The organism is Mesorhizobium kowhaii (assembly GCF_003253745.1).
GTDB classification, from domain to species: domain Bacteria; phylum Pseudomonadota; class Alphaproteobacteria; order Rhizobiales; family Rhizobiaceae; genus Mesorhizobium; species Mesorhizobium kowhaii.
Map to the genome: position 1 here is coordinate 1 of NZ_MZXV01000078.1, position 48909 is coordinate 48909.

The 48909-nt window shown below is 60.9% G+C and carries 46 protein-coding genes and 3 tRNA genes; 31 read left to right on the top strand and 18 right to left on the bottom strand.

The window, feature by feature from the left end; translation table 11 throughout:
• Window positions 1-392: 392 nt before the first annotated feature.
• Window positions 393-3386 (bottom strand): Rne/Rng family ribonuclease, encoded by a 2994-nt coding sequence (locus B5V02_RS35245; protein WP_111548583.1) that lies wholly within the window; start codon window positions 3384-3386, stop codon window positions 393-395.
• Window positions 3387-4038: 652 nt separating this feature from the next.
• On the opposite strand from B5V02_RS35245, the gene B5V02_RS35250 reads away from it, so the two are divergent.
• From B5V02_RS35250 to B5V02_RS35285, 8 genes are all read left to right on the top strand, one after another.
• Window positions 4039-5307: an N-acetylmuramoyl-L-alanine amidase gene (locus tag B5V02_RS35250; RefSeq protein ID WP_111548584.1), complete on the top strand. Its 1269-nt coding sequence runs from the start codon at window positions 4039-4041 to the stop codon at window positions 5305-5307.
• Between the two features lie 214 nt (window positions 5308-5521).
• A complete protein-coding gene (locus B5V02_RS35255) occupies window positions 5522-7978 on the top strand; it encodes a penicillin-binding protein 1A (protein ID WP_111548585.1) in 2457 nt (818 codons plus the stop codon).
• Between the two features lie 117 nt (window positions 7979-8095).
• A protein-coding gene (gene prfB, locus B5V02_RS35260; protein ID WP_111548586.1) for a peptide chain release factor 2 occupies window positions 8096-9227 on the top strand; the annotation gives its coding sequence in 2 pieces (ribosomal slippage) (window positions 8096-8161 and window positions 8163-9227; 1131 coding nt in all).
• A gap of 122 nt (window positions 9228-9349) precedes the next feature.
• The gene (locus B5V02_RS35265) at window positions 9350-9766 is read left to right on the top strand and encodes a GFA family protein (protein ID WP_111548587.1); all 417 of its coding nucleotides are present in this window, start codon (window positions 9350-9352) and stop codon (window positions 9764-9766) included.
• A 192-nt stretch (window positions 9767-9958) separates the two neighbouring features.
• Complete coding sequence (locus B5V02_RS35270; RefSeq protein WP_111548588.1) at window positions 9959-10336, top strand: hypothetical protein; 378 nt, start codon at window positions 9959-9961, stop codon at window positions 10334-10336.
• 224 nt (window positions 10337-10560) lie between these two features.
• Window positions 10561-10929: a GFA family protein gene (locus B5V02_RS35275; protein ID WP_111548589.1), complete on the top strand. Its 369-nt coding sequence runs from the start codon at window positions 10561-10563 to the stop codon at window positions 10927-10929.
• Window positions 10930-11082: 153 nt separating this feature from the next.
• Window positions 11083-11733, top strand: coding sequence for a YiaD family glycine zipper/OmpA-like lipoprotein (locus tag B5V02_RS35280; RefSeq protein WP_027045634.1), 651 nt, complete (start codon window positions 11083-11085; stop codon window positions 11731-11733).
• A 342-nt stretch (window positions 11734-12075) separates the two neighbouring features.
• Entirely contained in the window at window positions 12076-12681 is a 606-nt protein-coding gene (locus B5V02_RS35285) for a hypothetical protein (protein WP_111548590.1), read from the top strand.
• Window positions 12682-12751: 70 nt separating this feature from the next.
• Here the strand turns inward: B5V02_RS35285 and B5V02_RS35290 are convergent, their stop codons facing one another.
• Both B5V02_RS35290 and B5V02_RS35295 read right to left on the bottom strand, forming a co-directional pair.
• On the bottom strand, window positions 12752-13024 hold the full coding sequence (locus B5V02_RS35290; RefSeq protein ID WP_111548591.1) for a DUF2798 domain-containing protein: 273 nt from the start codon (window positions 13022-13024) through the stop codon (window positions 12752-12754).
• A gap of 47 nt (window positions 13025-13071) precedes the next feature.
• Window positions 13072-13953, bottom strand: coding sequence for an NmrA/HSCARG family protein (locus B5V02_RS35295; RefSeq protein WP_111548592.1), 882 nt, complete (start codon window positions 13951-13953; stop codon window positions 13072-13074).
• 119 nt (window positions 13954-14072) lie between these two features.
• On the opposite strand from B5V02_RS35295, the gene B5V02_RS35300 reads away from it, so the two are divergent.
• On the top strand, window positions 14073-14966 hold the full coding sequence (locus tag B5V02_RS35300; RefSeq protein ID WP_111548593.1) for a LysR family transcriptional regulator: 894 nt from the start codon (window positions 14073-14075) through the stop codon (window positions 14964-14966).
• Window positions 14967-15101: 135 nt separating this feature from the next.
• Here the strand turns inward: B5V02_RS35300 and B5V02_RS35305 are convergent, their stop codons facing one another.
• Both B5V02_RS35305 and B5V02_RS35310 read right to left on the bottom strand, forming a co-directional pair.
• Complete coding sequence (locus tag B5V02_RS35305; RefSeq protein ID WP_167458800.1) at window positions 15102-16685, bottom strand: DEAD/DEAH box helicase; 1584 nt, start codon at window positions 16683-16685, stop codon at window positions 15102-15104.
• Window positions 16686-16877: 192 nt separating this feature from the next.
• Complete coding sequence (locus B5V02_RS35310) at window positions 16878-17651, bottom strand: NAD kinase (protein WP_111548595.1); 774 nt, start codon at window positions 17649-17651, stop codon at window positions 16878-16880.
• A 738-nt stretch (window positions 17652-18389) separates the two neighbouring features.
• On the opposite strand from B5V02_RS35310, the gene B5V02_RS35315 reads away from it, so the two are divergent.
• Window positions 18390-19364, top strand: a complete 975-nt coding sequence (locus B5V02_RS35315; RefSeq protein WP_111548596.1) for an NAD-dependent epimerase/dehydratase family protein — start codon at window positions 18390-18392, stop codon at window positions 19362-19364.
• Between the two features lie 108 nt (window positions 19365-19472).
• Here the strand turns inward: B5V02_RS35315 and B5V02_RS35320 are convergent, their stop codons facing one another.
• On the bottom strand, window positions 19473-19718 hold the full coding sequence (locus tag B5V02_RS35320) for a hypothetical protein (RefSeq protein ID WP_111548597.1): 246 nt from the start codon (window positions 19716-19718) through the stop codon (window positions 19473-19475).
• 168 nt (window positions 19719-19886) lie between these two features.
• Here B5V02_RS35320 and B5V02_RS35325 point away from each other — a divergent pair, with 168 nt between their 5' ends.
• The 6 genes from B5V02_RS35325 to B5V02_RS35350 all read left to right on the top strand — a co-directional run bounded on the left by B5V02_RS35325 (window position 19887) and on the right by B5V02_RS35350 (window position 26107).
• Window positions 19887-20978, top strand: a complete 1092-nt coding sequence (locus tag B5V02_RS35325) for an ABC transporter ATP-binding protein (protein ID WP_245446367.1) — start codon at window positions 19887-19889, stop codon at window positions 20976-20978.
• 4 nt (window positions 20979-20982) lie between these two features.
• Complete coding sequence (locus tag B5V02_RS35330) at window positions 20983-21903, top strand: ABC transporter permease (RefSeq protein ID WP_111548599.1); 921 nt, start codon at window positions 20983-20985, stop codon at window positions 21901-21903.
• The gene (locus B5V02_RS35335) at window positions 21896-22696 is read left to right on the top strand and encodes an ABC transporter permease (protein WP_111548624.1); all 801 of its coding nucleotides are present in this window, start codon (window positions 21896-21898) and stop codon (window positions 22694-22696) included. Before B5V02_RS35330 ends, B5V02_RS35335 begins: the two co-directional genes overlap by 8 nt.
• Window positions 22697-22736: 40 nt before the next feature.
• Window positions 22737-23771: an extracellular solute-binding protein gene (locus B5V02_RS35340; RefSeq protein WP_111548600.1), complete on the top strand. Its 1035-nt coding sequence runs from the start codon at window positions 22737-22739 to the stop codon at window positions 23769-23771.
• A 93-nt stretch (window positions 23772-23864) separates the two neighbouring features.
• Window positions 23865-25292, top strand: a complete 1428-nt coding sequence (locus B5V02_RS35345; protein WP_111548601.1) for an amidase — start codon at window positions 23865-23867, stop codon at window positions 25290-25292.
• 110 nt (window positions 25293-25402) lie between these two features.
• Complete coding sequence (locus tag B5V02_RS35350; protein WP_111548602.1) at window positions 25403-26107, top strand: TetR/AcrR family transcriptional regulator; 705 nt, start codon at window positions 25403-25405, stop codon at window positions 26105-26107.
• A 150-nt stretch (window positions 26108-26257) separates the two neighbouring features.
• On the opposite strand, the gene B5V02_RS35355 is transcribed toward B5V02_RS35350, so the two are convergent.
• The 5 genes from B5V02_RS35355 to B5V02_RS35375 are packed head-to-tail and all read right to left on the bottom strand — an operon-like array spanning window position 26258 to window position 30811.
• Complete coding sequence (locus tag B5V02_RS35355; RefSeq protein ID WP_111548603.1) at window positions 26258-27019, bottom strand: MBL fold metallo-hydrolase; 762 nt, start codon at window positions 27017-27019, stop codon at window positions 26258-26260.
• A 2-nt stretch (window positions 27020-27021) separates the two neighbouring features.
• A complete protein-coding gene (locus B5V02_RS35360) occupies window positions 27022-28086 on the bottom strand; it encodes an ABC transporter ATP-binding protein (protein ID WP_111548604.1) in 1065 nt (354 codons plus the stop codon).
• Complete coding sequence (locus tag B5V02_RS35365; protein WP_111548605.1) at window positions 28083-28865, bottom strand: ABC transporter permease; 783 nt, start codon at window positions 28863-28865, stop codon at window positions 28083-28085. Before B5V02_RS35365 ends, B5V02_RS35360 begins: the two co-directional genes overlap by 4 nt.
• A gap of 1 nt (window position 28866) precedes the next feature.
• A complete protein-coding gene (locus B5V02_RS35370; RefSeq protein ID WP_111548606.1) occupies window positions 28867-29712 on the bottom strand; it encodes an ABC transporter permease in 846 nt (281 codons plus the stop codon).
• A 7-nt stretch (window positions 29713-29719) separates the two neighbouring features.
• Complete coding sequence (locus tag B5V02_RS35375) at window positions 29720-30811, bottom strand: polyamine ABC transporter substrate-binding protein (RefSeq protein ID WP_111548607.1); 1092 nt, start codon at window positions 30809-30811, stop codon at window positions 29720-29722.
• A 90-nt stretch (window positions 30812-30901) separates the two neighbouring features.
• Between B5V02_RS35375 and B5V02_RS35380 the strand changes: the two genes are divergently transcribed.
• Both B5V02_RS35380 and B5V02_RS35385 read left to right on the top strand, forming a co-directional pair.
• The gene (locus tag B5V02_RS35380) at window positions 30902-31516 is read left to right on the top strand and encodes a TetR/AcrR family transcriptional regulator (RefSeq protein WP_111548608.1); all 615 of its coding nucleotides are present in this window, start codon (window positions 30902-30904) and stop codon (window positions 31514-31516) included.
• A gap of 112 nt (window positions 31517-31628) precedes the next feature.
• Window positions 31629-32195: a DUF2569 family protein gene (locus tag B5V02_RS35385; protein ID WP_111548609.1), complete on the top strand. Its 567-nt coding sequence runs from the start codon at window positions 31629-31631 to the stop codon at window positions 32193-32195.
• A 478-nt stretch (window positions 32196-32673) separates the two neighbouring features.
• Here the strand turns inward: B5V02_RS35385 and B5V02_RS35390 are convergent, their stop codons facing one another.
• Together B5V02_RS35390 and B5V02_RS35395 are read right to left on the bottom strand one after the other, a co-directional pair.
• A complete protein-coding gene (locus B5V02_RS35390) occupies window positions 32674-32913 on the bottom strand; it encodes a hypothetical protein (RefSeq protein WP_146606211.1) in 240 nt (79 codons plus the stop codon).
• A gap of 153 nt (window positions 32914-33066) precedes the next feature.
• Window positions 33067-33142: transfer RNA gene (locus B5V02_RS35395), tRNA-Thr, on the bottom strand.
• A 158-nt stretch (window positions 33143-33300) separates the two neighbouring features.
• Here B5V02_RS35395 and B5V02_RS35400 point away from each other — a divergent pair.
• The 4 genes from B5V02_RS35400 (at window position 33301) to B5V02_RS35415 (ending at window position 35038) form a co-directional block, all read left to right on the top strand.
• A complete protein-coding gene (locus tag B5V02_RS35400) occupies window positions 33301-33468 on the top strand; it encodes a hypothetical protein (protein ID WP_111548611.1) in 168 nt (55 codons plus the stop codon).
• Window positions 33469-33680: 212 nt separating this feature from the next.
• Window positions 33681-33881 (top strand): hypothetical protein, encoded by a 201-nt coding sequence (locus B5V02_RS35405; RefSeq protein ID WP_111548612.1) that lies wholly within the window; start codon window positions 33681-33683, stop codon window positions 33879-33881.
• A 289-nt stretch (window positions 33882-34170) separates the two neighbouring features.
• Window positions 34171-34473, top strand: coding sequence for a BA14K family protein (locus B5V02_RS35410; RefSeq protein ID WP_111548625.1), 303 nt, complete (start codon window positions 34171-34173; stop codon window positions 34471-34473).
• A gap of 205 nt (window positions 34474-34678) precedes the next feature.
• Window positions 34679-35038: a hypothetical protein gene (locus B5V02_RS35415; protein WP_111548613.1), complete on the top strand. Its 360-nt coding sequence runs from the start codon at window positions 34679-34681 to the stop codon at window positions 35036-35038.
• Here the strand turns inward: B5V02_RS35415 and bhcR are convergent, their stop codons facing one another.
• A complete protein-coding gene (gene bhcR, locus B5V02_RS35420) occupies window positions 35039-35860 on the bottom strand; it encodes an HTH-type transcriptional regulator BhcR (RefSeq protein ID WP_111548614.1) in 822 nt (273 codons plus the stop codon). It lies immediately after the preceding gene.
• Between the two features lie 214 nt (window positions 35861-36074).
• Between bhcR and gcl the strand changes: the two genes are divergently transcribed.
• Genes gcl through B5V02_RS35435 form a run of 3 tightly spaced genes read left to right on the top strand, consistent with a single transcriptional unit; the run spans window position 36075 to window position 39704 of the window.
• Complete coding sequence (gcl, locus tag B5V02_RS35425) at window positions 36075-37856, top strand: glyoxylate carboligase (RefSeq protein WP_111548626.1); 1782 nt, start codon at window positions 36075-36077, stop codon at window positions 37854-37856.
• A gap of 22 nt (window positions 37857-37878) precedes the next feature.
• Window positions 37879-38676 carry a 2-oxo-tetronate isomerase gene (gene otnI / locus B5V02_RS35430; RefSeq protein WP_111548615.1) on the top strand — a complete coding sequence of 266 codons (798 nt, stop codon included), beginning with the start codon at window positions 37879-37881 and terminating at the stop codon, window positions 38674-38676.
• Window positions 38634-39704, top strand: a complete 1071-nt coding sequence (locus B5V02_RS35435; RefSeq protein ID WP_281005033.1) for a 2-hydroxy-3-oxopropionate reductase — start codon at window positions 38634-38636, stop codon at window positions 39702-39704. Before otnI ends, B5V02_RS35435 begins: the two co-directional genes overlap by 43 nt.
• 129 nt (window positions 39705-39833) lie before the next feature.
• Here B5V02_RS35435 and B5V02_RS35440 read toward each other — a convergent pair whose 3' ends face one another.
• Complete coding sequence (locus B5V02_RS35440) at window positions 39834-40688, bottom strand: TrmH family RNA methyltransferase (protein ID WP_111548617.1); 855 nt, start codon at window positions 40686-40688, stop codon at window positions 39834-39836.
• A gap of 202 nt (window positions 40689-40890) precedes the next feature.
• Here B5V02_RS35440 and B5V02_RS35445 point away from each other — a divergent pair.
• From B5V02_RS35445 to B5V02_RS35455, 3 genes are all read left to right on the top strand, one after another.
• A tRNA-Tyr gene (locus tag B5V02_RS35445) sits at window positions 40891-40975 on the top strand.
• A gap of 88 nt (window positions 40976-41063) precedes the next feature.
• Window positions 41064-41137, top strand: a tRNA-Gly gene (locus B5V02_RS35450).
• A gap of 280 nt (window positions 41138-41417) precedes the next feature.
• Window positions 41418-44744 (top strand): hypothetical protein, encoded by a 3327-nt coding sequence (locus B5V02_RS35455; protein ID WP_111548618.1) that lies wholly within the window; start codon window positions 41418-41420, stop codon window positions 44742-44744.
• Window positions 44745-45016: 272 nt separating this feature from the next.
• On the opposite strand, the gene B5V02_RS35460 is transcribed toward B5V02_RS35455, so the two are convergent.
• Window positions 45017-45922 (bottom strand): LysR family transcriptional regulator, encoded by a 906-nt coding sequence (locus tag B5V02_RS35460; RefSeq protein ID WP_111548619.1) that lies wholly within the window; start codon window positions 45920-45922, stop codon window positions 45017-45019.
• Between the two features lie 156 nt (window positions 45923-46078).
• Between B5V02_RS35460 and B5V02_RS35465 the strand changes: the two genes are divergently transcribed.
• Window positions 46079-46489 (top strand): ester cyclase, encoded by a 411-nt coding sequence (locus B5V02_RS35465; RefSeq protein WP_111548620.1) that lies wholly within the window; start codon window positions 46079-46081, stop codon window positions 46487-46489.
• Between the two features lie 172 nt (window positions 46490-46661).
• Here the strand turns inward: B5V02_RS35465 and B5V02_RS35470 are convergent, their stop codons facing one another.
• Entirely contained in the window at window positions 46662-47126 is a 465-nt protein-coding gene (locus B5V02_RS35470; protein ID WP_111548621.1) for a YidB family protein, read from the bottom strand.
• 129 nt (window positions 47127-47255) lie between these two features.
• On the opposite strand from B5V02_RS35470, the gene B5V02_RS35475 reads away from it, so the two are divergent.
• On the top strand, window positions 47256-47513 hold the full coding sequence (locus tag B5V02_RS35475) for a GlsB/YeaQ/YmgE family stress response membrane protein (RefSeq protein ID WP_111548622.1): 258 nt from the start codon (window positions 47256-47258) through the stop codon (window positions 47511-47513).
• 89 nt (window positions 47514-47602) lie between these two features.
• Here B5V02_RS35475 and B5V02_RS35480 read toward each other — a convergent pair whose 3' ends face one another.
• The gene (locus B5V02_RS35480) at window positions 47603-48490 is read right to left on the bottom strand and encodes a DMT family transporter (RefSeq protein ID WP_111548623.1); all 888 of its coding nucleotides are present in this window, start codon (window positions 48488-48490) and stop codon (window positions 47603-47605) included.
• A 292-nt stretch (window positions 48491-48782) separates the two neighbouring features.
• Here B5V02_RS35480 and B5V02_RS35485 point away from each other — a divergent pair.
• The coding region (locus B5V02_RS35485; protein ID WP_245446368.1) for a GTP-binding protein at window positions 48783-48909 on the top strand (127 nt) is incomplete at its 3' end.

A 48909-nucleotide genomic window follows, 5' to 3' on the forward strand; every position in this document is an offset into this window, starting at 1 on the left:
TGCCAGACGAACAGTCGAGACCGTCTGCGAAGCCATCGGTCAGATCCTCGGCACCGTCACTTCAACCGAATGCAGAAATTACTTCACCGAGGCCGGGTATGTACCAACCTAAATTCATCCCGCTCTAGACGCTCTCGATGCGCATATGCGGCACGAAATTTCTCATAATGTTCATCGGCCTCATCGTCGGTCATTTTCGTCCTCTCGGTGGCCGGCCGCGATTGACGATTTTGTCTACAGTGTTCGATACAGGTTTTTATTTTCCGACCATTCGTCAAGAATGTACGTTGGCATGAATGTCTTCGAGACTTCGTGTCAGAAAAAATCCCGCGCCGTCCTTCAGGACAACGCGGGATTTTTTGTCAAGAAATCACTTCAAGCGACTGAAAGGCTTAGAAAAAGCCCTTCCGCTGCCACCATCCGGCGCGCTTCGGCTTGTCCTCGGTCTTGGCCGCCGGTTCGTCGGCAACGGTCGAAGACACCACCGGCACGACCGGCGCATCCACGGCCGCCGGCTTGCGCCGTGACGGGCGGACCTTCGGTGCCTCCTCGACAGTCGCTGCCAGAGCCTCGTCGGACGCAGTAGCCGGCGTCTCGGCCGGTGCTTCCGCAACGGCAGCCGGCTCATCGGCGACGACCTCGGCCGCGGCCTTCTTCGGCTTGGCGGCACGACGCGGCTTCTTGGGCTTTTCCGTGCTCGGCGCGTCGTCATTGGCCGGAGCCAGCGCCACTGGCTCTTCGGCCGGTGCGGCAACTACCGGCTCGCTGGAGACCGTCACGCTTTCCGCGACGTCGCTGTCGGATGCATCGACCGTTTCGCCAGTGCTTGCTTCGGCCTCGCCTTCACCGTCTTCGCGACGGTTGCGTTTGCCGCCGCGCTTGCCACGCCGGCGCTTCTTGCCTTGGCCTTCATCCGAAGCTTCAACCGTTTCAGACGTTTCGGCAACACCGAGAGGAGCCTCGTCGTCCGCTTCCGCGTCGCTATCGCTGGCAGCGGCAGCTGAGCCGGAGAACTCATCGGCCGGTGCGGAGACGGGAGACCCGTCCGCAGGCGCGCCATGTTCGCGGTCGCGGTCCTTGCCGCCACGACGCCGCCGGCGCTTGCGGCGCTTGCGGTCGCGGCCTTCGCCTTCTTCACCACCGGCAGCAGGCCGTGGCTGCTGTTGCTGCGGCTGCTGCTGGCGTGGCTGCTCGGCCTGCACCGGCGCCTCGTCGTCTTCCTCGACGACCACGATCTCGTCCTCGGGCTCTTCCGGCTCGACATAGGCCGGGAAGCTGCGTGCCTCGACAAAGCCTTCCGGCTTCTCAGCCAGCGCGCCGCGGAAGATCGCATAATGCTGCGCGCCAACCGAATCGTCGGCCTCGACGGTGATGGTCAGGCCGAAGCGGCTTTCCAGTTCCACCAGCGTGCCGCGCTTGTGGTTGAGCACGTAGAGTGCGGTCGCCGCCGGCGTCCGCACGGTGATGTGGCTGCGCGAATCCTTCAGCAGGAATTCCTCGATCGCCCGCACCACCATCAGCGCGACCGATGAATCTGACCGCACATGGCCGGTGCCGCCGCAATGCGGGCAGGGCTTCATGGTCGATTCCAGCACGCTGGCGCGGATACGCTGGCGTGACATCTCCATCAGGCCGAAATGCGAGATGCGGCCGACCTGGATGCGCGCACGGTCGTTCTTGAGGTGATCCTTCAGCCGCTTCTCGACGGAGCGGTTGTTGCGGTTCTCCTCCATGTCGATGAAGTCGATGACGATCAGGCCGGCAAGATCGCGCAGCCTGAGCTGGCGGGCGACTTCCTCGGCCGCTTCCAGATTGGTGTGGAGCGCGGTGTCCTCGATCGAGTGCTCCTTGGTGGAACGGCCCGAATTGACGTCGATGGCGACCAGCGCCTCGGTCTGGTTGATGATGATGTAGCCGCCGCTCTTCAGCGTCACTTGCGGTTGCAGCATGCGGTCGAGCTGGGCCTCGATGCCATTGCGCACGAAGATCGGCGTCGTGTCGCGGAACGGCTGAACCACCTTGGCGTGGCTCGGCATCAGCATGCGCATGAAGTCCTTGGCTTCGCGGTAGCCTTCCTCGCCGGAGACAAGAATCTCGTCGATATCCTTGTTGTAGAGGTCGCGCACCGAGCGCTTGATCAGGCTGCCTTCCTCGTAGACCAAGGCGGGGGCCGTGGATTGCAAGGTGAGACTGCGGACATTTTCCCAAAGCCGCATCAGATATTCGTAGTCGCGCTTGATCTCGGCCTTGGTGCGGCTCTCGCCTGCGGTGCGCAGGATGACGCCCATGCCCTGCGGCACTTCGAGATCGGCAACGACCTCCTTGAGGCGCTTGCGGTCGACCGCGCTGGTGATCTTGCGCGAAATGCCGCCGCCGCGCGCCGTGTTCGGCATCAGCACCGAATAGCGGCCGGCAAGCGACAGGTAGGTGGTGAGGGCAGCACCCTTGTTGCCGCGCTCTTCCTTGACGACCTGCACCAGCAGGATCTGCCGGCGCTTGATCACTTCCTGGATCTTGTACTGGCGGCGCACCGGCTTGCGGCGGTTGCGCACTTCTTCCAGCGCGTCCTCGGCACCGACCGATTCAACCTCGTGGTCGTCCGGGTGCGCGGATTGCACTTCCTCGAGCATGCCGCGATCATTGTCGCCTGACGTCGCTTCGCTGCCTTCCGCTTGCGGCACGGCTTCGGAAATCACATCGGCTTCGATCGAGGCGGCGATCGACGTCGGGCCGCCTTCGCGCGTTTCGGTTTCGTCCTGCTCGTCTGAACCTTGCTCATGTCCGGACGCATCGGCATGTTCGGACGCATCGGCATGTTGCGAGGCATCGGCATGTTCGGACGTATCAACATGTTCGGACGTATCGGCCGCGTGTTCGATGATCTCGGAAGTGTGAGAGATCTCCTCGACAACGACATCGCCGACATTGTCTGCGCCTTCGCTTGCCTCGCCGGAGCCTTCGCTCTCGCCGGCCGCGCCTGCATCGCGCCTGTGGTCACCGCGGTCGCGGCTCTTGCCACCGCGCCGGCGTCCGCGCCGCCCGCGATCGCGGCTCTGGCGATCATCGCCGTCGCCGTCCTCGTCCTCCTCGTCTTCAGCCTCCTGCGCTTCCGCGCGCAGCAGTGCCTGACGGTCGGCGACCGGAATCTGGTAGTAGTCGGGGTGTATTTCACTGAAGGCGAGAAAACCGTGACGGTTGCCGCCATATTCGACAAAGGCTGCCTGAAGGGAGGGCTCTACGCGCGTTACGCGGGCTAGGTAGATGTTTCCTTTGAGCTGCTTCTTGTCCTGGGATTCAAAGTCGAATTCTTCGATACGGTTACCGCGAACGACGACAACGCGTGTTTCCTCCGGGTGGGAGGCGTCTATCAGCATTTTGTTGGGCATTATTTCGTTTCCCCCCGGCAGCCGTCAGCCGCAGCTTGCGAGGCAAAGCCTGCTGCTGCGTGTCTGGAGTGTGGGTGCCGGATAATTGAACGTCCGCCGGCCGCCGCTTGAGCGCCATAGCGGTGCCGCCCGCAGCCATAGTGGCGCGGTTTGATGCGGACCTTTCCATGATTGCGCTTGAAGCCATCGTCACCAGCAGAACCTTTTGAACCAAAGCCCGGACGAACCGGACCAGCTTGTTTGCTCTTACAGAGCCGGCGCGGGAACAAACCCGGCCGTTTTCCTCACGCAGGCGATTCCCCCGCCACGGGCGCACACCTGCGAAATTCGTCGCGATCACCTGAACCCTTTTCGCTTGAAGCGAAAGGAGCCGCCTTTTCATCTGACCCTGTAGCAGGAAGCTGCGGAGGAGGGCGGTTCCAGGATTGCAGTGATCCACTATCGCTTTTATGATTTGGCGGGGTGGAAGGCAACCCCGATTTCCGATGCCGGCAAAAAGCAGTTCCGTAACGTAAGTACAGGTCCGACCCTTGCATGAAAAGGCTTGGTTAACCTTCTCTGGATACCAATCGTTAATCGAGTTCGCGGCCTAACCGGCACTTCGACGAAACAGCGGGCGCCTGGCGCCAAACCGGGAGCGACTGGAAGAGAAATGGGACGGGCAGACTTCACAGACAAGGGATGTCGTGTTGGCGGCCAGATCATCAGTGCCTTTTGCCTCCTGCTGTTGCTGGCGATCTCTTCCGCTTCGTCCTCAGTTGCCGATGCCGCCGACGCACCGCTCGTGGCAAAAGGCTACAAGATGGCGGGCGATGCCACCAAGATGCGCATCGTCATCGATTTCGATCGCGAACCTGACGTCAAATGGTTCCTCCTGCGCGGCCCCAATCGTCTTGTGATCGATCTTGCGAATACGAGATTCGCCATTAACGCCAAGGACTTGAAGGCGCGCGGCCTGGTCAGGGGCGTGCGCCTGGGCGAGCTCGGCGAGGGCGTTTCGCGGCTGATCCTCACCGGCAAGGGACCGTTTGCCGTCGACAAGCTCGATGTGCTCAAGAACGAGGACGGAACCGGCTACCGCATCGCAATCGACATGTCGGCAGTCTCCGAACGCGAGTTCGACGCGGCACTTGCCAATCAGGCGCTGACCACCGGATCGACAGTTTCGACCGACAAGGGAGGGCGGGTCGGCACCGGACCGGTCTCCAATCCGGGCCATCGCTTCACCGTCGTCATCGATCCAGGCCATGGCGGTGTCGACGGCGGCGCCGAGGGCCTGAACGGCACCATCGAAAAGAACGTCACGCTCGCCTTCGCCACCGAGTTGCGCGACAAGCTGGCGGCCGTCGGCAAATATGATGTGTTCATGACGCGCAGTACCGACGAATTCCTGCGTTTGGATGATCGCGTGCGCATTGCACGACAGCACGAGGCCGACCTGCTTATTTCGATCCACGCCGACACAATCAGCGTCAAGGGCATTCGCGGCGCCACCGTTTACACCGTTTCCGACAAGGCTTCGGATCCCGAGGCGCAGGCGCTTGCCGACCGCGAAAATCTCTCCGACCAGTTCGCCGGCATGGAAATCAAGAACGACAACAAGGAAGTCACCGACATCCTGATCGACCTGATCCGCCGCGAAACGCACAATTTCTCGATGAGTTTCGCCCACACGCTGGTCGGCCAGCTTTCGACCAGCGTCGGCCTTATCAACAATCCGCAGCGTTCGGCGGGGTTCAAGGTGCTGAAAGCACCTGACGTGCCATCCGTGCTGGTCGAACTCGGTTATCTCTCGAATGCCAAGGACGAGGCGCAATTGCTCAATGCCGACTGGCGCGGCAAGGCGGCTCAAAGTATAACCAATGCCGTCGCGCTTTTCGCTTCAGCCAAGGCCGGAGCAGGGGCCGGAACCGGAGGCTGACATGCTCGGCGTCGCCCACGACCAGAGGCAGCGTTGCGCGGCGACAACAGCTTGTGCCTTTTATTTCCGGCTCGCGGTCACGAATTCAGGCATTGCCGTATTTTGTCCACATGGTGGCGACATGGGTTTTCGATTGCGGATTGGGACCGGCTCGAAAGCTTGCGTGGAAGGCGGCTTCGTTTAGGAAATTCCCGAACCAAGGACTGGAGCGGGTATGATTCGTCTCATTGGCTATTTTTTCGGCATCGGCACGACGCTGGCCCTTCTGGTCGCGGCGGGCGTTGCGATCTACATCGGCCATTTGGCGAAGGATCTGCCCGACTACGAGGTGCTAGCCAAATACGAGCCGCCGGTGACCACCCGCATCCATGCCTCGGACGGCGCGCTGATGGCCGAATATGCCCGCGAGCGGCGCCTGTACCTGCCGATCCAGGCTATACCGGATCGCGTCAAGGCGGCCTTCCTGTCCGCCGAAGACAAGAACTTCTACAATCACCCCGGCATCGACGTGACCGGCCTTGGCCGCGCCATCATCGTCAACCTGCAGAATTTTGGCTCTGGCAAGCGCCAGGTCGGCGCCTCGACGATCACCCAGCAGGTGGCGAAGAACTTCCTGTTGTCCTCGGACCAGACCTATGAGCGTAAGATCAAGGAGATGATCCTCGCCTTCCGCATCGAGCAGGCCTATCCCAAGGATCGTATTCTCGAGCTCTACCTCAACGAAATCTTTTTCGGCTTCGGCGCCTATGGCGTCGCCGGTGCGGCGCTGACTTATTTCGACAAGTCGGTCAACGAACTGACCGTGGCCGAGGCTGCCTATCTAGCGTCGCTGCCGAAGGGACCGAACAACTACCATCCTTTCAAGCATGCCGATCGCGCGCTGGAGCGCCGCAACTGGGTCATCGACCAGATGGTCGAGAATGGCTACGTGACGCGCGAGGAAGGCGCCAAGGCCAAGGCCGAGCCGCTGGGCGTGACGCCGCGCCGCAACGGCACCTATCTCTTTGCCGGCGAGTACTTCACCGAGGAGGTGCGTCGCCAGATCATCGCCCGTTACGGCGAGAATGCGCTTTACGAAGGCGGCCTTTCCGTCCGCACGACGCTTGATCCGAAGGTTCAGCTCATCGCCCGCAAGGCGATGCAGAACGGGTTGATGAAATACGACACGCTGCGCGGTTATCGCGGACCGGTGACGACCATCGACGTGTCCGGCGACTGGGGCGTGCCGCTGGGCAACGTCAAGGGGCTGGAGGATGTCCCCGAATGGTCGCTGGCCGTCGTGCTCGACAGTTCGGAGGCCGGCCTGTCGATCGGCCTCCAGCCGGCGCGCCAGGCGTCGGGCGAGATCGTCAAGGAACGCGTCGAAGGCACCGTCAGCAAGGATGACATGGGGTTCGCCATGCGCCATGTGGTCGACGGCAAGACCGTCAAGGCCAAGTCGCCGGCCGACGTGTTGAAGCCGGGCGACGTCATCTTCGTGCAGAAGAACGATGGCGCCGATGGCGCATACAGCCTGCGCCAGGTTCCCGAGGTGGAGGGCGGCCTGATCGCCATGGATCCGCATACCGGCCGCGTGTTGGCCATGGTCGGCGGCTTCTCCTACGCGCAGTCCGAATTCAACCGCGCGACGCAAGCCATGCGCCAGCCTGGTTCCTCGTTCAAGCCGATCGTCTATTCGGCAGCACTCGACAATGGCTATACACCGGCCTCGGTGATCATGGACGGGCCGATCACCATCCAGAGCGGCAACACGACCTGGACGCCGAAGAACTATGACGGCACCGTTGCTGGTCCGGCCACATTGCGCTCCGGCATCGAGAAGTCGCGCAACCTGATGACTGTGCGGCTTGCCAACGACATGGGCATGAAGCTGGTCGTCGAATATGCCGAGCGTTTTGGTGTCTACGACCATCTTGCGCCATATCTGCCGATGGCGCTGGGCTCCGGCGAAACGACCGTGATGCGCATGGTGTCGGCCTACTCGATCATGGCCAATGGCGGCAAGTCGATCAAGCCGTCGCTGATCGACCGCATCCAGGACCGCTACGGCAAGACGGTGTTCAAGCAGGACGAACGTGGCTGCCAGGGCTGCAATGCGCCCGAATGGCAGAACCAGCCGGAACCGGAACTGGTCGACAATTCCGAGCAGGTGCTCGATCCGATGACCGCCTATCAGATCACCTCGATGATGGAAGGTGTTGTGCAGCGTGGCACCGGCGCCACCATCGGCGAACTCGGCCGCCACATCGCCGGTAAGACCGGAACGACGAACGACGAAAAGGACGCCTGGTTCATCGGCTTTACGCCCAACCTCGTCGTCGGCCTCTACATGGGCTACGACACGCCGCGCGGCCTCGGCCATGGCGCTACCGGTGGTGGTCTCGCGGCACCTATCTTCAAGGACTTCATGCGGGTGGCGCTGGATGGCACGCCAAATGTCGACTTCAAGGTGCCGGAAGGCATGAATCTGGTCGCCATCAATCGCAAGACCGGCATGCGTGCCGCTTCGGGCGATCCCGGCACCATCATCGAAGCCTTCAAGCCGGGTACCGGACCCGCCGACAGCTATTGGGTGATCGGCATGGGCGCCGACGGCTCCAATGCCACCGGCGGTGCGCTGTCGCCGCAGGCCAACCAGGCCATCCAGTCCGGCGGCGGCGGCCTCTACTGACGATTTTCATGAGCGGATGGGCTGGCCTTGCGCCAGCCCATTTTGCTTTACAGCCGGCGGCAGCCTGCCTATGTATCGCGCCGAGCGATTTCATCAAACAGGACAGAACAGCCAGCCATGCGCGCGGAAACGCAGAATATTGTCGACGAGATCAGGCAGGCGATTACCCTGCTGAGGAGGCATCTTTGACTGGGATCAGGCCATAAAGCGGCTTGAATACCTCAACGTGCGCGCCGAGGACGCCAGCCTCTGGAACGAACCGCTGGAAGCGCAGAAGCTGATGCGCGAACGGCAGGGCCTCGAGGAAGGCATCGCCTCGGTGAAAGGCCTTACGCAGGCGCTGGAAGACAATATCGGGCTGATCGAACTCGGTGAGGAAGAGGGCGACGAAGGCGTCATCGCCGAGGCGGAAGCCGCGCTCCGTTCGATGCAGGGCGAAGCGAAAGCTCGCCAGGTCGAGACGCTGCTGTCGGGCGAGGCCGATGCCAACGACACCTATCTTGAAGTCCATGCCGGCGCCGGCGGCACCGAAAGCCAGGACTGGGCCTCGATGCTTTTGCGCATGTACACGCGCTGGGCCGAGCGGCGCCGCTTCAAGGTCGAAGTGCTGGAAGTGCATGACGGCGAAGAGGCCGGCATCAAGTCCGCCACGCTGCTCATCAAGGGCCACAACGCCTATGGCTGGCTGAAGACGGAATCGGGCGTTCATCGCCTGGTGCGCATTTCGCCCTATGACAGCAATGCGCGCCGGCATACGTCGTTCGCCAGCATCTGGGTCTATCCGGTCATCGATGACACGATCGAGATCGACGTTTCCGAATCCGATGTCCGCATCGACACCTATCGCTCGTCCGGCTCGGGCGGCCAGCACGTCAACACCACCGATTCGGCGGTGCGCATCACCCACCTTGCCACCGGCATCGCGGTCGCCTGCCAGGCCGAACGGTCGCAGCACAAGAACAAGGCCAAGGCGTGGGAGATGCTGCGCTCGCGCCTCTACGAGGAAGAGCTGAAGAAGCGTGAAGCGGTTGCGAACGCCACCGAAGCGTCGAAGAGCGATATCGGCTGGGGTCACCAGATCCGCTCCTATGTGCTGCAGCCCTACCAGCTGGTGAAGGATCTTCGCACCGGCGTCGAGAGCACCAGCCCGTCGAGCGTGCTCGATGGCGACCTCGACGATTTCATGGAAGCCTCATTGTCGCAGCGTATCGAAGGCGGCGCGGGTGAAACGGTGGCGGATCTGGATTGATCCCTAGAGCATGATCCCGAAAAGTGGGTACCGGTTTTCTCGGACAAACGGAAACCGTTTGTCCAGAGATCATGCTCAAACAAACAGATAGAACCGCGACCTCATATAGACCGGGATAAGCGATGGCTCGCAAGCTTGTCGGAAAATGTCTGTGCGGCGCTGTGCAATACGCCGTTCGGGACGAATTTGTTTACGCGGCCAACTGCCACTGTTCCAATTGCCGACGAACCACGGGTTCGGCCTTCAAGCCATTCGCCGGTATCGAGCGCGAGAAATTTGTCCTCACCGAAGGCGAGGACAAGCTTCTGATCTTTGGTGATCAAAGCGGCCATGATGCGCATTGCGGGCTGTGCGGTTCGTTACTCTACTCGCTCGTTCGCGAGGGGGCTTTTGTCCACGTGGCGATGGGAACCCTTGCCGACGATCCGTCCATCCGCCCGTCCGCTCATATCTTCGTCGGCTCCAAGGCGGGCTGGTTCACCATCACCGACAACCTGCCGCAATATCAAGAGCATGTCGTCGGAGCTGTCGACGAATAGGCGTCGGCCGGCCACGTAGCAATTTCTTGCGCCGACTCACATTTGCGCTCACCATCACGGCATTGAGGGGAGACAAAAAGCATTTATGGCTGGGCGCGGCATATCTGCTAGCTGATGATCCAGCCGCTGGGAAGACACGTTCCGGGAACGGGCAAGCGAAACGCTTGATGCTCGTTTGAAAGGAACGTTTCCATGTCTGCTGCCACACCCAGATCGGCCAAAGCCGTTCACCCGGCCGGCCGACTCCTGTTTTCCCTGCTCGCAATTCCAATGATAGCAATGCTGTCGGCGCCGGCGCTGGCGCATGACGCCAAGCCGACCGCGGCGAAGCCGCAAGGCTGGAGCTATCCGTTCGCCTGCTGCGCCAACTACGATTGCCATGAAGTGTCGCAGACCTCGATCAGCGAGCGCCCGGATGGCTATGTCATCAAGGACACCGGGGAGGTGTTGGCCTACAGCGACAGACGGATCAAGGATTCGCCCGACGGCGAATTCCATTGGTGCGCGCATGAAGCCGGACTCGATGCCGGCAAGACCATCTGCCTGTTCGTGCCACCGTCATCCTACTAATGCATGTCGCTCAAAACGACATGCATGGAAACAAAGACTTAAAGCGCGTCGCATGAATCCGTTTCGACGCCACGCGCTTTAGGCCTGGCCAGAAAGCTTAGGCCGACGCGTCATTTTTTGCGCTGCGCCAGCGTGTCTGGTGGTCTGCTGACAGACAGTTGTCAGGAGCGCCTGTTTATGCTGCTTTTGCCGCACCAGGCGGGGCGACAGGAGGGAGTTCGTTGATGACCATCAAGGCAAGCTGTCACTGCAAGGCGACGACATTCGAGGTTTCGCAGGCACCGCAGACGGTAACGCAATGCACCTGTTCGTTCTGCTCGAAACGCGGCTCGCTGTGGGCCTACTACCTCCCGTCGCAATTCAAGCTCACCAGCCCGCCGGAGAACGTTTCTGTCTACCAGTGGGGGTCGAAAACCGTAAAGCACGGTTTTTGCGCCACGTGCGGCTGCGGCACTTTCACGGAGACGCCGGACTGGTCGACAGGCGAACCGGATTTCGACAATCCCAAGATCAGCGTCAATTCGCGGCTGTTCGATGATTTCGATCTCGACAAGGTCGAAGTGGTGGTCATCGACGGCAAGAACCTCTGGTAACCTCGCGAGGAGGGCGACCGGCCAATTGGCGCCGGGGAAAAGCCGCGGCGGCAGCTTTTGCCGTTCCGTTTTTCGCCGCATTTCATGTTACAAGTCGCGGGAAGGGCTGATTTGGCGCCATCGCAATGGCGTGACTTGGAGAGGGACGATCCTATGAAAAAGACTGTGCTCGTCGTCGTGGCGACGGCTTTGCTTGTGAGCGCCTGCACCACCACCGATCCGTACACGGGCGATCAGAAGATTTCCAACACCGCCGCTGGTGCCGGCCTTGGCGCCCTGGCGGGTGCCAGCCTTGGCCTACTTGCCGGCGGCAACGACCGCCGCAACGCGCTGATCGGCGCGGGCATCGGCGCGCTTGCCGGCGGTGCCATCGGCGCTACCATGGACCAGAACGAGGCCGAGCTGCGCCGGCAGCTCGAGGGCACTGGTGTCAGCGTCACCCGCAGCGGCGACCAGATCATCCTCAACATGCCGTCCGACATCACCTTCAACACGGATCAGGATGCGGTGAAGCCCGGTTTCTACCAGGTGCTGAACTCGGTCGCGCTGGTGTTGAAGAAGTTCAAGCAGACCACGGTCGACGTTTTCGGCCACACCGATTCGACCGGCGGCGACCAGCACAATTTCGATCTGTCGCAGCGTCGCGCGCTGGCGGTGGCCAACTACCTGTCCGGCCAGGGCGTCGATCAGCGCCGCTTCGCCGTCACCGGCTTTGGCAAGACGCGCCCGGTCGCGTCCAATGCGACGGCCGAAGGCCGCGCCCAGAACCGCCGCGTCGAGATCCAGCTGTCGCCGCTCACCTGATCTGTTGGCAAGCGAATGCAAAACGGCCCCACGTGGGGCCGTTTTTGTTTGAACGGACGTCGGCGCAGATTGGCGCACTAATGCATGTCGCTCAAAAGTGGTGCCGGTTCGAGACAACGACATGCATAGAAACAAAGGCTCAAAGCGCGTCGCATGAATCCGTTTCGACGCGACGCGATTTAGAGAATTAGCTAGTTCTAATTAACTAGTTTCCCGCAACCATGGAAAGGAATAGCATTGTCCCTGTTCCGGAGGGATGAGGCGGTACAACTGGCCGCGCAATCAGCATTTTTTCCCCGCCTCGGTCTTGCACGGCCAGATCAGAAAATCTGGGAGGAATGCATGACAAGAACAGCCAGCCTTGGGCGTTGCGGCGTCCTGGCTTTAACAAGTCTTATAGGCGCATGGTTGGGCGTCGCTACGGCTGGGGCCGAGGACGCCAACAAAGCCGACATCGACGCCTTAAGAAAGTCGCTCGCCAAATATGAGGACTACACCGCCGCCGTCCGCGACCTCTATCTGTCGACAGTCGGCTGCGTCTACTACAGCGGAGAAAAGATACCCGGCGCGATGGATTACCCGAAAGGCGCCATGGGTATCCATTTCGTCAACGTCCCAAGTATCGGCCAGAAACTCGATCCGATGCACCCCAATGTGCTGATCTACGAACCGACGAAAAAAGGCCTGCGCCTGGTCGGGGTGGAATGGCTGGTGCCGCTGACGCCGGACATCAAAGCGCCGCCGAAGCTGTTTGGCCAAACCTTCATGGGCCCGATGGAGGGACACTATCCGCTCATCCCAAGGGAGTTCGTCCACTACGATCTTCACGCCTGGCTCGGGGACAATCCGAACGGCATGTTCAGTCCGACGAACCCGAATGTGAAATGCAACAAGGCCGAGTTTCCGATGCTGGAGAAACCGACCAAGATGATGCCTGGCCCGATGTAACGGGTGAGCCGGGCTTGGAGCATACGCAGGGGCAAGCCGGATGGCCGGCTTGCCTTTGTTGGCGATGCCGTCAGGACGAGGTCGGCTGATCGACAATTGCCGCAACGATCCGGCGCACGATCGGCAAGACCAGCAGCAGACTCGGAAACGCCACAAGCCATGATGCTCCCCATGCATACGGCCAGGTCGCCACGAAACCGGTTGTCCAGCCCGCATTGATCAGCGTCGATACCGCGGAAACAATGCACGACATCAGGATGGAAAGAACGAATGGCATTACCAGCGCATTGTAGGAGGGCGGTAGTTTCCTCGATTTCAAAACCTTGTCCGATAACGCTCGCATCAAGTATCTCCTGTTCAGAAAGTGGACGTATGCGCGGCTGAGCGCGATCAGGTGGCATGCGCCGTTTGCAGGGCCAGGTTCCGAATGAAGCTGCGCAACGAACGCGGTTCCCGGCCCAAGGCGGTGCGCAATGTCAGACTGTTCCCGCCAAGGCCATAGTCGGCGTAGTGGCCATATACCTTGGCCAACAATTGCATCTGGCGGTCACTGTAGGGGAGGCGGGCATTCGCGGCCCACTCGGCAAATGTCGGCTCGCCCGCGAAGACCGGGCGGCCAAGTTCCTCTCCCATTATTGACGCGATCTCTTCCCGGCTATGCATACCCGCGCATAATTCGATCGTCGCATAGGACAGTCGCGCTTCGGTCAATGCGATCGCTGCCACTTCGGCAACATCGCGGTAGTCGACACGCGCCACCTTCGCTGTCTTTGGAAACGGTTCCGAGAAAACACCATGCTCAACGACGGACGGCCAGGCCGCTGCGATATTCTGCATGAAATTGGCCGGGTGCAGGATCGTGTATTCCATCGTTGTCGAGTAGAGAGCGTCCTCGACGGGCACCTTGCTCGCATGGTTTTCCAGCTTCGTATTGGTCGGCTGGATCACCGACGAGAAGACGAATTTTTGAACGCCCGCCTGCGCCGCAGCCTCAACCATGGCAACCCCCATGGCGGCTTCATCGGGGGCAAAGGCCGGTCCAATATGGAAGACCCCGGCGACGCCCTCGACGGCTCTTTCGAGGCTCCGGCGATTGCGCAAATCGCCAGTGGCGACCTCGGATGCGCCTAGCATTCGGGCCTTCTCGGCGTTCGCCGGATCATGGACGAGCGCTCGAACCGTGGCATTGCGGCGCACAAGTTCGGGCACGACCAGTCCGGCGAATCGACCGCTGGCGCCAACAACCAGCACGGTTGGATTGAGTGCTTGCATGACAACTCCCTTCCCACAAGCCTGTCCTCGCGGGACAACTTACAGGGAGGTACGATGTCGCAATCGGTGTTACAATTGTCCGATTTTGCGATAGATTATGTCGATTGCCGGGAGAATGCATGAGCCGGATAGACGATTTCGAGGCTTTCATCGCGATCATCGAGCATGGAAGTCTGACGACTGCCGCGCGCCGGCTGAACCGCTCGCTGCAGTCGGTCAGCCGGTCCTTGGCGGCGCTGGAGGAATCAGTCGGCGTCGAGCTGGTCCACAGGACAACGCGTCGCTCGACACCGAGTGAAGTCGGGGCAGCCTTTTTCAACCGGATCAAACCCGCGGTCGACGAAATAAACGACGCAAGACTTCAAGCGATCAATCAACGATCGGAGCCATCAGGCGTCCTGCGCGTCGGGGCGCCAGTTCTGTTTGGCCCGAACGTCCTGATGCCTGTCATCGCCGAATACATGCGGACGTATCCCCGGGTCGAGGTCGATCTTCAACTTTCCGATGGATTTGCCGATCTTGGTGCCGAAGGTCTCGATCTGGCAATACGCATCGGCGACTTGCCGGATTCCAACTTGAAAGCTAAACGCCTGGGGGCGTTGCGGCGCGTTGTGTTCGGCGCACCTTCCTATTTTGCGCGGTGCGGCCGGCCGACCCATCCCTTCGAACTGAATGAGCACAGTTGCATCATCAGAACCGTTAACGAGCGTCCAGGTGAATGGACGTTTCAGATCGACGGGAAACCCCGGACCGTGAAGGTCGCAGGCGCTTTTCGCTCCAATCTGATGACCTCGGTCTATGCCGCCGCAGTCCACGGACTGGGTTTGGGCTTCTCGCCTCTTTGGCAGATAAGACATTTGGTGGACGATGGTCGCGTCGAGCTGGTTTTGACGGAATTCGAGCCGGCGCCGGTGCCGATCCATGCCTTGTGGCAGGAAGGCCGGTCATCTTCGGCCAAGGTTCGCGCGTTTCTGGATTTATTAGCATCCCGCCTGGAACTCAAAAGCCTGTAGCATCGACCGGCTATTTGAAGCGCCCAGGTCAGGAGTGACCGGGGCCTGTTTTGCGGTTACCGCGCATGGCGCCGATTGATCCGGGAGCGGGCTCCAAGAGAGCTGCGCATCCTCGGGACGCGCGGCTCTATGGTATCAGACCTTGGCGACGATCCGCATGAAGGCCGGCATGTCGTCGCCGAAGCCGACGGTGGTGTCATTGTCTTCCTGGCGGTGGCGGGCAGGGCGATTGCTGTCGCGCTGCGGCCTGGTGTCACCACGTTCCGGAGCGCGCTGTTCGTTACGATCGGACGATTTGCGCTCGGTGTTTTCCGAGCGGATCGCATCCTTGCGCGCGCGCCGTTCACCGATGTCGGCGACTTCGACCTCAGCCACCACGGGCTGATCCTCGCGTACCGTTGCCGGTGCCGCATCTTCGCTGTGCCTGGCGTGGCGTTCGCGTGGTTTGCGCTCGCCCCTGTCCTTGCGATCGTCGTCCTTGCGGCCGGCGCGGCGCGGTGCGCCTTTGCCACGGCGCGGAGCATCGTCCTCGCCGCCTTCGCTGGCGACCACTGTCGACAGGTCGCCATCATGCCACTCGATCTTGTTGCCGATCAGCCGCTCGATGGCGTCGATATACTTGGTGTCCGACTTGGTCGCGATGGTGAAGGATTTGCCCGAGCGCCCGGCGCGGCCGGTGCGGCCGATGCGGTGGACATAGTCCTCGGCATGGATCGGTACGTCATAATTGAAGACGTGGCTGACGTCAGGGATGTCGAGGCCACGTGCGGCGACGTCGGAAGCGACCAGATAGCGCAGCTTGCCGTCGCGGAAATTGGCCAGCATCTGCATGCGCGCACGCTGGTCCATGTCGCCATGCAGCGCGCCGGCGTCGAAATCATACTTCAGCAGCGAGCGGAACAGCTCGGACACCTCGACCTTGCGGTTGCAGAAGATGATGGCGTTCTTCAGCTCCGCGTCCTCGGCCTTCATCAGGTTGCGCAGCGTCTCGCGCTTGTCCCAGGGCTTGGAACCGGATTTGACCAGGCGCTGGATGATGTTGGTGGCGGCCGACGCAGCCTTCGAGACTTCGACGCGCACCGGCGCGTGCAGGAATTTCTCGGTGAGCTTGGTGATTTCCGGCGGCATTGTCGCCGAGAAGAACAGCGTCTGCCTGGTGAACGGGATCATCTCGCAGATGCGCTCGATGTCGGGGATGAAGCCCATGTCGAGCATACGGTCCGCTTCGTCGATGACGAGGATCTCGACGCCGTTGAGCAACAGCTTGCCGCGCTCGCGGTGGTCGAGCAGGCGGCCGGGTGTCGCGATCAGCACGTCGGCGCCACGCTCCAGCTTCTTGTCCTGTTCGTCGAACGAGACACCGCCGATCAAGAGCGCGATGTTGAGCTTGTGGTTCTTGCCGTATCTGATGAAATTCTCTTCGACCTGTGCGGCGAGCTCGCGGGTCGGCTCCAGGATCAGCGTGCGCGGCATGCGGGCGCGGGCCCGGCCTTTTTCGAGGCGGGTCAGCATTGGCAGCACGAAGGAAGCCGTCTTGCCGGTGCCGGTCTGGGCGATGCCCAAAATATCCTTGCCGAGCAAGGCGTGCGGTATGGCGCCGGCCTGGATCGGAGTCGGCTGGGTGTAGCCGGCATCGGTGACTGCGGAAAGGACCTTCGGCGACAGGCCGAGGTCTGAAAATGTCAACGCTTCTGGAGCGATCGTGGTGTCTGAGGACAAGTGTTGTTGTCTTTGGCTGGTTCGGGGAAGCGCAACGGCGTCTGTCGCGGCAAGCGCCACGCGCCTGCAAGATTGGTATTGCGATTAGGCGCAAGCCCACGATTTGTCAACAGAAACGGGCGGCAATGGCACGATTGTGAAGTTGTAACCTTAATCGCAATGCTTAATCGAGGTGTCGGTAGCTGCGCCAGCTCAGTAGCGGAACTGCTCTGCGAGAATGCGTTCGTTCCAGGAATGATTGGGATCGAACAGCAATGTTGCGGTCGCGGTTGGTGATTCCCGCACCGTTACCGAGGTCACTGCCTTGACCTCGGTATGGTCGGCGGCGGCGTTCACTGGCCGCTTTTCCGGCTCGAGGATGTCGAAGCGCACGGTCGCCTTGTTGGAGAGCAGCGCGCCGCGCCAGCGGCGCGGGCGAAACGGGCTGACCGGGGTCAGCGCCAAGAGTGGCGCGTCGAGTGGCAGGATCGGCCCATGCGCGGAAAGATTGTAGGCGGTGGATCCGGCCGGCGTCGCGATCATCACGCCGTCACAGCTTAGTTCCTCGAGCCGTACCTGCTCGTCGACGGTAATGCGGATCTTGGCCGTCTGATAGGATTGGCGCCAGAGCGCCACCTCGTTGATCGCCAGCGCCGAAACCGTTTCGCCTTCCGAAGTCACCGCCAGCATCTCCAGCGGGCGGATCGTTTCGGCGACGGCGGCCGCGAGACGCTCGGTGAGGCCACCGGAACGATATTCATTCATCAGGAAACCGATGGTGCCACGGTTCATGCCGTAGACCTTCTTGCCCGTCCCCATCGTGTCGCGCAGGGTCTGCAGCAGGAAGCCGTCACCGCCAAGGGCGACGACGATCCCGGCATCCTCGATGGAGGACTGTCCATAGCGCGCCGACAGGCTTTCCAGCGCCGTCTTGGCGTCAGCAGTGTCGGACGAGACGAAGGCGATGCGGCTGACGGCTTGGCTCATGGCTCCCCGATGACGACCGGTTGGCGGCGGCCGGTTACCGGGCCGCGCCAACGCCGGGGTAGCATGGGCAGGGTACGTCTGCAAAGAGAGCCGTTGTTGCGGCCGGCGAGGCGGTGGCAAAACGGCGAGATGCGGACCTGCCGTTCGCGCATCATGTCAAAGGCGACGCGAATGTGATGGTTAAGACCGGGCTTAAGCTCTCGTAAAGCCGCATCGGTCATGTTAGCCGACAGTGGATGGGTGGCGTGGGGCCTAGCCAGTTGAGGCCGACATATTGCCGGTAGCACGCCTGATCATTGTCTTTCTGATGCTGGGAAGTTTCGCTCTTGTCTTCGCCGCACTCGTGCGCCAGTCCGAAGAGATGAGCTTCCGGCCTCAGCCCACCGCGTCGCGCTGCGGCGATGCAGCCGGAACGCCATGCCCGCAAAGGGCGCTGTAACTCCCGAAGACATACCGATCATCTGCCCGATGGCCGACAGGGTTGGCGCCCTGCTTCGGTTCGCGACAGATTCATCGCTCAGCAGTTTTCTCCTCAGCACGGGCTGGTCGGCCACCGCGCGTCGATGGCGTGCGCCCGCCAAAGCTTGCTCGTTGCACTTGCGGCCCTTCGCGGCGTAGATGAGAGCATTGATCGGCGGATAGGCTTTTGGATCGGTGGCGGTAGCCTCATATCCGTTGTTCTTGGGAAACAAGCCCTGCGGCTCGTTGACTGGCCGAGTGTCTGGAGGGGAATTTTCCATGTCGCGCAGCGTGTTGGTTTCAGGTGGCTGCGGTTTCGTAGGCTCACATCTGATCGACCGTCTGCTGCGGCGAAGCGATCTGGAAAAGCTGGTCGTCGTCGACAATCTATGGACCGGGGCGCGACAAAACATTGCGCATGTCACCGACCCGCGTTTCAGCCTCCAGATTGCCGACGCCGAAAGCTTTTCATCCAGTCAGCGCTTTGATGAGATCATCCATCTCGCATCGCCTGCTTCGCCGATATGGTACATGCGCGAGCCGGTTCGCACGATCAAGGCCAACATAGGCGGCGCGCTCAATCTTCTGATGCTGCTCAAGCCCGGCGGTCGTTTCTGCTTTGCCTCGACCTCGGAAATTTATGGCGATCCCGAGATTTCCCCGCAACCCGAGAGTTACAGGGGATCGGTGGACTGCACCGGTCCCAGGGCCTCTTATGATGAAAGCAAGCGCTGCACCGAGGCATTGCTGTTCGAGCAGCAGCGCGTCAGCGGGCTTGATGTTCGTGTCGTCAGGATTTTCAACACATATGGGCCGCGAACCCGCATCGACGACGGCCGCGCCATTTCGAACTTTGTCATCCAGGCTCTGACGACAGGGATCCTGACGGTTTACGGCGACGGTTCCCAATCGCGCAGCTGGGGTTATGTAGACGACATCGTCGAAGGACTGGAACGTTTCTTCTGGCGCGACAGCATCTCGCACCGTGGTCCGCTGAACATCGGCAACAATCACGAGGTTTCGGTTCTGCGCATCGCTGAATTCGTCAGCTCGCTTGTTCCTGGCAGCCGCATCGAGCACCAGCCTCCGGTTCCCCAGGATCCAACCAACCGATGCCCGGACCTGACTTGGGCGAGGCATGTCCTTCCTGGCTGGGAAGCGAAAACCGGCTACCAGGAAGGCATCGAGCGGACGTTCGAGTGGTTTCGCCAACAGATCGCGGCGACCATGCGGTCTAAAGCGCGTCGCGATTGAACGGATTCAGGCGACGCGCTTTAGGTCTTTGTTTTATGCATGTCGTTGCCCCAAAACGGGGCCACTTTTGGGCGACATGCATTAGGATGTGACGCAAGAATCGGCCGCTCACTGCGCCACCACCTGCAAATTGGCGTTGCCGTAGAATCTATAGGCAAGATAGGTCGGGTCGCCGGTTTCATAGAAGCGCTTGCGCACCACTTGCAGCATCTCGGCAAGGTAAACCGGTCCGTCCTTGAGCCGCGCGCTGATGCCGCCGTAGAAGTCGCTCGAGAAGGCGGCGGCCGCGCGGTCGGTCAACGGCCACATGCCGCCGATGAAGCCCGACGACGGCTGAAACGCGTCCTGGCGCACACGCTTTCTCGTCCCGATCAAGGACTGCCTTACGAACGGTCGAGCCCATGGCTGCGTCTACAAAAAGATATTGACTGTATGTTTAGTCATAGTTATCACCTGATGGTGAGGATCAAGTTGGTCAGCCGGCTTCCGCCGGTGAATGACCACGCAGGAGAGGGGAATATCTTGACAGCCATACGGCCCGCCGTTGAGGCGAAGGGCGTCACCAGGATCTTTCGGGGAACCGGTCAGGATTCGGTTAGAGCGCTCGACAACGTCTCCGTCGCGATCCGCGAGAATGAATTCTTCACGCTGCTCGGTCCGTCCGGCTGTGGAAAGACGACGCTGCTGCGGCTGATCGCCGGCTTTGACTATCCGACTGACGGCGAAATCCAGCTTTACGGCCAGGACATCGCGCCGCTGCCGCCCTTCAAGCGGCCGGTCAACACCGTCTTCCAGTCCTATGCGCTGTTTCCGCACATGACGGTCGCCGAGAATATCGGCTTTGGCCTGAAGATGCTGGGCAAGCCGAAGGCCGAGATCGAGGCGCGCGTCGACGCGATGCTGAAGCTCGTCCACATGCAAGAGCTCAAAAATCGGCGCACCAGCCAGATCTCCGGCGGCCAGCAGCAGCGCGTGGCATTGGCAAGGGCGCTGGCACCGCAGCCCAAGGTGCTGCTGCTCGACGAACCCTTGTCGGCGCTCGACTACAAGCTGCGCAAGGAGATGCAGATCGAGCTGAAGCGGCTGCAGCACGAGACCGGTATCACCTTCATCTTCGTCACCCATGACCAGGAAGAAGCGCTGACGATGTCGGACCGAATCGCGGTGATGTCGGCGGGAAACATCCTGCAGGTCGGCACGCCCTGGGACGTCTATGACCACCCGGCGGAGCGGTTCGTCGCCGACTTCATCGGCGAGACGAATTTCCTGACCGGCATGGTCGAAAGTGCAGGCAATGGCCAGGCGCGGATTGCCTTGCGCTCGGGTGCGAAGATCTGCGCGACCGCCGCCGCGGGTTTCCGCGCAGGCGGCAACGCAACGCTGATGGTCCGGCCTGAGCATGCGAAGCTCGTCAAAGGCCGCGGCGACCTGACCGGCACGATCGAGACCATCGTCTATTTCGGCACCGACACGCACATCCATGTCCGGCTGGACGAAGGCGACGTCTTCATGGTGCGCCAGCAGAACTCACGCAGCGCCAGCTGCGGCTTCGAAAACGGCGACAAGGTCGGCATTTCGATCGGCGACGACGCTGCTCAAGTGCTGAAGGACTAGGGCCATGGCGACCGCGAGAGAGGTAGCCGAAAAGGCCGAACGCGACGACATCAGGTCACGCTGGCTGCTTTCCACCCCGGCACTGCTGATCGTCTTCCTCGCGGCCCTTGGGCCGCTGCTGATCGTGGTCGTCTATTCCTTCCTGACGCCAGGCAATTACGGCGACGTGAAATGGCAGTTCTCGACCGATCCCTGGGTGAGCGTACTGTTCGAGCGTGACGTCTTCGACGACACGCTGTCGTTCGCCACTGCATATCTGTCGATCTTCTGGCGCTCGGTGTCGCTGTCGCTGGCAACCACTTTGTTGACCCTGATCCTCGGTTTTCCCACCGCCTATTTCATTGCCACACGGCCGGATCACCGGCGCGACATCTGGCTGTTCCTGATCACCATCCCGTTCTGGACCAACCTTCTGATCCGCACCTTCGCCATGCAGCAGGTGCTGCGCAATGACGGCATCGTCAATTCGGTGCTGCAGCTGCTTGGGATCACCGACCATCCTGTCCAGCTCATGTACACCAATTTCGCCGTCCTGGCCGGCATGGTCTACGTCTTCCTGCCGCTGATGGTGCTGCCGCTTTACGCCAGCATGGAGAAGATCGACTTCCGCCTTGTCGAGGCGGGCTACGACCTCTACGCGACGCGGTTCCAGGTGTTGAGGCGCATCATCATCCCGCTGGTCACGCCGGGCATCGTCGCCGGCTCGATCCTCGTCTTCATCCCCTCGCTCGGCGCCTATGTGACGCCGCGCGTGCTCGGCGGCGGCACCAATCTGATGATCGGCAACCTGATCGAGCTGCAATTCGGCCAGGGCAGAAACTGGCCGCTCGGTGCGGCGCTGTCGATCACCTTGATGGCGATCGTCATGATGGCGCTGCTGTTCTACGTCCGCAACACGACCAGGTCGGATGGCGCTCATGGCTAATCGCTTCGACGTCCGGCGGCAGAACGGCTTCGTCAGCGTGGCGATGCTGTGTTTCTTCCTGCTTTACCTGCCGATCGCCACGCTCGTGGTCTACGCCTTCAACGACAATGATTCCGTTGTGATCTGGAAAGGCTTTTCGCTGCGCTGGTTCCACATCGCCTGGAACAATGCGCTGGTCATAGAATCGTCGATCCGCTCGTTCCAGATCGCCGCAGTGGCCGCCGTGCTGGCGACCATCACCGCCACGATGGCGGCGCTGGCGACGACCAGGACCAAGCCGTATCCGGGATTGACCCTCAAATACGCCTTCATCAACCAGCCGCTGATGGTGCCGGAGATCGTCACCGCGGTGGCGCTGCTGATCGTGTTCTCGCGCATCAAGATATGGACCGGTTATTCCGGGCTCGGCTACCTCGTCGCCGCGCACACCGCCTTCTGCATCCCGTTCGCCTATCTGCCGATCCGGGCCCGGCTTGAAAGCATGGACCTGTCGCTCGAGACGGCAGCGGCCGATCTCTATGCAACGAAGTGGAAGACCTTTCGGCACGTGACCTTGCCATTGCTTTGGCCGGGCATTCTCGCCGGATTGATGCTCGCCTTCGTCGTCTCGCTGGATGACGTCGTCATCACCGAATTCGTCAAATCGGGCGGCCAGGACACGCTGCCGACCTACATGCTCGGCCAGCTCCGGCGCACCGTGACGCCGGAAGTCAATGCGATCTCGACGGCCTTCCTCGTGCTGTCGATCGGCATTGTCACGGCTTTCTTTTTCATCAGCAGGAAACGGACCTGAGGCGGCAACGCCGACGGTCCCAACAATGGGAGCATTGAGCATGAACTGGAAACTGACCGCGACGGCGATCGGGCTGTCGCTGCTGGCCGTGACGGGTGTGGCCCGCGCCGAGGGAGAACTCAACATCTACAATTGGGGCAATTACACCAACCCCGATCTCATCAAGAAATTCGAGGAGACCTACAAGGTCAAGGTCACCGTCACCGACTTCGATTCCAACGACACCGCGCTGGCCAAGATCCGCCAGGGCGGTGCCGGTTTCGACATCGTCGTGCCTTCGGCAAGCGTCGTCCCGATCTGGATCAGCGAGGGGCTGCTGCTTGAATCGCGCCCGGACCAGATGGAGAATTTCAAAAACGTCGATCCCAAATGGGTCGATGTCCCCTTCGATCCGGCTCGCAAATATACCGTTCCGTGGCAGTGGGGCACGACAGGCGTGTCGGTCAACAAGTCGGTCTATTCCGGCGACGTGAACACGTCCGCAATCTTCCTCGACCCACCGCCCGAGCTCGTCGGCAAGATCAACGTCGTGCCCGAAATGGGTGACATCATGTTTCTCGCCATCGCCTACGAAGGCGGCCAATACTGTACGGCAGACAAGGTGGTGCTGAAGAAGGTGCGCGACAAGCTGGTCGAGGCCAAGGCGAAATGGCTGTCCTTCGACTACGGCGCCGTCGACGGCCTGGGCAAGGGCGACATCGCCGCCGGCGTCAACTGGAACGGCATTTCGCTCCGCCAGCGGTTGCAGAACGACAAGATCGTCTATGGCTATCCCAAGGAAGGCTACCCGATCTGGATGGACAACGTCGCCGTCCTCAAGGACGCCAGGAACGTCGAGAACGCCAAGCTCTTCCAGAACTTCATCATGGACCCGCAGAACGCAGCACTGATCTCGGCCTTCGCGCGCTATTCGAACGGCATCAAAGGCTCGGAAGCCTTCATGCCCGACGACATGAAGAACGCGCCGGAAGTGAACGTTCCGGCTGAATTCGCGGCCAAGGGACAGTTCATGCAGGCCTGTCCGCCGGACGTGCAGGCGCTCTACACGAAAATCTGGACCGACCTCCAGAAATAGCCCAGCCCGGGTTTTCTCGCGCCGCGATATCGCGGCGCGGCCACCTCGCGTCTGTTCATGCCAAGGCGATCTGGCGATCGCAGGAGACTTCCCATGACCGATCTCGATCTTTGCTATCTGCCGGCCAGCGAGGCGCTGCGGCTGTTCAAGGCGAAGAAACTATCGCCCGTCGAATTGATGCAGGCGACCATCGACCGCGCCGAGGCGACGAAAGCGGCGATCAACTGCTTCACCTTCACGCATTTCGACGAGGCGATGGAGCTGGCCAAAAAAGCCGAGGCGAAATACGCCAGGGGCGCCAGGACCGGCGCGCTCGAGGGCCTGCCGATCGGCATCAAGGACGAGAGCTACATCAAGGGCAAGCCGACATCGCACGGCTCGCTAATGTCGAAGGATGCCATTGGCGGCCACACCTCGACGATGAATGAGCGCATTATCAAGTCCGGAGGCATCGTCCATGCACGCACGGCAACGCCCGAATTCAGCTGCGCCGGCTACACCTGGTCGAGGCGCTGGGGCGTCACGCGCAATCCATGGAATCCGGACTTCACGCCAGGTGGTTCGTCCGGCGGTGCGGCGGCGACGCTTGCCGCGGGCACATCGTCGATTGCTACCGGTTCGGACATTGCCGGATCGATCCGCATCCCGGCGTCTGCCTGCGGTCTCATCGGCTTCAAGCCGCCTTACGGCCGCAATCCCGATGAGCCGCCCTTTAACCTCGACTTCTACTGTCATACCGGCCCGCTGGCGCGAAACGTGCGGGATGCGATCCTGCTGCAGAATGTCATGGCAGGACCGAGCCCGCTCGACATCGCCACGCTGCGCCCGAAATTGCGCCTGCCGCTCGACTACAAGCCGATCAAGGGCTGGAAAATTGCTTTCTCGATGGACCTAGGCTCCTTCGAAGTGGATGCGGAGGTGCGGAGAAACACACTCGCTGCCTGCGATGTGTTCCGCTCACTCGGCGCCACCGTCGAGCAGGTCGATCTGGGCTGGGGCGACGAGGTGCTCAAGGCCGGCATGGCCTATCTCGAGCACCTCTTCGGCGCCTCGCTGTCGCAACTGCTCAAGCAGCACGGCAAGGACATGACAAGCTATGCACGGCAATTCGCCGAGGATGGGCAAAAGTCGAAGGCCACGGACTTTGTCGCAACCCTCGACGTGGCGGCCAGGATGTACCAGACGCTCGGGCCGTTGCTGGAGACATATGACATGCTGATCTGCCCGACCAACGCGCTTCCCTCGGTGCCGGCGGAGTTCGACCACACCAGGGACACTGTCGAGATCAACGGAAAGCAGGTGAACCCGTCGCTTGGCTGGGTGATGACGACGCCGTTCAACATGCTGAGCCGCTGTCCCGTTCTCACCATACCGTCGGGCCGGGCGGCGAGCGGCGTGCCGACAGGCATCCAGATTGTCGGCCGCACCTATTGCGACGCCGATGTTTTCCGGGCAGCGCTGGCCTATGAGACGTCACAGGGTCAATGGTACGGAAATGCCGAAACGCGCCCGTCGCTATGATCAGCCATGTGGCCCTTGCCGCGCTGGTGCTTGATCTCTCGCTTCGCTTATGGTGAGCCGGCGCGCGGGGTTGGAAATCTCCGCCGCAAGGTTTGAAAGGCTGGACAGGAATGGCGCAACGCAAGGCTACCGCGGCACCGGAGACACCCAGGGCGATGGTGGCCCAAGGTGGCGACAAGCGGCTCGAGCCGGCCCCCAGGGATCGCCGGCGCGAGCGCGGCGAAGCCAGCATTCAGCGCATCATCGACGCCACGATCGATCTCATCGCCGACGAAGGCCTGGCGAGCGTCACCATGCAGCGGATCGCCGAGCATGTCGGCTCTTCCAACGCACTGGTGGTTTTCCACTTTCGCAGCAAGGAGAACCTGTTTCGCGCCGTGCTGCAGTATCTCAGCGATCAGTACGATGAATTGTGGGCGACGCTGGTACGTGTGCCCGCTCTGTCGCCGGTCGAACGGCTGATGGGCGCGGTCGAATGCGCACAAAGATTCGCGCGGCAGCATCCGAAATGGGTTTCGGTCTTTGTCGTGTTCTCCAGCGACCGCAAGAGCATGCAGATCTACAACGAGATCGGCCTGCCCAGCGATCTCAGCTACAATGCCGAGGCGCGCGACTTGCTGATCGAAATCAAGCGCAGCGGCGGCTACACCGATGTCGACCCGGATACACTGGCTGAAAGCCTCAATTATCTCGTCCATGGCGCATGGATCTGGGATCACCTCAACCCACCGGCGGGTAATTCCGATGTGCTGAGAAAGACGATGCTGATGCTGCTGCATCAGTCGTTTCCGCGGCATTTCGAATTGATGCGCTAAGGTGTGTTGTTATTCAGGTGATGCCGGCCTGCAAACGATGGCTTTCTGCGCTTCCGGTGCTCACGTACGAAAAGTACGCTCCGCTCCGGTTCTCGGAAGCCACCGTTTTCGACTCGGGCTGACCTGAATATCAACACACCTTAATCGGCCTCAGGGACCCGGCCGCAGATGGCAGCCGGCCTGCCGCTTCTGCGCCAGATACTCGTCGACAAGCTGGCGGTAGCGCACCTTGCCGAAGCTCGGAAAATGGCCGCCATGCACGACCGCGACATCGAGGTCGCGCATGCTGAGCAGCGTCGCCATATAATCGGAAATATCCGAATGGTAGACGTCGTCGATCAGCGGGCCGTCATAGATGATGTCGCCGGAAAGCAGGATGCCGGTCTTTTTCTCGTGGAGCGCGATACCGCCGGGTGAATGGCCAGGTGTGTGGATCACCTCAAAGGCGCGGTCGCCGAGATCGACGACATCGCCATGCGCGAGCAGGCGGCCGGCCGGTGCAGGCAGGATGCTGTAGCGCGCCGTGTCCCAGCCTTGCGGCATACCGTCGAACATCTCGTCGGTCGCATAGGTGCCGGCGGCCGTCCATTCGTTGCGCGGATCGGCAAGGATCTCCGCCTCGGCCGCGTGCACGCAGCGGTCGGGAAATTCGTGGTGACAGCCGATATGGTCGAAATGCGTGTGGCTGGCGACGCAGGTGAGCTTTCGCTCCGTCACCAGCGGCACGTGACGCCTGAGGCTGAAATGGCCGAGGCCGGTGTCGAACAGGAGATCGCGGTCGCGGCCACGCACATGCCACATGTTGCAGCGGAAGAACGGCTTGATCCACGGCTCGTGGATCAGTGTCACGCCATCGCTCATGCGGATGGTCTCGTACCAGTCTGGAGCGTCGATGACCGGAAGCGTGCCCATCTTCAATCCGTCAGCAGGATGATCTGGTCGGTATCGCACGAAACCGCGACCATGTCCCCCGGCTGGACGGAGGCTGTCGCCGGAAGCCTGGCGATGAACTGTAGGGAGGGATCTTCGACTGAAACGGCGAGCACGCGCTTGAAGCTGCCCTGGAAGACGACGTCGCTTACCTCAGCCGTGCCAAGCCTGACACCGCCGCCGGCCGCGCCAAGGACAAGGTGCTCCGGCCGTATGGCGAGCCCGACAGCCGGGCCCACCGGCAACGCGCTGGGCAGGCAAACCGGCCCGACCGGCGTCGCGACAGTGCTTGCCCTGTCCTTGGTCTCAGTGACCGTGCCGGCAAGGATCGTGCTTTCGCCCATGAAGGTTGCGGAAAAGCGCGTCGCCGGCCGCGCATAGACGCGTTCGGGCGGGCCTTCATCCTCGATGCGCCCGTCATTCATCACCACGCAGTGGTCGGCCAGCGCCATCGCTTCTTCCTGGTCATGCGTGACATGGATGAAGGCGGTGCCGACGCGCTTCTGGATCGCCTTCAACTCGTCCTGCATCTGCCGGCGCAATTTGAGGTCGAGCGCGCCGAGCGGCTCGTCGAGCAAAAGCACCGCCGGTTCGATCACCAACGCACGCGCCAGCGCCACACGCTGCCGCTGGCCGCCGGAAAGCTGGTGCGGCTTCTTGTCGAAGGCGGAGGCGAGGCCAACCAGCGCCAGCGCCTCGCGTGCTTTTGCCGACCGTGTCGAGCCATCGACGCCCTGCATGCGCAGGCCGAAGCCGACATTGCTGCCGACGCTCATATGCGGGAACAGCGCATAGTCCTGGAACACCGTCGTCGTCGGCCGCTTCGCCGGCGGCACCGAGGTGCAGTCCTCGCCGCGGATGAACACCTTGCCCTCGCTCGGAGTGACGAAGCCGCCCAGAATGGACAGCAGCGTCGTCTTGCCGGACCCGGAAGGGCCGAGCAGGATGGTGTAGCTGCCGGGTTCGATCTGCAGCGAAACGTTTTTCAGCACAGTCTGCTGGCCGAAACGATGCCAGACGGCACGGATGTCGACCAAGGGCGCGGTCATGCTCTTCTCCTGCGCAGCAATGTCAGTTCGAACAGCACGACCAGCACGATGGAAACAGCAAAGACCAGCGAGCCGACGGCATTGGTTTTTGGATTGAGGCCGGAGCGCAGCAGGTTCCAGATTTCCACCGGCAATGTGGTATCGAAGCGGGTCAGCAGGAAGGAGATGACGAACTCGTCCCAGGAGAAGGTCATCGACAGGAAGAATCCGGCGAATATGGCCGGCGCCATGACCGGCACGGTGATCAGGAGCAGCACCTTCCATTCCGGCGCACCGAGGTCGCGCGCGGCGCGTTCGATGTTGATCTGGTGGTCGCCCATCTGGCTGTAGATGATGGCAAAGCACAGCGGCAGGTTGATCACGACATGGCCGATGCCGGCGGCAAGCAGCGACTTCGGCACGCCGGCCCAGTTGAACAGCACCAGCAACCCCATGCCGATGATGAGATAGCTGACCGTCAAGGGCAGGGTGATCAGCCCGCGCAGCAGGCCGGAACCCGGCAGAACGAAGCGCGCAAAACCCCAGGCGGAGAGGAAGCCGAGCGTGACGGCAGCAAGCGACGAGATCGAAGCAACCAGCAGCGAGTTGACCAGCGCCGAGGTCAGCCGCGTGTCCGAGAGAACCGCGTCGTACCAGCGCAGTGACGGGCCGGTGAAGGGTGGGATCGGGAACGACGTCGCCTGGAGCGAGAACAGCACCAGCACGACCACCGGCAGGAAGATGAAACCGTAGACCGCAAGCGCGTAGAGCCAGGAAGCGATGCGGACAATCCGACGCATCTCAGGCCCGCTCGATCTTCAGCCAGCGGGCGCAGGCGAGATAGGCGATGGTGACCACCGCCATCAGGATGATCGACAGCGCCGATGCCAGCGGAAAGTCGCCGCGGCGGCCGATCTGCATCATCACCAGTTGCGGCATCAGAAGCTCGTTGTTGCCGCCGAGGATCTGCGGCGTGATGTAGTCGCCGATACATAGCACGAAGGTGAGAAAGGCGCCGACCATGATGCCGGGCAAGGTCAGCGGCAGGATGACATGCAGGAAGGTGCGCACCGGCCCGGCGCCGAGATCGGCGGCGGCCTTGCGATAGCTGGGGCTTAACTGCTTCAGATTGGCGAAGATCGTCAGCGTCAAAAGCATGACGAAGAAATGCACGAAGCCGGTGACGGTGGCGAAGCGTGTGTTGGCGAGTTGCAGGGGCTCGCTGAACAGACCGGAGCCCGTCAGCGCCCGGTTGATGACGCCGTTCTGCGCCAGCACCAGCAGCCAGGAATAGGAGCGCACGACATAGGAGGTCCAGAACGGCAGGACGGCCAGCATCAGCGCCAGCCTTTGCCAGCGTTCCGGCACCTGTTCGGCCAGGATCCAGGCGAAGGGGTAGGCGAGCAGCACCGAGACGACGGTGACGATCGCCGTCACTTGCAGCGAGTTGACCATCGCTTGCCAGTAGGAGGGGTTGGTGAAGAACTGGCTGTAGTTGGACGCCGTGAAGCCGCCGCCCTCATGCGCCGTCAGGCTGGAAAACCCCATGGCGATGAAAGGCAGCACGAAGAACAAAAGCGTCCAGCCAAGCGCCGGCGTGACCAGCGCCCAGGGCAGGGCACGCCCGTTGTTCCCGGCTGTGCTCATCAGCAGCTCACTTGGCCTGCAGCATTTCGGTCCACATGTCCTGCATCTTCTTGTCGAGATCGGCGTTTGGCGCAGGGTAGGCCTGGGCGCGGGCGAGGAAGCCCGGCTGCTCGTCGAAACGCAGGATCTTCTTCTGGTCGTCGGTCAGCGCCGCCTTGTTGTTCGCCGGCATGCCCCAATAGCAGGACGAGGTGGCAAGCCGCGCCTGGCCCTCCGGGCTCATGACGTACTGGATGAATTTCAGCGCCATGTCCTTGTTTTTGGAATCCTTGAACATGGCCAGCGACTGCGACCATAGCACAGCGCCTTCTTTGGGAATGGAGAAGTCCAGCGCCGGGTTCTCCTTGGCCAGCCCCGCCGTCACCCATTCGCCGCCGCCGACCAGGATATCGACCTCGCCGGTCGCCAGCGCCGTCTGGCTGGCGGTCACTTCGCCGACCAGCTTGGCATTGGCCTTCATCTTGAGAAGCTCTTCCTTGAGGGCGGGCAGGTCGGCTTCGGTCAGATCCGCCGTCTTCTTGCCGATGGCGAGCGCGGCCATGCCGATGACCGGCAGATAATAGTCGTAGATGGCGACCTTGCCCTTGTACTTGTCGCCGGTCAGCGCCGCCATCGACTGCATGTCGGCCGGATCGACCTTGGTCTTGTTGTAGCCGATCGTGTTGTAGCCGAACTTTTCGGTGATGCCGTAGCGCTTGCCGCCGACCACGGTGGAGCCGTCCATCTTCACCTGCGGAAACATGTCGGCCAGTGGTAGCTTGTCGTCCGGCAGCGGCTCGAACAGGCCCTTTTCGACGCCGCGCGGTATGTCGATGCTGTCGATCACCATCACGTCCCAGTCGCCGGGCTGCGACTGCTCGACGATGGCGAGCCCAGCGCCGGTGCCCTCGAATTCCTTGACGTTGACCTTGACGTTGTTGGCCTCCTCGAAGGGCTGCAGAAGTGCGGGATCGGAATGATCGCACCAGATCAGCGCGTTGAGATCGGCGGCCTGGGCGACGCTGCCGGCGCCGAGCAGCAGTGCCGTGGCGGCGCACGCCGCATGCAGATGGCTCTTCAGGATGGAAAGCGGATTCCTGGATGCGGATATTGCGGACATCGAGTGTTCTCCCTTGCCTTTGTGGCTTCTTGCAAAAAATTGAACCAATTCTAAAATTGAGTCAATTCTGTTTTATGGCAAGAGGCTGATATGAGCGGATTGCGGGCAAGGCAAAAGGCGGACAGGCACAGGCGCATCATCGAGGCGGCGGCCGAGCTTTTCCGCGAGGCCGGCTATGAAGGCGCCAAGATCGAGACGATCGCCGCGCAGGCCGAAGTCTCGGTCGGCACCATCTACAATTACTACCAGAACAAGGGGGACATTCTCGGCGCCATCGTCTCGCTGGAAGTCAACGAAGTGCTGAATGCCGGGCAAGGCGTCGTCGCCAGGCCGCCGGCCAATGTCGGCGATGCGCTGGACACGCTGATCGGCATCTATATCGAGCACTCGCTGCACTATCTCAGCAAGGAGATGTGGCGGCAGGCGATGGCGATCTCGACGCAACTGCCCGACAGCCCGTTCGGCCAAGCTTACACCGCGCTCGACCGGGCGCTGACCGAACAGATCCGAGCGCTGATCGCTCGGCTGCAGGTGCTCGGCCTGGTGCGCCAGGATATCGACGGAGCAGCGCTGGGCGAATTGATCTTCAACAACATGAACATGATGTTCATCGAGTTCGTGAAAAGCGACGAGGCGAGGATTGCCGAATTGCGTGCGGCGATACGCAGGCAGAACCGGATATTGGTGGCGGCGATTGCAGTGTGATTGTCAGGAGCAGGCAGCAGCATCGATTTTTGGACCAAGCCGCGGCTCAACCCTCTTGAGTCGAATCTGAAATCTGCTACAACCCATGAGTGCATTTCTAGGGGAGGGGTGAATGCAGTTTTCTGTCTGGTATTGGGCAATAGTTCTGCTGTTCATCGGGGTGCCTGTCTTCTTTGCACTCCGATCTGCCCGCAAGCCCTCGCAGAATCCGGCGGAGCTCGTCGGCTTCGGAGGGTGGCTGATGCTTCTTGCGATCGGCCAGACCCTGTCGCCGTTGCGCACGCTCGCCACATTGGGTTCCTCGAGCGATGGATACAACCAGCTCATGCTGGTGCCGAATGGACCCGTGGTGGTCTATGGCGAGGTTGCGCTGTTGCTGGCATTTTTGGTGCTTCAACTGGTCGTGCTTGTTGCCATGCTGAGGCGGAGCCGTCGGTTCAAGCAGTTGTTTCTCATCCAATGGCTTGCAATCCCGGTGGTCTTCATCCTGGACGCGGCCTGGGTTTCCACGGCTCTCGGGGTTCCGGTTGGGCAAGTGGTCACCGGAGACGCGCTTGCGGCGCCGATAGTCTCGTTTGTTCTCACCGGACTCTGGGTCGCTTACGTCTACAAATCCGTCAGGGTACGCAACACGTTCACCAGGGTGAGGGCATCCGCCCAGGTCGCGAGCGCGTCATAGAACCAGGGCAATTCGAACATTTTTGGAGCGTGAGCGCTCTCGACCATTCCTGATAGGAACTGGTGCCCCCCGGACGGTGTGGTCGAGAAAAATCCGACCTTAAACCGCTCGCTTATGCCGAGCAGAGCAATGAATATTTGTTTTTCCCGTCGCAAAACGCTAGCATAAGCAGCAATCAAACCGCGCTGCCATTTCAGCAATGCTTAGAATTTCGGGAACTCTTCTCAAAGGCGCTTCAACCCGTGCACCGGTTGAGGTTCGTCCCGATTTTGGCGGCGGCCATATTCGACACGGTGCTCAAACGCCGAGTCTTGAAACGTGGGAACGTGTCTCGCCGCCGACGACCCTTGACGGGCTTATTCGAGAACTCCAGCGCCAATTTCCCCGCACGGCCATACGTGTTACCGGCCGAGTGAGGACAGTCCGCCGACAAGCTGAATTGATGGCGGAACGACGGCTTTCGAACCGGACGCAGTTTCTAACGGTATACCGACAAGCCCAGCATATTAGCGAGATGGACGCGTGGGTCATTCAACATCCTCGCGCTACTCCATCGCAAACCACCGAGGCGTTCGAACAGATCATACACCGAGCCCGCAGTCGCGGGGCTGCTGTCAGCAACCATTTGGATGACCGCGCCCGCGATATTTCCATTCCGCTTGGAAATCATCACCAGCAAGCCGAAGTGCAGCGCGCGCTGGAAAGTTGGGGTGCGCATGTCATCCTGGAAGGGGATGCAACCGGCGGGCCGCATTGGCACGTTGACTACGCGCCACCCATCGCGCCACCAATCGGGCGCAGGCCTTGATCGAGGTGCTGCTGGAGGGCTCAAAGCGCTGAAAAGTGGTTTGAAACTTCCACATTGGGAAACTGGTGCCCCCGGACGGAATCGAACCGCCGACCTTCGGTTTACAAAACCGCTGCTCTACCAGCTGAGCTACAAGGGCACGGCGCTTCGGTTAGCATATTTGTTGCGCCAGTAAAGACAAAACTCTGTTTTCAGTTACCCGGCATCTCATAGGACTGTCGGCGAGGGGCATCCTGAAAACCGCCAAATCGCTTCCTACATATGGGGAAGGTGCAATCGCTTCGAGCAGGGTGTCGCATGATCAGGCTCATCATCATTCTCCCCATCATCTTCATAGTCTGGATGCTGCTGGTGAAGATCATCAGCGATGTGAAGAAGGCCAATGTCGACTGGACCGGCGTCACCACCATCATCGGCTTCATCGCGCTCGCCTTCTGGCTTCGCCACATCACCGGCATGGGGTGAAGCGGGGAAAAGAGTGAGTAGCGAATAGCGAATAGTAAGGTAGCGAGCGGCAGCCTGGTGTTGCTGCATTTCGCTATTGGCTACTCCCTATTCGCTTGTCCTGAGGGCCGCTCCACAAAAATCTCGAAGACCTTTCGAACCTTTTGCCGCGCCCCGCCGACTGATGGTCAGAGGCGAATGGGTCGCCTCGATCAAAGATCCAGGAGATCATCATGTTCAAGCGCACTCTTATGTCAGGCCTCGTTGCCACTTTCGTCGCCGCCGGCGCGCTCGCCGGCACGGTCGGCACGTCGTCAGCCCACGGCATGCACCATCATTATTATCATCATCATCATCATCATTTCATGAAGCATTGGTGGTGGCACCACAACCATCATCACCACAATCATGGCAGGGTGATCATTTTCCTTTGATGGAGGGACCCAATTCCCCAAAGGGCGGCTTCGGCCGCCCTTTTGCGTTATGCGATCATCTTGCGGACTAGGGCCGGCAAAGCTGCCGATCTCCCCGGTCCAAACACCCCCTTGCGGGGGAGATGTCCGGCAGGACAGAGGGGGGTGGGAAGGATCGCCAACTTTTGAGTCCATGCGATTTGGCCAGTTCCAAGAAAATCCAAAAAATTTCGAACCTTTTTCCTTGCCGCAACGACAGATGATCAAGAGGCGGATGGATCGCCTCGGTCAACGAAGCAAGGAGATCATCATGTTCACGCGCACACTCGTTTCCGGCCTCATCGCCACCACCGTCGCCGCCACCATGCTGGTCGGCACCGTGCAGCCCTCGGCTGCGCATTCGCATCACCACGACCTCGGCATTGGCATCGCCGCCGGCGTTGGCGGCTTTGTCCTGGGCAGCCTGCTCGCCCAGCAGCCCCGCACCGTCTATGTCGACGAAGACGGCGGTTCGTGGCACGTCCGCCGCTGCTTCGATCGCTACGCAAGCTACGATGCGGACTCCGACACCTATGTCGGCTACGACGGCTACCGTCACTATTGCCGGCTCTGAGAGGAGGTGGACCGTTTCAGCAACAGAAGAGGGGCTCACGCGAGCCCCTTTTCTGTTGTTTCGATGGTAGCGATGCTTGTTCCATCGGTCGACTTTCAACGTCGGCAAGCACAGACCTGAAGCGACTGCCTTCGGCGGTCGACCTGGGCGGTGTACAGCGATTTTCCGAGCGTCTATTCTGACCGCGAAACGCGGGGAGAGACCCTTGGACGAGCAGGACCCGAAGGAAGACCTGGTCGAAACGGTTTTCCGTAACGGCACCGTCACCGCCGTCGGCATCCTGCTGGCTTTTTCGCTGGGCTTCATCACCCATTGGGCCGCCAATCCGATCCCGTGGCAGACCTACCATCTTGTCGCCGTCCTGCCGATCCTGCTCGGCATCGCCTTGCAGATGCGGGCGCTGTCGCTGCTGCTCGACACAAAGTGCCTGCAGCGCCGCGTCTATGAACGCGCCAACCGCATCTTCATTGCCGGCCTCGTCTTCACCGCCTGCGGCGTCGGCATGGCGATTCTGCTCGATTTCTTCGATATTGCGACCAAGAGCGCGCTACCCGGGGCAGGCTGATCAGCCGGCTTGCACGCCGCCGATCATCCTGGTCACCTCGGCCGCGGCATCGCGCACCAGCGGGCCGATCTCGGCCAGCCGCTCCGGCGTCACCCGCACGGTCGGCCCCGACACCGAGACGCCGCCGATCGGCTCACCGAATTCGTTGAAGATGGCGGCCGCCACGCAGCGCATGCCGGGGTGCCGCTCTTCGTCGTCGACCGACCAGCCGCGCAGCTTGGTCGTTGCCAGATCGTGGGCAAGGGCGGAAATGTCGGAAAGCGTCTTGTCGGTGAAGCGCTGCAGCCCGGCCTTGCGCAGGATGGTGCCGACGCGCTCCGGTTCGAGATGCGCCAGCACTGCTTTGCCGATGCCGGACGCATGGAACGGGCTGCGCGTGCCCGGCCGGAAGAAGGCGCGGATCGCCTGATGCGTCTCGACCTGGCTGACAAAGACCACGCAATCATCCTCGGCGACACCGAGATTGGCGGTCTCGCCGGTTCTCTCCATCAGCTCCTGCATGACGACGCGGGCGCGGTCGACCAGCTTGCGGCGGCGCAGGAACGCAGCGCCCATGCGATAGGTCTCGACGCCGATCGACCACAGCTGATCGCTGGTGTCGAATTCGACCATGCCGTGGTTTTCGAGCGTCGTCAGCATGCGGTAGGCGGTGGAAGCGGCCAGTCCAGAACTGGCGGCAATCTCGCTCAGCGACAGGCCGCTGCCCTCGGCGACAATGGCCAGGATGCGCAGCGCCCGATCGAGCGACTGCACCGAAGTCGGCTCGGAGGGCCCGTTGAAGGCGCGCGGGCGGCCACGCTGGCGTTTCTCGGTGGTTTCCATGGCCGCATTGTCGGCAATTCAGCGCAATAGGCAATGAAAAAGTTTTTCATTGTGCCATGTCGTGAAATCGGTGGAAAACGAAAAGCCGTTCAAATTCATTGGCTAATGGCCGTTTCTTAGAAATGAAAAAATATTCTGAAAAAATTGAAAAATAGCCGGTTGGGTGACATTCTCAGCTCATCCAACAATGACAAACCCTGTGGAGGGCCGGAAAATGGCCAGGATGCGCGCTGTCGATGCTGCGGTTCTCGTTCTCGAAAAGGAAGGTATTTCCTGCGCTTTCGGCGTGCCGGGCGCGGCGATCAACCCGTTCTATTCGGCCCTGAAGGCGAGGGGCACCATCCGCCATGTCCTTGCCCGCCACGTCGAGGGCGCCTCGCACATGGCGGAAGGTTTTACCCGCGCCAAGGCTGGCAATATCGGCCTGTGCATCGGCACCTCGGGCCCGGCCGGTACCGACATGATCACCGGGCTTTATTCGGCCGCGGCGGATTCCATTCCGATCCTCTGCATCACCGGCCAGGCGCCGCGCGCGCGGCTGAACAAGGAGGATTTTCAGGCGGTCGATATCGCCGCCATTGCCGCACCGGTCGCCAAATGGGCGGTCACCGTCATGGAGCCTTATCTTGTGCCGATGGCGCTGCAGAAGGCCTTCCACCTGATGCGCTCGTCGCGGCCGGGCCCGGTGCTGATCGACCTGCCGGTCGACGTGCAGTTGGCCGAGATCGAGTTCGACATCGATGCCTATGAGCCGTTGACGCCGTTCAAGCCGGCGATGACGCGCGCCCAGGCCGAAAAGGCGCTGGCGATGCTCAACGCGGCCGAAAAGCCGCTGATTGTCGCCGGCGGCGGCATCATCAATGCCGATGCGTCGGATCTGCTCATCGAATTCGCCGAGATTTCGGGCGTGCCGGTCATCCCGACCTTGATGGGCTGGGGCGCCATCCCCGATGACCACAGGCTGATGGCCGGCATGTGCGGGCTGCAGACCTCGCACCGCTACGGCAACGCGACGATGCTGGAGGCCGACTTCGTCTTCGGCATTGGCAACCGCTGGGCCAATCGCCACACCGGCTCGGTCGAAGTCTACACCAAGGGGAAAAAATTCATTCATGTCGACATCGAGCCGACGCAAATCGGCCGTGTCTTCGCGCCGGACCTCGGCGTCGTCTCGGATGCGGGTGCGGCGCTGAAGATGCTGCTCGACGTTGCCACCGAGTGGAAGACGGCCGGAAAGCTGCGCGACTGGTCCGGCTGGGCGAAGGAATGCCAGGGCCGCAAGAAGACAATGAAGCGCAAGACGCATTTCGACCAGGTGCCGCTGAAGCCGCAGCGTGTCTACGAGGAGATGAACAAGGCGTTCGGCCGCGATGTGACCTATGTCACCACGATCGGCCTGTCGCAGATCGCCGGCGCCCAGTTCCTGCATGTCTACAAGCCGCGCAACTGGATCAATTGCGGCCAGGCCGGCCCGCTCGGCTGGACCTTGCCGGCGGCGCTTGGCGTTCGCGCCGCCGATCCCGACCGCACCATCGTGGCGCTGTCGGGCGACTATGATTTCCAGTTCATGATCGAGGAACTGGCCGTCGGCGCACAGCACAAGCTGCCCTACCTCCATGTCGTCGTGAACAACGCCTATCTCGGGCTGATCCGCCAGGCGCAGCGCGGTTTTTCGATGGATTTCGAGGTCAGTCTCGCCTTCGAGAACATCAATCGCTCAGGCGACCCGGAGGCCGGCTATGGCGTCGACCACGTTGCCGTCGCCGAGGCGATGGGCTGCAAGGCGGTCAGGGTGCGCAAGCCGGAGGAATTCGCCGCCGCCTTCAAGGAGGCACAGCGGCTGATGAAAGAGCACCAGGTTCCGGTCGTGCTCGAATTCATCCTCGAGCGTGTCACCAACATCTCCATGGGCACCGAGATCGACAAGATCACCGAATTCGAGGACCTTGCCGAAAGCCATGAAGATGCGCCGACTGCCATAGTGATGTTGGACTAGATTAGCGGAAAGGAGAAAAAGAATGCCGCGTTTTTCAGCCAATCTTTCGATGCTCTTTGGCGAGCACGATTTCCTTGACCGTTTTGACGCAGCTGCCCGCGCGGGCTTCAAGGGCGTCGAATATATCGGCCCCTACGATCATGCCCCCGAGGTGGTCGCCGCCCGGTTGAAGAAGAACGGCCTGACGCAGGTGCTGTTCAATCTGCCGGTGGGCGACTGGGGCAAGGGCGAGCGCGGCATTGCCGTGCTGCCGGATCGCGTGCCGGAATTTCGCCAGGGCATCGCCAAGGCAATCACCTATGCGCAGGCACTCGGCTGCCAGCAGGTCAATTGCCTGGCCGGCATCGCGCCAGTGGGCGCCGACCGCAAGGTGCTGGAGGATGTCTTTGCCGAAAACCTCGCCTTCGCGGCGGAAAAGCTGGAGCAGGCCGGCATCCGGCTCTTGATCGAGCCGATCAACACCCGCAATATTCCGGGCTTCTTCCTCAACTACTCGGATCAGGCGCTGGCGCTGATCGACCGTATCGGTTCGAAGAACCTGTTCCTGCAATACGACATCTATCACATGCAGATCATGGAGGGGGATCTCGCCCGCACCATCGAGGCAAACCTCGGCCGCATCGCGCATATCCAGCTTGCGGACAATCCCGGCCGTCACGAGCCGGGGACGGGCGAGATCAACTATCCCTTCCTCTACGAGCATATCGACCGCATCGGCTATTCCGGCTGGATCGGGGCGGAATACAAGCCGAAGGCCGGCACCGAGGCCGGGCTGGGCTGGTTCACGGAGTTGGCCGGGCAGGGCAGTGCAGCGGCTTAACTGCCGACGCTGAAGCTGCCAATCTTCCCACCCGTGGGGGAGAGGGCCGGCAGGCGACAGAGGGGCGCGAAGGAACGCGACCTGACAAAGAAACACGACGGAGAAAAACAATGGAAACCATCGGTTTCATCGGCCTCGGCATCATGGGCGCGCCGATGGCGGGGCATCTGCTGGATGCGGGTTATAAAGTCATCGCCAGCGACCATCGCTCGAAGCCGCCGGCCGATCTCGGCGCAAAGGGGCTGAAGTCAGTCTCTGGTCATGCCGCCGTCGCCAAGGCGGCCGATATCATCATCCTGATGGTGCCCGATACACCGCAGGTCGCCGATGTGCTGTTCGGCGACAACGGCGTCGCCTCAGGCCTGACCAAGGGCAAGCTGGTGATCGACATGAGCTCGATCTCGCCGATCGAAACCAAGGTTTTCGCCAAAAAGATCAACGATCTGGGCTGCGACTATCTCGACGCGCCGGTGTCGGGCGGCGAAGTCGGCGCCAAGGCGGCGTCGCTGACCATCATGGTCGGCGGCGAGGATAAGGCGTTCGAGCGCGCCAGGCCCGTGTTCGAGAAGATGGGCAAGAACATCACCCTGGTCGGGCCGAACGGCGTCGGCCAGACCACCAAAGTGGCCAACCAGATCGTCGTCGCGCTGACCATTGAAGCTGTCGCCGAAGCGCTTGTTTTTGCATCGAAAGCCGGTGCCGATCCGGCCAAGGTCAGGCAGGCGCTGATGGGTGGATTGGCCGCCTCGCGCATTCTCGAAGTGCATGGCGAGCGCATGGTCAAGCGCACCTTTGCGCCGGGCTTCCGCATCGAGCTGCACCAGAAGGACCTCAACCTGGCGCTGGAGGGCGCAAAAGCGCTCGGCGTGTCGCTGCCCAACACCTCGACCACGCAGCAACTGTTCAATTCCTGCGCCGCCAATGGCGGCGCCAAGGAGGATCACTCGGCACTGGTCAGGGCGCTGGAGCGGATGGCCAATTTCGAGGTCGGCGGCAACGCAGCCGAAGTCAAAGGCAAGGCAGCATAGGAGGAGAGGCGGCGCAACGTTCCCAAGCCGCCAACTCTTCCCTGTCGAAGAACGGGCTCCTGCGTTTATCGCCGGAGCCCGTTTCGCATTTCGAGATGTGTCGGCGAACGCGTACTGTTGCGTGAAGCCTCAGCCGCGCTTCAAAAATGCCCGCGCCGCATAGAGGCTGATCGCCGCAGCGTTCGACACGTTGAGCGAACGGATGGCGCCGGGCATGTCGAGCCGTGCCAGCGTCGTCACGGTCTCGCGTGTCTTCTGGCGCAGGCCTTTGCCTTCGGCGCCGAGCACCAGCGCGATCTTTTCGCCTGAAAAACTCGTTTCGAGTTCCGCCGGCCCGTCCGAATCGAGGCCGATGGTCTGGAACCCGGCCTCGTGCAACTGGCCGAGTGCGTCAGCCAGGTTCTTCACCTCGATCTGGTCGATATGTTCCAGCGCGCCGGAGGCTGATTTTGCCAGCACGCCGGATTCCTGCGGGCTGTGCCGCGCGGTCGTGATCAGCGCGCCGGCGCCGAAGGCGACCGCCGAGCGCAGGATGGCGCCGACATTGTGCGGATCGGTGACCTGATCGAGCACCAGAACCAGCCTTGCATCGCCAAGGGCATCAAGCCGTTTCGGCTTCAACGGCTCTGCCTCGATCAGCACGCCCTGATGCACGGCGTCCGACCCGGTGACCTTGTCGATATCCCTGGGTTCGACCAGTTCCGCCTTGAAGGGCAGAGCGGCGAGATCGGCTATTTCCAGGCGCTCGGCGGCATTGCGCGTCACCAGCATCTTTCTGATCTTGCGGCGCGGATTGTCGAGTGCCGCCCGCACGGTGTGCAGGCCATAGAGCCGCACCAGGCCATCCGCGGCATGTTCGCCCGGCGGAACCGGCTGCCGAGGCCTGAACGCCGGCGCGCCGCCACTCTTCTCGTCGCGATAGGCGCGGCGCAGCTTGGCGTAATGGGTGTCTTTCGGCGTCTTGGAATTGTTGTCGTTGCTCATGGCCGGCTTCTATAACCGTGTCGCGCGGCAATGGATACCGCTGGTTCGAACGGCTTGCCGGATGGCAGACGAAATTCAGCGCGTTTTGCCGGGATCTTGCGGTTGACAGTTTTGGGCGGTGCCGCCATAAGGCGCTTCGCGGAAGGCTGCTGAGGCGGTCGCGACGCGTCGATGCCTTGTTGCATGGCTCCGGCGGCAGACTGGAGAGGTGCCCGAGTGGTTAAAGGGGACGGACTGTAAATCCGTTGGCTATGCCTACGTTGGTTCAAATCCAACCCTCTCCACCACTGCCGGCCCGGAAGCCCTGAAACGCAAAGCATCGGACCGAAAAGTGTGTAGCGGTTTTCGGGTGAATCCGATACTTCACTGAAAGGCGCGGGTATAGCTCAGTGGTAGAGCAGCAGCCTTCCAAGCTGAATATGCGGGTTCGATTCCCGCTACCCGCTCCATATAACCATTTGATATTTTAGAAGAATTTCGCTTAAATTTCGCGTTGCCGTGTCACTCGTGTCACTGCGACTGTTTTCACTTACTGTTATTCCTGCCACTCGACGGCCGATATTAACTGAGCTGATCAGCAGACCTATAGCGGCGCTGAAACGACATGTGCGATGGCGGACAGCTGCCGTTCGGTTCATCGGCCAGAACGAACAAGTTGCGCCAAAAGCTGGTCTCGGAATGATCATTGGACCGATATCTGCCGGACCTGAATCCTGTATAATTCCGTGCATGGACAAAGACGTGGAAGACAATAAGAAGATACTACCTTCGCAGTTCATGCGCGGAAGGCGACCCCATCTCTTTTCGGATTCTACCGAAATTGAAGAGGTTGCCATTTCGCGCGAGGTGCTTTCCCACCATCTTGAGACGCTCACGAAGCAAAAGGACGAAGTCCCCTTCGAACGCTTTGCTCGCCGTCTCGCACAGAAATTCATAGCGCCAAATATGCGTCCGCAAACGGGTCCGACCGGCGGTGGCGATGGCAAGACGGATGCCGAAAGCTACCCGGTCAGTGCCGAGGTGGCAGCGAGGTGGTACATCGCCGATCCGGCCAACGCCGATGGACGCATGGCCTTTGCATTTAGTGCGAAGGCGAAATGGCGTCCAAAGGTCCAGGACGACGTCGGGGAAATCGCCGGAACGGGGCGCGACTACAAGCGCATCTATTTTATCACCAACCAATTCGTCCCGGCCAAGGACAGTGCAGAAGTTCAGGACGCGCTTAATGAGAAATGGGGTATCCCGATCATCATTCTAGACCGCACCTGGCTTTTGGATCGCGTGTTCGAGGACAAAAGTATGGACATCGCGATCGATACTTTGGGATTGGGCGACGCTAGCCGCCGCGCCATACGTGTCTTGGGGCCGAAGGACTACGAACGTCTCCAAGAGCTCGGTGAAATCGAAGATCGACTTGCGGATGCCAACAGCTACCAAGGGGCACCGCACCAGCTTATTGAAGATGCCCACCGGGCAGCAATCTTATCGCGAGGGCTCGGGTATCCGCGGCATGAAACTGACGGCAGGTTTCAGCGTGCCATACGGTTGGCCAGGCAGCACAACCTTCCACATCTCGAACTTGGTGCAGTTTACGACCAAGCATGGACGACTAACTTCTGGTTTGACGATTTCGCAGAGTTTTCGCGACTTTACGACGAGGTTGAGCGGCTTGCGATCGACAGTGACACTGTAGATGACATCGAGCGGGTCTCAAACCTGCTCGGTCCCTTAAGGACGGTTACCGCTCTGGGCGAATTGCAGCCAGAGTTGGCGAAGCTTGATTCGCGGACCGACAATCTCCGACAAGCCCTCACCCGCCTTAAGGAAGACGCATCGCGTCCTAACAACGCTCATCAGGCGCACGCAATGCTCCTCATGTTGCAGCTCACCGAGGTTGCCCATGAAGAAGATTCGGGTGATCTCACGCCGATCTGGAATGAGTTTCGCGACCTCATCATTGCTGCTGAAGGCCTTGGGTTCTTTCCGTTCGAGTCAGTTGCCGACATCCTCAGCGAACTAGGTGGATTTGTCCCTGAGAGTCAGGCATTTGACGAGCTTTATGAAGTTCTCACAGATGCCCTAGCTAAGCGTCGCTCAGAAGGTGAGGCGGCCAAGCGAAACTCGCAGCGCGGTTTCCAGAAGCTCGAAAAGAATCTACCGTACGAGGCTATTCGTTGGTTTGGCCGTGCCGTTAGCCTCCTCGTCAAGGATGAGTATCGCGATGAGCTGGTCCAAGCCCTAGTTGGATCGAGCTTCGCCTATGATAAGGCCGGGCTGCTTTGGGCCGCATATCTCTATGCTTCCTCAGCAGTCGCTCATGAGCTAGCGCGGTTTAAGAAAACTGGATCGCTTGACGAGGTACATCCGGTCAACCTCAGCCGTTGGATGGTTCTTGAACTTGCGCTGGGCCGATTGCCCTTCGCGCTGTCCGCCTTCGAACTCGACACGATGGTGAGAAACGGAAGGGCAACTACCGACAAGCAACGGGAAAATCTTCAGCAGCGTAGGCTCGATTTTACGATGTGGTTTGGCGGACTTTTGTTGCGCAGCCGCTTTTCTGATCTAGCCCAAGTAGGGAAGCTTCCGGACATCTTAGAGCGTCTCGGATTGGGTGAGGCACGGATGGCCTTACTTTACCTGATGGGGCGCCAGGACGTACTCCGCCAGGAGGGGTCAATCCCAGCCGAAGAGACTGACAACGAGGTGGAGAAGCATTTTCAGGGTTGGTTCTCCTTTGGGCGCCAGTTGGAACTCCCCGACCACCCAGACTACATGCTTGCCGATCGCGTCGACCTTAAATCGCACGTTATTGGCTGTGACATCGTTATTGACTGCGCGAACAATCTCACATCGCTTGCTGTTGCGGGCTCCCTACTCGGTGCACTTGAAGCCCTTCTCGCCACCAGCTTGAGCCATCCAATCTTTCCGATGCTGGACCGTCTGAACGTCCGAGTTGATCCGGATATCGCGGCAGGCATCGCTCCTACGCTGGAGTTGGTGGAGGAGAACGGACAAACGGTCGGCGTCATCCGTCACAGGGCACAATTGACCTTCAAGGACAGGACGGAAGCGATCAGCTTTCCCCAATGGCTGCACGAGGCGGTGCTCACAGTCTTTACGACATTCGCCATGCCGCGTGATCTCGAGACTTGGGCCGATACTGTTTTCAAAAACGAGAGTGGTTTCGATCGTGCCATCACCTTTTCCAATCTGCCCAGCACTTATTCGATCATCTACGGCAACACGGTTCGTCTCAGTATCCTTGATCGGAAAGAAGAGTCCGACGTTGACTATGCGATGGGTCGCTTCGCTCCATGGGTACCTGACGATGAAACAGAGCCCGAAGAAGAAAAGATTGCAAAGCCCAGGTTTATGGGCGTCAGGCCCCCCGATGGCATGTTCAATCCAGAGCATGGCAAACACACGAATGTCCGGGTTATCAGCCCAATTGATGTACGCAAGTGGGACGGCGCCGACTGGAGCGGTGCATTCTTCATGATAAGTCCCGGCAATCCCCATTTTCCACCAGTCTTGGGACTCATGTTTGGTAACGGAGAAGTGGGCGAGGCCATTTTCAGAGGCCTGAGGGGGCGGTTTGGATTCGACGATCCCGACGACGCGTTGCGTGTGGCCATCATTCGAGGGGCGCGGATTTCAAACTCGCACGCCTACGCCGTCAGCGTCGGTCCCAATCGCGACAAAATCGAATACAAGAAAGGCGAGACTGTCGGCTTCTTGTCCCGATACAATCTCATGACACCCACCACCTCGGAAAACCTCGAGCGCTTCCTTGCGGCTTACAGGGAACATGGCCGTTATCTGCTCGCGCCCGCACTTCTCAAGGATCCGGGCAAGCCACCTGATCCCATTCTTGAGCTAGGAATCGGTAAGTACGCTCTTCATGTCAAGGAAGCTTGGACTATCGCCCCCGGTGACGACGATGCTTCTGTTCTCGACCTGGACGACCCGCCCTTTGTCCCGCTCGATGAGGCCGATCCTCCTGCGATCAAGGCGATGGAGCTGTTGGCTTCGTTTCGTCGCAAGGGTCCGTCCTAAATTTGAGGGGCCCTGCTTGATGTTGCTGATGACACGGCGCCGGGCAATTCTACCCGGATCGGCTATTTTTGATAAGGCGAGTGACACGGCCCATTGATTTCATTACATTCTTAGAAGCCTTCCAAGCTGAATATGCGGGTTCGATTCCCGCTACCCGCTCCAAGCCTCGGAATTTTAGCAATCCGGACAGCCACTTATTGCTTCAGCCGAGGTTTCGCCGGAATCTTGCGGATGGAATGTATCCGTCGAACTGCTATCTCGATCCCGCGGCTTCAGATCGATTCAATCAATTTGGTCAAAAATGTCGCGAACACGCGGACGCGCGGACTTTCTGAACTCGCAGGAGGTCGTATGAGCCAAATGTCGCCCCGACTGACCGCATAATCGGCGAGCACGGTACGAAGACGTCCATCCGCGATGGCACGCGCCGCCAGATAGTGGGGCACTTGGGCAAGGCCGAGGCCGGCGATAGCAGCCAGCGCCACCGCCTCGATATCGTTGAACACAGGCCCATTCGGCGGGCGCCCAGGAGCCTTCCATCCTTTGAAGGCCCAATATTCCAGCCGGCCCGTCGTAGGAAACCGGAGACGCAGACAGGTGTGGTCGGGTACGTCATCGGGCGTCTGTGGTGCTCCCCGTCTTTCGAGATAGGCGGGAGACCCGCAGGTGACGAACCGATGTGGCGCGAGCTTTCGCGCAATCAACCGAGAGTCATCAAGGTCACCAGTGCGCAGGACAAGGTCAAAACCCCCTTCCACGATATCCACCATCCGATCGTCCAGACTGACGTCGAGAATGACATTGGGATAGGCCGCGATGAATTGATCGAGCGCTGGAACGATAATGCGGCGTCCCATGGCCGCCGGTATGCTCACCTTCAGTAGTCCGCGCGGGAAGGTGCGTGTCTCGGCGATCGCATTCTCGGCTTCCTGAACATCTTCGATGATGCGCGTCGCGCGTTCAAAAAGAAGATTGCCTTCACCGGTCACCGCGATGGAGCGGGTCGTACGGTGGAGAAGCCTGACACCAAGCCGAGCCTCCAGGCGAGCAACGGCCTTGCCGACCGCCGAAGCAGACACACCAAGACGCCGGCCCGCTGCGGCGAAGCCGCCGGTCTCGACCGAGGCGACGAACGCCACCAGGCCGCTCATTGATTCGAGATTGCTGATTGCGGACATTTCGTCCGTATTATTCGCTCAACGGCACCCATTCCGTCAATACGCGACTTGCCCGATATTGCGTCTGGAGGGTTCAACCCTCCGGCCAGCGTGGCCGCCGCTAAATTGTTCAACATTTCCTAATTTCACGCCACTCGCCTACCAAGGAGAACAGACATGGAAGACAGCAAGCGCCTCATGCAGCGGTTCGTCGAGTTCATCAACACGGCGAGCGAAAAGCTCGCTGAGGAACTCATCTCGCCAAAAGCAATATTCCACGTTCCCGGTCGTCCCGAGCCGGTGACCGGACCGGCCGGCTATCTCGAGATCATCGGAATGATGCGCGGCGGCTTTCCTGACATCCAGTGGACTCTTGAGGAGACGATCACCGAGGGGGGCAACGTTGCCGCGCGCTTCACCATGAGAGGCACACATCAAGGGAGCTTCTTCGGCGTTCCACCCACGGGAAAGAAAATCGCCGTCCAGGCGATGAATTTCTATCACTGGTCCAATGGACAGATCGTAGGCGAACGTGGGCAGCCGGACTTGTTGGGGCTTCTGCAACAAATCGGTGCCGCACCCATGTGACGCGTGGTGCATGCCCTCCTGCGATCGAGAGGGTGAGCTAGGCGGGGGCGTTTCTGGAGACCGAAATCGGATTCCCGCTACCCGCTCCAGACTCTCATCCCTGCGATCTGCCAGCCGAAACACCGCGCGACAAGCCGCGCAGCGCTCCAACTGTGCAGATGTCTGAGCCGCGCTAGCTGTTGAACGCGGATGCGACCTGGTGCTGCTGCGGCACCTGGCCGTTCGGCGTCAGCTTGTCGATGACGCCTGGCAAGGCCGTGGACAGCTGCTTGAGCAGTTCCTGCTCGTCCATTCCCGTCCGTTGCGCGATCTCGTGGATGACCTGCGGCCCGAGCGCGGCGCCGAGATCATTGGCGTTGATCGACTGGTTCCGCCCGGTGCCGACCCAGGAATCGGCGACGTTGCCGTGGCCGGCATCTTTGAGCTTGTCGAGCAAGCCGCCCAGTCCGCCGAGCAGGCCGCCGTCGGCGGAGGTCGTTCCCGTGGACGCAGGGCCGGTCGGAGCCGGGGTCTCGGTCTGGTCCGGTTGTTCGGCACTTCTGCCGCTCAGCATCTTTCCGACCAGCAGCGCGCCAAGCGCGATCATCAGCGGTTTGGTGATGTTGCCGCCGGGAACGGCGTTGTCAAAAAGTCCCATAGTGGATCCTCCATCTCAACCGAGCCCAGCCCATTCCAACAATGGCGCATCCGGGCGGAATTTCAAGTTGGCTTGAGCTTTTGACAATCCTATGAAAATGTTCAGTTGGCGGGGGATGGAGAGGAAAAAATGTCAATCATCAGCTGGATCATACTCGGCGTTATCGCCGGCTTCCTGGGTAGCAAGATCGTCAACAAGAGCGGCCAGGGCATCTTGCTCGACATCGTGCTTGGCATCGTCGGCGCCATTGTCGGTGGTCTGATCTTCAGCGCCTTCGGCGCGTCGGGCGTCACCGGCCTCAACATCTACAGCCTGATCGTCGCCGTGATCGGCGCGGTGGTCGTTCTGTGGGCCTACCACCAGTTCAGCGGCCGCCGGGCGCTCTAAATCCGTCCATCTCCTTGTCGAATAGCCGGCCAGCTTCTTGGGCCGGCTATCAGTGTTTCCATGGCGCCACTCGTTGGAACAAGCACTCGCTAGGCGACGACGGTCAGTCGGCGCTTGCGTTGATCCAAGGAGACGATGGTCAGTCCGCTGCCGACCACCAGCAGGATGCCGCAGACCGCCAGCGCATTGGGGAATTGCCCGAACACCAGCAGGCCCGAAATGACCGCCCAGACGGTGAAGCAATAGTAGAACGGCGCCACGGCACTGGTCGGCCCGACGCGATAGGCCATGAAGATGAAGAAGTGGCCGAAGATCAGGAAAAATCCGGCGCCGGCCATCAGCAGCAGATGGCGCGCCTCGGGCATCACCCAGCGTTCGGAAACCAGGTGCGCAGCACCCGCCCCGATCAGCACCACCACGACAGCGGAAATCGCCACGATCATCCCCGGCACCTCGGCCGAGACCCGTCTGCCGGCAAGGTCGCGCGCCGCCGCAAGCGCCGCGTTGCCGAGCGCCAGCAAGGCGTAGACCGAAATGCCTTGCATGGTCGGTTGCGCCACCATCAGCGCGCCGATGAAACCGAGCCCGATCAGCGCCATGCGCTGGCCGCCGATCCGCTCGCCAAACAGGATCGAGGAGCCGACCAGCATCAACAGCGGCGTGATCTGTCCGAGTGCGGTGGAATCCGCGATCTGCATGTTGGCGAGCGCCACCACGTAGCAGAGGATCGCCGCCATCTCGAGCAGGTTCCTGCGCAGCACGCGTCTGTCGAAGATCAGCGGAATCTGCTTGCCGTAGCCCAGCGCGAACAACAGCGGAAAGCCCCAGAGCGTTGCCGCCACGCCGCGCAGAAACAGCACTTCGTAGGATGGCAGGCCTGACGTCGCGAGTTTCATCATCGTATCGTTGACGAGATACGACCCGGTCGAGACGATCATGAACAGTGGGCCGCGGATGGCGGTCGGAATGAAATGCATCCGGTCAGGAGATCAGACCTCGATGACGACCGCAATGGGCCATGAACTGGCGGTGAATCAGACAGGGTCCGGCAAGCAAGACAGCTGTGGCGGCTTCGATCGATCGGCCTGTCGCCCATTTCATTTCGTCTCGAGCCTTCCTATATCAGCGCCACATCCCCGCAATCGGATCATAGGTTCGGACTGAGTGAGACGGCACCCGGCCAAAAGACGCTTGTGTTTTTTGGCCTTTGTCGCTAATCGCCCCGCATTCGACTGAACTGAAGGTCCAGGCCGTCCAAGGAAAGAGACTATGGCAAAAGGTAAATTCGAGCGTAACAAGCCTCATGTGAACATCGGCACGATTGGTCACGTTGACCATGGCAAGACGTCGCTGACGGCGGCGATCACGAAGTATTTTGGCGAATACAAGCGCTACG

Coding starts and splice junctions, on each gene's coding strand:
- B5V02_RS35350 (WP_111548602.1), top strand. CDS start 25,403: ATGGCGCAACGCAAGGCTACCGCGGCACCGGAGACACCCAGGGCGATG.
- B5V02_RS35265 (WP_111548587.1), top strand. CDS start 9,350: ATGGCTCGCAAGCTTGTCGGAAAATGTCTGTGCGGCGCTGTGCAATAC.
- B5V02_RS35410 (WP_111548625.1), top strand. CDS start 34,171: ATGTTCACGCGCACACTCGTTTCCGGCCTCATCGCCACCACCGTCGCC.
- B5V02_RS35300 (WP_111548593.1), top strand. CDS start 14,073: ATGAGCCGGATAGACGATTTCGAGGCTTTCATCGCGATCATCGAGCAT.
- B5V02_RS35375 (WP_111548607.1), bottom strand. CDS start 30,811: ATGTCCGCAATATCCGCATCCAGGAATCCGCTTTCCATCCTGAAGAGC.
- B5V02_RS35400 (WP_111548611.1), top strand. CDS start 33,301: ATGATCAGGCTCATCATCATTCTCCCCATCATCTTCATAGTCTGGATG.
- B5V02_RS35455 (WP_111548618.1), top strand. CDS start 41,418: ATGGACAAAGACGTGGAAGACAATAAGAAGATACTACCTTCGCAGTTC.
- B5V02_RS35345 (WP_111548601.1), top strand. CDS start 23,865: ATGACCGATCTCGATCTTTGCTATCTGCCGGCCAGCGAGGCGCTGCGG.
- B5V02_RS35285 (WP_111548590.1), top strand. CDS start 12,076: ATGACAAGAACAGCCAGCCTTGGGCGTTGCGGCGTCCTGGCTTTAACA.
- otnI (WP_111548615.1), top strand. CDS start 37,879: ATGCCGCGTTTTTCAGCCAATCTTTCGATGCTCTTTGGCGAGCACGAT.
- B5V02_RS35480 (WP_111548623.1), bottom strand. CDS start 48,490: ATGCATTTCATTCCGACCGCCATCCGCGGCCCACTGTTCATGATCGTC.
- B5V02_RS35405 (WP_111548612.1), top strand. CDS start 33,681: ATGTTCAAGCGCACTCTTATGTCAGGCCTCGTTGCCACTTTCGTCGCC.
- B5V02_RS35440 (WP_111548617.1), bottom strand. CDS start 40,688: ATGAGCAACGACAACAATTCCAAGACGCCGAAAGACACCCATTACGCC.
- bhcR (WP_111548614.1), bottom strand. CDS start 35,860: ATGGAAACCACCGAGAAACGCCAGCGTGGCCGCCCGCGCGCCTTCAAC.
- B5V02_RS35330 (WP_111548599.1), top strand. CDS start 20,983: ATGGCGACCGCGAGAGAGGTAGCCGAAAAGGCCGAACGCGACGACATC.
- B5V02_RS35295 (WP_111548592.1), bottom strand. CDS start 13,953: ATGCAAGCACTCAATCCAACCGTGCTGGTTGTTGGCGCCAGCGGTCGA.
- B5V02_RS35365 (WP_111548605.1), bottom strand. CDS start 28,865: ATGCGTCGGATTGTCCGCATCGCTTCCTGGCTCTACGCGCTTGCGGTC.
- B5V02_RS35470 (WP_111548621.1), bottom strand. CDS start 47,126: ATGGGACTTTTTGACAACGCCGTTCCCGGCGGCAACATCACCAAACCG.
- B5V02_RS35385 (WP_111548609.1), top strand. CDS start 31,629: ATGCAGTTTTCTGTCTGGTATTGGGCAATAGTTCTGCTGTTCATCGGG.
- B5V02_RS35465 (WP_111548620.1), top strand. CDS start 46,079: ATGGAAGACAGCAAGCGCCTCATGCAGCGGTTCGTCGAGTTCATCAAC.
- B5V02_RS35370 (WP_111548606.1), bottom strand. CDS start 29,712: ATGAGCACAGCCGGGAACAACGGGCGTGCCCTGCCCTGGGCGCTGGTC.
- B5V02_RS35460 (WP_111548619.1), bottom strand. CDS start 45,922: ATGTCCGCAATCAGCAATCTCGAATCAATGAGCGGCCTGGTGGCGTTC.
- B5V02_RS35335 (WP_111548624.1), top strand. CDS start 21,896: ATGGCTAATCGCTTCGACGTCCGGCGGCAGAACGGCTTCGTCAGCGTG.
- B5V02_RS35275 (WP_111548589.1), top strand. CDS start 10,561: ATGACCATCAAGGCAAGCTGTCACTGCAAGGCGACGACATTCGAGGTT.
- B5V02_RS35280 (WP_027045634.1), top strand. CDS start 11,083: ATGAAAAAGACTGTGCTCGTCGTCGTGGCGACGGCTTTGCTTGTGAGC.
- B5V02_RS35390 (WP_146606211.1), bottom strand. CDS start 32,913: ATGCGCACCCCAACTTTCCAGCGCGCGCTGCACTTCGGCTTGCTGGTG.
- B5V02_RS35380 (WP_111548608.1), top strand. CDS start 30,902: ATGAGCGGATTGCGGGCAAGGCAAAAGGCGGACAGGCACAGGCGCATC.
- gcl (WP_111548626.1), top strand. CDS start 36,075: ATGGCCAGGATGCGCGCTGTCGATGCTGCGGTTCTCGTTCTCGAAAAG.
- B5V02_RS35250 (WP_111548584.1), top strand. CDS start 4,039: ATGGGACGGGCAGACTTCACAGACAAGGGATGTCGTGTTGGCGGCCAG.
- B5V02_RS35360 (WP_111548604.1), bottom strand. CDS start 28,086: ATGACCGCGCCCTTGGTCGACATCCGTGCCGTCTGGCATCGTTTCGGC.
- B5V02_RS35340 (WP_111548600.1), top strand. CDS start 22,737: ATGAACTGGAAACTGACCGCGACGGCGATCGGGCTGTCGCTGCTGGCC.
- B5V02_RS35245 (WP_111548583.1), bottom strand. CDS start 3,386: ATGCCCAACAAAATGCTGATAGACGCCTCCCACCCGGAGGAAACACGC.
- B5V02_RS35290 (WP_111548591.1), bottom strand. CDS start 13,024: ATGCGAGCGTTATCGGACAAGGTTTTGAAATCGAGGAAACTACCGCCC.
- B5V02_RS35315 (WP_111548596.1), top strand. CDS start 18,390: ATGTCGCGCAGCGTGTTGGTTTCAGGTGGCTGCGGTTTCGTAGGCTCA.
- B5V02_RS35255 (WP_111548585.1), top strand. CDS start 5,522: ATGATTCGTCTCATTGGCTATTTTTTCGGCATCGGCACGACGCTGGCC.
- B5V02_RS35355 (WP_111548603.1), bottom strand. CDS start 27,019: ATGGGCACGCTTCCGGTCATCGACGCTCCAGACTGGTACGAGACCATC.
- B5V02_RS35475 (WP_111548622.1), top strand. CDS start 47,256: ATGTCAATCATCAGCTGGATCATACTCGGCGTTATCGCCGGCTTCCTG.
- B5V02_RS35270 (WP_111548588.1), top strand. CDS start 9,959: ATGTCTGCTGCCACACCCAGATCGGCCAAAGCCGTTCACCCGGCCGGC.
- B5V02_RS35310 (WP_111548595.1), bottom strand. CDS start 17,651: ATGAGCCAAGCCGTCAGCCGCATCGCCTTCGTCTCGTCCGACACTGCT.